Source organism: Rhizobium esperanzae, assembly GCF_002204185.1.
Taxonomy (GTDB): Bacteria; Pseudomonadota; Alphaproteobacteria; order Rhizobiales; family Rhizobiaceae; genus Rhizobium; species Rhizobium esperanzae.
In genome coordinates this window covers 1-57671 of sequence record NZ_MXPU01000025.1, presented here as the reverse complement: position 1 = coordinate 57671, position 57671 = coordinate 1, and the positions used below count along the sequence as shown (strand labels likewise).

At 61.1% G+C, this 57671-nt stretch carries 51 protein-coding genes and 2 tRNA genes (1 of these 53 running past the window's edge); 23 read left to right on the top strand and 30 right to left on the bottom strand.

All coding sequences use genetic code 11. The annotated features are described in order from the left end of the window. The 6 genes from rbfA to B5E41_RS27550 all read left to right on the top strand — a co-directional run. Window positions 1-105, top strand: partial view of a 30S ribosome-binding factor RbfA gene (rbfA, locus tag B5E41_RS27575; RefSeq protein WP_088396886.1) — the final stretch only. The gene continues 300 nt to the left of window position 1, outside the view; the window shows 105 of its 405 coding nt (coding positions 301-405); its start codon lies beyond the left edge, outside the window; its stop codon occupies window positions 103-105. A gap of 12 nt (window positions 106-117) precedes the next feature. Beyond that, window positions 118-1050 carry a tRNA pseudouridine(55) synthase TruB gene (gene truB, locus B5E41_RS27570; protein WP_088396885.1) on the top strand — a complete coding sequence of 311 codons (933 nt, stop codon included), beginning with the start codon at window positions 118-120 and terminating at the stop codon, window positions 1048-1050. Window positions 1051-1128: 78 nt separating this feature from the next. Next, window positions 1129-1980 (top strand): alpha/beta fold hydrolase, encoded by an 852-nt coding sequence (locus B5E41_RS27565; protein WP_088396884.1) that lies wholly within the window; start codon window positions 1129-1131, stop codon window positions 1978-1980. Window positions 1981-2130: 150 nt separating this feature from the next. Continuing rightward, entirely contained in the window at window positions 2131-2400 is a 270-nt protein-coding gene (rpsO, locus tag B5E41_RS27560) for a 30S ribosomal protein S15 (RefSeq protein ID WP_009997779.1), read from the top strand. A gap of 350 nt (window positions 2401-2750) precedes the next feature. Then, complete coding sequence (gene pnp / locus B5E41_RS27555) at window positions 2751-4889, top strand: polyribonucleotide nucleotidyltransferase (protein ID WP_088396883.1); 2139 nt, start codon at window positions 2751-2753, stop codon at window positions 4887-4889. A gap of 129 nt (window positions 4890-5018) precedes the next feature. Continuing rightward, window positions 5019-6035: a class I SAM-dependent methyltransferase gene (locus B5E41_RS27550; protein WP_088396882.1), complete on the top strand. Its 1017-nt coding sequence runs from the start codon at window positions 5019-5021 to the stop codon at window positions 6033-6035. 93 nt (window positions 6036-6128) lie between these two features. Here B5E41_RS27550 and fabI read toward each other — a convergent pair whose 3' ends face one another. From fabI to fabA, 3 genes are read right to left on the bottom strand one after another with little or no spacing between them, the layout of a single operon-like run. Continuing rightward, window positions 6129-6935 carry an enoyl-ACP reductase FabI gene (gene fabI / locus B5E41_RS27545; protein WP_088396881.1) on the bottom strand — a complete coding sequence of 269 codons (807 nt, stop codon included), beginning with the start codon at window positions 6933-6935 and terminating at the stop codon, window positions 6129-6131. Between the two features lie 4 nt (window positions 6936-6939). Beyond that, a complete protein-coding gene (fabB, locus tag B5E41_RS27540; protein ID WP_088396880.1) occupies window positions 6940-8172 on the bottom strand; it encodes a beta-ketoacyl-ACP synthase I in 1233 nt (410 codons plus the stop codon). A 44-nt stretch (window positions 8173-8216) separates the two neighbouring features. Then, the gene (gene fabA / locus B5E41_RS27535) at window positions 8217-8732 is read right to left on the bottom strand and encodes a 3-hydroxyacyl-[acyl-carrier-protein] dehydratase FabA (protein ID WP_088396879.1); all 516 of its coding nucleotides are present in this window, start codon (window positions 8730-8732) and stop codon (window positions 8217-8219) included. A gap of 301 nt (window positions 8733-9033) precedes the next feature. On the opposite strand from fabA, the gene irrA reads away from it, so the two are divergent. Next, window positions 9034-9453 (top strand): iron response transcriptional regulator IrrA, encoded by a 420-nt coding sequence (gene irrA, locus B5E41_RS27530; RefSeq protein ID WP_064800210.1) that lies wholly within the window; start codon window positions 9034-9036, stop codon window positions 9451-9453. 16 nt (window positions 9454-9469) lie between these two features. Here irrA and B5E41_RS27525 read toward each other — a convergent pair whose 3' ends face one another. Continuing rightward, window positions 9470-10105: a trimeric intracellular cation channel family protein gene (locus B5E41_RS27525; RefSeq protein ID WP_064805816.1), complete on the bottom strand. Its 636-nt coding sequence runs from the start codon at window positions 10103-10105 to the stop codon at window positions 9470-9472. A 177-nt stretch (window positions 10106-10282) separates the two neighbouring features. Here B5E41_RS27525 and B5E41_RS27520 point away from each other — a divergent pair, with 177 nt between their 5' ends. Then, on the top strand, window positions 10283-10756 hold the full coding sequence (locus tag B5E41_RS27520; RefSeq protein WP_088396878.1) for a hypothetical protein: 474 nt from the start codon (window positions 10283-10285) through the stop codon (window positions 10754-10756). 2 nt (window positions 10757-10758) lie between these two features. Here B5E41_RS27520 and B5E41_RS27515 read toward each other — a convergent pair whose 3' ends face one another. Both B5E41_RS27515 and B5E41_RS27510 read right to left on the bottom strand, forming a co-directional pair. Further along, window positions 10759-11547 (bottom strand): YdcF family protein, encoded by a 789-nt coding sequence (locus B5E41_RS27515; protein ID WP_088396877.1) that lies wholly within the window; start codon window positions 11545-11547, stop codon window positions 10759-10761. A gap of 67 nt (window positions 11548-11614) precedes the next feature. Next, window positions 11615-12337: a YoaK family protein gene (locus tag B5E41_RS27510; RefSeq protein WP_064800207.1), complete on the bottom strand. Its 723-nt coding sequence runs from the start codon at window positions 12335-12337 to the stop codon at window positions 11615-11617. Between the two features lie 235 nt (window positions 12338-12572). Between B5E41_RS27510 and B5E41_RS27505 the strand changes: the two genes are divergently transcribed. Further along, window positions 12573-12809 carry a DUF2798 domain-containing protein gene (locus B5E41_RS27505; RefSeq protein WP_088396876.1) on the top strand — a complete coding sequence of 79 codons (237 nt, stop codon included), beginning with the start codon at window positions 12573-12575 and terminating at the stop codon, window positions 12807-12809. A 125-nt stretch (window positions 12810-12934) separates the two neighbouring features. On the opposite strand, the gene B5E41_RS27500 is transcribed toward B5E41_RS27505, so the two are convergent. From B5E41_RS27500 to B5E41_RS27490, 3 genes are all read right to left on the bottom strand, one after another. Continuing rightward, complete coding sequence (locus tag B5E41_RS27500) at window positions 12935-13228, bottom strand: GIY-YIG nuclease family protein (RefSeq protein ID WP_088396875.1); 294 nt, start codon at window positions 13226-13228, stop codon at window positions 12935-12937. A 100-nt stretch (window positions 13229-13328) separates the two neighbouring features. Beyond that, window positions 13329-13404, bottom strand: a tRNA-Ala gene (locus B5E41_RS27495). 148 nt (window positions 13405-13552) lie between these two features. Then, window positions 13553-13936, bottom strand: a complete 384-nt coding sequence (locus tag B5E41_RS27490) for a TIGR02300 family protein (RefSeq protein WP_038686030.1) — start codon at window positions 13934-13936, stop codon at window positions 13553-13555. A gap of 378 nt (window positions 13937-14314) precedes the next feature. Here B5E41_RS27490 and cmk point away from each other — a divergent pair, with 378 nt between their 5' ends. Beyond that, window positions 14315-14962, top strand: coding sequence for a (d)CMP kinase (cmk, locus tag B5E41_RS27485; protein ID WP_088396900.1), 648 nt, complete (start codon window positions 14315-14317; stop codon window positions 14960-14962). 174 nt (window positions 14963-15136) lie between these two features. Further along, a complete protein-coding gene (gene rpsA, locus B5E41_RS27480) occupies window positions 15137-16840 on the top strand; it encodes a 30S ribosomal protein S1 (protein ID WP_011423494.1) in 1704 nt (567 codons plus the stop codon). Between the two features lie 76 nt (window positions 16841-16916). Here rpsA and B5E41_RS27475 read toward each other — a convergent pair whose 3' ends face one another. The 3 genes from B5E41_RS27475 to B5E41_RS27465 form a co-directional block, all read right to left on the bottom strand. Then, entirely contained in the window at window positions 16917-18434 is a 1518-nt protein-coding gene (locus B5E41_RS27475) for a hypothetical protein (RefSeq protein ID WP_088396874.1), read from the bottom strand. A gap of 225 nt (window positions 18435-18659) precedes the next feature. Next, a complete protein-coding gene (locus tag B5E41_RS27470) occupies window positions 18660-19286 on the bottom strand; it encodes a ribonuclease D (protein WP_088396873.1) in 627 nt (208 codons plus the stop codon). Window positions 19287-19370: 84 nt separating this feature from the next. Beyond that, window positions 19371-20180, bottom strand: coding sequence for a MerR family transcriptional regulator (locus tag B5E41_RS27465; RefSeq protein ID WP_088396872.1), 810 nt, complete (start codon window positions 20178-20180; stop codon window positions 19371-19373). A 159-nt stretch (window positions 20181-20339) separates the two neighbouring features. On the opposite strand from B5E41_RS27465, the gene B5E41_RS27460 reads away from it, so the two are divergent. Both B5E41_RS27460 and B5E41_RS27455 read left to right on the top strand, forming a co-directional pair. Then, window positions 20340-21620 carry a 4-aminobutyrate--2-oxoglutarate transaminase gene (locus B5E41_RS27460; protein WP_088396871.1) on the top strand — a complete coding sequence of 427 codons (1281 nt, stop codon included), beginning with the start codon at window positions 20340-20342 and terminating at the stop codon, window positions 21618-21620. A 63-nt stretch (window positions 21621-21683) separates the two neighbouring features. Further along, complete coding sequence (locus B5E41_RS27455; RefSeq protein WP_088396870.1) at window positions 21684-23165, top strand: NAD-dependent succinate-semialdehyde dehydrogenase; 1482 nt, start codon at window positions 21684-21686, stop codon at window positions 23163-23165. 46 nt (window positions 23166-23211) lie between these two features. Here the strand turns inward: B5E41_RS27455 and B5E41_RS27450 are convergent, their stop codons facing one another. After that, entirely contained in the window at window positions 23212-23421 is a 210-nt protein-coding gene (locus B5E41_RS27450) for a SlyX family protein (RefSeq protein ID WP_064805813.1), read from the bottom strand. A gap of 180 nt (window positions 23422-23601) precedes the next feature. On the opposite strand from B5E41_RS27450, the gene uxaC reads away from it, so the two are divergent. Both uxaC and B5E41_RS27440 read left to right on the top strand, forming a co-directional pair. Beyond that, complete coding sequence (gene uxaC, locus B5E41_RS27445; RefSeq protein WP_088396869.1) at window positions 23602-25017, top strand: glucuronate isomerase; 1416 nt, start codon at window positions 23602-23604, stop codon at window positions 25015-25017. Next, on the top strand, window positions 25014-26471 hold the full coding sequence (locus B5E41_RS27440) for a mannitol dehydrogenase family protein (RefSeq protein ID WP_088396868.1): 1458 nt from the start codon (window positions 25014-25016) through the stop codon (window positions 26469-26471). Before uxaC ends, B5E41_RS27440 begins: the two co-directional genes overlap by 4 nt. Before the next feature lie 68 nt (window positions 26472-26539). Here the strand turns inward: B5E41_RS27440 and B5E41_RS27435 are convergent, their stop codons facing one another. The 7 genes from B5E41_RS27435 to B5E41_RS27405 form a co-directional block, all read right to left on the bottom strand. Further along, a complete protein-coding gene (locus B5E41_RS27435) occupies window positions 26540-28990 on the bottom strand; it encodes a GcvT family protein (RefSeq protein ID WP_088396867.1) in 2451 nt (816 codons plus the stop codon). Continuing rightward, window positions 28987-29865, bottom strand: a complete 879-nt coding sequence (locus B5E41_RS27430; protein ID WP_088396866.1) for a phosphotransferase — start codon at window positions 29863-29865, stop codon at window positions 28987-28989. Before B5E41_RS27430 ends, B5E41_RS27435 begins: the two co-directional genes overlap by 4 nt. Before the next feature lie 112 nt (window positions 29866-29977). After that, window positions 29978-31054: an ABC transporter ATP-binding protein gene (locus B5E41_RS27425; protein WP_064800194.1), complete on the bottom strand. Its 1077-nt coding sequence runs from the start codon at window positions 31052-31054 to the stop codon at window positions 29978-29980. 30 nt (window positions 31055-31084) lie between these two features. Further along, a complete protein-coding gene (locus B5E41_RS27420) occupies window positions 31085-32182 on the bottom strand; it encodes a Gfo/Idh/MocA family protein (protein WP_176439505.1) in 1098 nt (365 codons plus the stop codon). After that, window positions 32182-33069 carry a carbohydrate ABC transporter permease gene (locus B5E41_RS27415; RefSeq protein ID WP_088396864.1) on the bottom strand — a complete coding sequence of 296 codons (888 nt, stop codon included), beginning with the start codon at window positions 33067-33069 and terminating at the stop codon, window positions 32182-32184. Before B5E41_RS27415 ends, B5E41_RS27420 begins: the two co-directional genes overlap by 1 nt. After that, a complete protein-coding gene (locus B5E41_RS27410; RefSeq protein ID WP_176439504.1) occupies window positions 33062-34021 on the bottom strand; it encodes a carbohydrate ABC transporter permease in 960 nt (319 codons plus the stop codon). The genes B5E41_RS27415 and B5E41_RS27410 overlap by 8 nt, the downstream gene beginning before the upstream one ends. A 6-nt stretch (window positions 34022-34027) precedes the next feature. Further along, window positions 34028-35314, bottom strand: coding sequence for an ABC transporter substrate-binding protein (locus B5E41_RS27405; protein WP_088396863.1), 1287 nt, complete (start codon window positions 35312-35314; stop codon window positions 34028-34030). A 263-nt stretch (window positions 35315-35577) separates the two neighbouring features. Here B5E41_RS27405 and B5E41_RS27400 point away from each other — a divergent pair, with 263 nt between their 5' ends. The 5 genes from B5E41_RS27400 (at window position 35578) to B5E41_RS27380 (ending at window position 40885) form a co-directional block, all read left to right on the top strand. Continuing rightward, window positions 35578-36255 (top strand): TetR/AcrR family transcriptional regulator, encoded by a 678-nt coding sequence (locus B5E41_RS27400; RefSeq protein WP_088396862.1) that lies wholly within the window; start codon window positions 35578-35580, stop codon window positions 36253-36255. Window positions 36256-36386: 131 nt separating this feature from the next. Further along, entirely contained in the window at window positions 36387-37535 is a 1149-nt protein-coding gene (locus B5E41_RS27395) for a Gfo/Idh/MocA family protein (RefSeq protein WP_088396861.1), read from the top strand. Between the two features lie 3 nt (window positions 37536-37538). Next, window positions 37539-38702 (top strand): dihydrodipicolinate synthase family protein, encoded by a 1164-nt coding sequence (locus B5E41_RS27390; RefSeq protein ID WP_088396860.1) that lies wholly within the window; start codon window positions 37539-37541, stop codon window positions 38700-38702. A gap of 29 nt (window positions 38703-38731) precedes the next feature. Next, the gene (locus B5E41_RS27385; protein WP_088396859.1) at window positions 38732-39562 is read left to right on the top strand and encodes a sugar phosphate isomerase/epimerase family protein; all 831 of its coding nucleotides are present in this window, start codon (window positions 38732-38734) and stop codon (window positions 39560-39562) included. A 45-nt stretch (window positions 39563-39607) separates the two neighbouring features. Continuing rightward, a complete protein-coding gene (locus B5E41_RS27380) occupies window positions 39608-40885 on the top strand; it encodes a Gfo/Idh/MocA family protein (RefSeq protein WP_088396858.1) in 1278 nt (425 codons plus the stop codon). A gap of 9 nt (window positions 40886-40894) precedes the next feature. Here the strand turns inward: B5E41_RS27380 and B5E41_RS27375 are convergent, their stop codons facing one another. From B5E41_RS27375 to B5E41_RS27365, 3 genes are read right to left on the bottom strand one after another with little or no spacing between them, the layout of a single operon-like run. Beyond that, entirely contained in the window at window positions 40895-41905 is a 1011-nt protein-coding gene (locus tag B5E41_RS27375; RefSeq protein WP_088396857.1) for a hydroxyacid dehydrogenase, read from the bottom strand. Then, entirely contained in the window at window positions 41902-43758 is a 1857-nt protein-coding gene (locus tag B5E41_RS27370; protein WP_088396856.1) for a DUF2264 domain-containing protein, read from the bottom strand. The genes B5E41_RS27375 and B5E41_RS27370 overlap by 4 nt, the downstream gene beginning before the upstream one ends. Window positions 43759-43767: 9 nt before the next feature. Then, window positions 43768-44796 (bottom strand): LacI family DNA-binding transcriptional regulator, encoded by a 1029-nt coding sequence (locus tag B5E41_RS27365; protein ID WP_088396855.1) that lies wholly within the window; start codon window positions 44794-44796, stop codon window positions 43768-43770. A 143-nt stretch (window positions 44797-44939) separates the two neighbouring features. Here B5E41_RS27365 and B5E41_RS27360 point away from each other — a divergent pair, with 143 nt between their 5' ends. Continuing rightward, a complete protein-coding gene (locus B5E41_RS27360; protein ID WP_088396854.1) occupies window positions 44940-46226 on the top strand; it encodes an ABC transporter substrate-binding protein in 1287 nt (428 codons plus the stop codon). A gap of 65 nt (window positions 46227-46291) precedes the next feature. Here B5E41_RS27360 and B5E41_RS27355 read toward each other — a convergent pair whose 3' ends face one another. The 5 genes from B5E41_RS27355 to B5E41_RS27335 are packed head-to-tail and all read right to left on the bottom strand — an operon-like array spanning window position 46292 to window position 51685. Further along, window positions 46292-47263 (bottom strand): glycoside hydrolase family 26 protein, encoded by a 972-nt coding sequence (locus tag B5E41_RS27355; RefSeq protein ID WP_088396853.1) that lies wholly within the window; start codon window positions 47261-47263, stop codon window positions 46292-46294. Between the two features lie 3 nt (window positions 47264-47266). Continuing rightward, complete coding sequence (locus tag B5E41_RS27350) at window positions 47267-47785, bottom strand: DUF995 domain-containing protein (RefSeq protein WP_088396852.1); 519 nt, start codon at window positions 47783-47785, stop codon at window positions 47267-47269. 36 nt (window positions 47786-47821) lie between these two features. Then, window positions 47822-49681: a glycosyltransferase family 2 protein gene (locus B5E41_RS27345; RefSeq protein ID WP_088396851.1), complete on the bottom strand. Its 1860-nt coding sequence runs from the start codon at window positions 49679-49681 to the stop codon at window positions 47822-47824. Beyond that, window positions 49678-50661 carry a UDP-glucose 4-epimerase GalE gene (gene galE, locus B5E41_RS27340; protein WP_088396850.1) on the bottom strand — a complete coding sequence of 328 codons (984 nt, stop codon included), beginning with the start codon at window positions 50659-50661 and terminating at the stop codon, window positions 49678-49680. The genes B5E41_RS27345 and galE overlap by 4 nt, the downstream gene beginning before the upstream one ends. A 1-nt stretch (window position 50662) precedes the next feature. After that, the gene (locus B5E41_RS27335) at window positions 50663-51685 is read right to left on the bottom strand and encodes a UDP-glucuronic acid decarboxylase family protein (RefSeq protein WP_088396849.1); all 1023 of its coding nucleotides are present in this window, start codon (window positions 51683-51685) and stop codon (window positions 50663-50665) included. 383 nt (window positions 51686-52068) lie between these two features. Here B5E41_RS27335 and B5E41_RS27330 point away from each other — a divergent pair, with 383 nt between their 5' ends. After that, window positions 52069-52392 carry a hypothetical protein gene (locus B5E41_RS27330; RefSeq protein WP_088396848.1) on the top strand — a complete coding sequence of 108 codons (324 nt, stop codon included), beginning with the start codon at window positions 52069-52071 and terminating at the stop codon, window positions 52390-52392. A gap of 96 nt (window positions 52393-52488) precedes the next feature. On the opposite strand, the gene B5E41_RS27325 is transcribed toward B5E41_RS27330, so the two are convergent. After that, entirely contained in the window at window positions 52489-53271 is a 783-nt protein-coding gene (locus B5E41_RS27325) for a helix-turn-helix transcriptional regulator (RefSeq protein WP_088396847.1), read from the bottom strand. Between the two features lie 639 nt (window positions 53272-53910). On the opposite strand from B5E41_RS27325, the gene B5E41_RS27315 reads away from it, so the two are divergent. After that, window positions 53911-57330, top strand: a complete 3420-nt coding sequence (locus B5E41_RS27315; protein ID WP_088396845.1) for a DEAD/DEAH box helicase — start codon at window positions 53911-53913, stop codon at window positions 57328-57330. 45 nt (window positions 57331-57375) lie between these two features. Here the strand turns inward: B5E41_RS27315 and B5E41_RS27310 are convergent. Beyond that, window positions 57376-57452: transfer RNA gene (locus B5E41_RS27310), tRNA-Met, on the bottom strand. Window positions 57453-57671: the final 219 nt, after the last annotated feature.

Here is a 57671-nt window from a genome sequence, read left to right as displayed (position 1 = left end):
CGCTTCCGCGACGATACCAGCTTCGACAATTACAAGAAAATCGACGAGCTCTTGCGCTCGCCCGAAGTGAGCCGCGACCTCGACGGCGATAGCGACGAAAAATAACAGAAGAGACTGATGTCCAAACCACGCAAACCCAAGGGGCGGCCGATTTCCGGCTGGCTGATTCTCGACAAGCCGGTGGATTTCGGCTCGACGGAAGCCGTTTCCAAGATCAAGTGGCTCTACAAGGCGCAGAAGGCCGGCCATGCCGGCACGCTCGATCCGCTGGCCTCCGGCATGCTGCCGATCGCGCTCGGCGATGCGACCAAGACCGTTCCCTATGTAATGGACGGCCGCAAGATCTATGAATTCACGGTAAGCTGGGGAGAGGAGCGCGCGACCGACGACCTCGAAGGCGAGGTCACGCAGACATCCGACAAGCGTCCGACCGAACAGCAGATCCGCGACATCCTGCCAAAATATATCGGCACGATCAGCCAGGTGCCGCCGCAGTTTTCCGCCATCAAGATAGCGGGTGAACGCGCATACGACCTGGCGCGCGACGGGGAAGCCGTCGAGATCCCCTCGCGCGAGGTGGAGATCTTCCGGCTGACCCTGCTTGCCTGCCCGGACGCCAATACCGCACATTTCGAAGTGGAATGCGGCAAGGGCACCTATGTCAGAGCGCTCGCCCGCGATTTCGGCCGTGATCTCGGCTGCTACGGCCATATATCCGGGCTGCGGCGCACCTTCGTCGCGCCCTTTTCGGAAGAGGCCATGGTGCCGCTCGCAAACCTCGTGGCGCTGGAATCGATCGAGGATATGGATGAGCGGCTCGCCGCCCTCGATGCGCTGCTGATCGACACCTGCGAAGCATTGTCGGCCCTGCCCCATCTCGTCATCAACGACGACCAGGCGCACCGGCTGAAGATGGGCAATCCGATCCTGGTGCGCGGCCGCGATGCGCCGATTGCCGAAAGCGAAGCCTATGCGACGGCCCGTGGCCGGCTGATCGCGATCGGTGAGATCGGCCAGGGCGAATTTCGCCCAAAGCGGGTTTTCGCCTAAGTCTGCACAGCTGACGATTGTCATGCGATGGCGATGCGATATCTTCCTTTCGGACCATAGCGGCCTGAGAGGAAAATTATGCGCGCAATCGCAATTGGAATGCTGACGTTCTTTTCGCTATTCCTGACCGTCGCCGGCGCTCGATCTGCCGAGCGCTGGGCCGAGCTTCCGGCCTTTCCTGCCATGCCGACGCCGAAGGTGAGCGGCATGGCTGATGTGAACGACATCAAGATGTATTATGCCGAATATGGTGAAGGTGATCCGATCCTCTTCATCCATGGCGGACTCGGCAATACCGGCGTCTGGGGTCACCAGATCGCCGAATTCGCCAGGGATCATCTGGTCATCGTTGCCGACAGCCGGGGTCACGGACGCTCGACCCGCAGCCAGCAGCCCTTCGGCTACGATCTTATGACATCGGACTATGTCGCCCTTCTCGATTATCTGAAGATCGACAAGGTGACGCTCGTCGGATGGTCGGACGGCGGCATCATCGGCATCGACATGGCGATGAGATATCCGGAAAAGCTGACGCGGGTCATTGCCCAGGCGGCCAATGTCACCACCGACGGCGTCAAGCCCGACGTCTTGAGCAACAAGACCTTCAACGACTACATCACCGTCGCCGGAGAACAATACCGGAAGCTGTCGCCGACACCCAACGAATACGAGGCCTTCGTCAACCAGATTTCGCAGATGTGGGCGACGCAGCCGAACTGGACGGCGACGGAGCTTGGCAAGATCACGCTGCCGGTCACGCTTGCCATCGGTGATCATGATGAGGCCGTCAAGCTCGATCATACGGAGATGATGGCGAATGAAATTCCGGGGGCAAAGCTCGTCATCCTGAAAGACGCCAGCCATTTCGCCATGCTGCAGGATCCTGCAGGCTATAATGCGATGATCCGGGGCGCCGTGATGGGCCGCTGAACACTGCTGCGGCGCTCCCTCTTTCCATCGCTGCTTATTTGGTTTATAGGCAGCGCCAGCATCGGGTGCGCCCGATTGCATTCGCGGCCAAAGCTGGACGGCATCCCGGCTTTTGGCGACTTCTTCTCCTCTCATAGAAAGGACCATCCGATGTCGATCACTGCTGAGCGCAAGGCTGCGCTGATCAAGGAATACGCAACCGCCGAAGGCGATACCGGTTCTCCGGAAGTACAGGTCGCGATCCTGACCGAGCGCATCAATAACCTGACCGAACACTTCAAGGACCACAAGAAGGATAACCATTCCCGCCGTGGCCTGCTGACGATGGTTTCGAGCCGCCGCTCGCTTCTTGATTATCTCAAGAAGAAGGATGAAGGCCGCTATTCCAAGCTGATCAACAGCCTGGGTATCCGCCGCTAAGATTGTCCGGCGGGCGCTTTTAAGCGTCCGCCGGATCTGTTTCGGGACGATGTTCCGATGAAATGTTCCGGCCGCGCCCTATCTCAAGCGGTGGAACGACCGGCAGGCCCGGATGGGCCGGTTCTGCCAAACCAACCGCTGACCTGTCATGGGGCAGGATTGCCGGATGCTTTCGGCCAAAGCTCTCCAAGGCTTTGGCCCAAGTTTCTCAGGAACTCTCAAGTTCGGGAAACTGCCGATGAAAAGCCTCCCGTTGTCTTGCCCGTGATACGTCACATTGATTGCGGTCGACTGTGCGCTGCGCCCTGATATCGGCAATGGCGCGTGCTCCCGCATTGAAGGACAAGATTATGTTTGATACACACACAGTGGAAATCGAGTGGGCCGGCCGCCCGCTGAAGCTCGAAACCGGCAAGATCGCCCGTCAGGCCGACGGCGCGGTTCTCGCCACCTACGGTGAGACCGTCGTTCTTGCCACTGTCGTTTCGGCGAAGGCGCCGAAGCCCGGCCAGGACTTCTTTCCGCTCACCGTCAACTACCAGGAAAAGACCTACGCAGCCGGCAAGATCCCCGGCGGCTATTTCAAGCGCGAAGGCCGTCCGAGCGAGAACGAAACGCTCGTTTCCCGCCTGATCGACCGCCCGATCCGCCCGCTCTTCCCCGAAGGCTACAAGAACGACACGCAGGTCGTCGTCACCGTCGTCCAGCACGACCTTGAAAACAATCCCGACATCCTGTCCATGATCGCCTCTTCGGCGGCGCTGACGCTTTCCGGCGTTCCCTTCATGGGCCCGGTCGGTGGCGCACGCGTCGGCTACATCAATGGCGAATATGTTCTCAACCCGCATCTCGACGAGATGGATGAGTCGAGCCTCGACCTCGTCGTCGCCGGCACCTACGACGCCGTGCTGATGGTCGAGTCCGAAGCCAAGGAACTGCCCGAAGACGTCATGCTCGGCGCCGTCATGTTCGGCCACAAGGGCTTTCAGCCGGTTCTCGACGCAATCATCAAGCTCGCCGAAGTCGCTGCCAAGGAGCCCCGCGACTTCCAGCCGGAAGACTATTCCGAGCTCGAAGGCGAGATGCTGAAGCATTTCGAAGCAGAACTGCGCGAAGCTTACAAGATCACCCAGAAGGCCGACCGCTACGCCGCCGTCGACGCCGTCAAGGCAAAGGTCAAGGCGCATTTCCTCCCCGAGGAAGGCGAAGCCAAGTATACGGCCGAAGAAGTCGGCGCGATCTTCAAGCACCTGCAGGCCAAGATCGTTCGCTGGAACATCCTCGACACCAAGAGCCGCATCGACGGCCGCGACCTTGAAACCGTTCGTCCGATCGTTTCGGAAGTCGGCCTTCTGCCGCGCACGCACGGTTCGGCGCTCTTCACGCGCGGCGAAACGCAGGCGATCGTGGTGGCCACGCTCGGCACCGGTGAAGACGAGCAGTATGTCGACAGCCTGACCGGCATGTACAAGGAGCGCTTCCTGCTCCATTACAACTTCCCCCCCTTCTCGGTTGGTGAGACCGGCCGCATGGGTTCCCCGGGTCGCCGCGAGATCGGTCACGGCAAGCTGGCATGGCGTGCGATCCGTCCGATGCTGCCGTCGGCGGAGCAGTTCCCCTACACGTTGCGCGTCGTTTCCGAGATCACCGAATCCAACGGCTCGTCCTCGATGGCAACCGTCTGCGGCACGTCGCTGGCGCTGATGGATGCAGGCGTCCCGCTGGCGAAGCCGGTTGCCGGCATCGCCATGGGCCTGATCCTCGAAGGCGATCGCTTCGCCGTCCTCTCCGACATTCTCGGTGACGAAGACCACCTCGGTGACATGGACTTCAAGGTTGCCGGTACGGCCGATGGCATCACTTCGCTGCAGATGGACATCAAGATCGCCGGCATCACCGAAGAAATCATGAAGGTTGCTCTCGGCCAGGCCAAGGGCGGTCGCGCCCATATCCTCGGTGAAATGGCCAAGGCCATCACCGAAAGCCGCGGCCAGCTCGGCGAATTCGCTCCGCGCATCGAAGTGATGAACATCCCGGTCGACAAGATCCGCGAAGTCATCGGTTCCGGCGGCAAGGTCATCCGCGAAATCGTCGAAAAGACCGGCGCGAAGATCAACATCGAGGACGACGGCACCGTCAAGATCGCCTCCTCTTCCGGCAAAGAAATCGAAGCGGCTCGCAAGTGGATACACTCGATCGTTGCCGAGCCTGAAATCGGCCAGATCTACGAAGGCACTGTTGTCAAGACCGCCGACTTCGGCGCCTTCGTCAACTTCTTCGGCGCCCGCGACGGCCTCGTTCATATCTCGCAGCTCGCTGCCGAGCGCGTCGCCAAGACGCAGGACGTCGTCAAGGAAGGCGACAAGGTCTGGGTCAAGCTGCTCGGTTTCGACGAACGCGGTAAGGTTCGCCTGTCGATGAAGGTCGTCGACCAGGCCACCGGCCAGGAGATCGCGAACGAGAAGAAGAAGGAAGAAGCGGCCGAATAAGCCGCGTTTCCCAGATTGAATTCCGGGCGCGGGAATCTTCCGCGCCCTTTTTGTATCCCGTTTTGCGCATGTCGTGGACGCAAAACCGCTGCACAATTTTGCGCGACATGCTTTAACGAGACGAGACCCATGAGCCGCGAGACGCTGAAGACCCTGTTCCATCCTTTTGCCAGCGGCACAGTCGAGGCGCCCGGCGAGGGCGAGCGTGTGCTCTTTCTCGGCGCCGAGGCAGGCTTTCAGCTGCCCGAAGGCTTTGCCGCCTCGCTCAGCGCCGTCCAGGGTTTCCGGCCGCTCTACCGGCAGCTGCTGGCGCAGCGAATCGACGCCAAGCCGGAGATCGACGGCGAGGATTATGACGCGGCCCTCGTGCTGTGCACCAAGCATAAGGGCGAGAACGAAGCCAATCTGGCCGCGGCGCTCGCCCGCACGCGGGCGGGCGGCCTGATCGTCGTTGCCGGGGCGAAGGAAGACGGCATCCAGCCGCTGCGCAAGCGCCTGGAAGGGTTCGGCCTCGCCATCGATCATATGCCGAAATATCACGGCGTCGCCTTCTGGTTTGGCCGGCCGGCAGATGCCGGCGAGATCGTCACCAAGCTGGCAAAAGCGCCGGTGCGGGTCGACGACCGCTTCCTTGCGACAGCCGGCATGTTCTCGCATGACCGGATCGATGCCGGATCGGAGCTGCTCGCCTCGCGCCTGCCGCAGGATTTTACCGGCGACGTCGCCGATTTCGGCGCCGGATGGGGTTATCTCTCTGTCGAGATGGCGAAGAGATCGCGCGGACTGGCGCGTCTTGACCTTTACGAGGCCAATCACGCGGCTCTGGAGGCTGCGCGGGGCAATATGGCGGAGAACTGCCCGAGCGCGCCTGCGCGCTTCCTCTGGCACGATCTGGCGGGCGAGCCGGTCAAGGACAAATACGATCTCGTCATCATGAACCCGCCCTTCCATGAGGGCCATGCCGCCGAGCCGTCTCTCGGCCAGGCGATGATCAAGACCGCCGCAACCGCGCTTCGCGGCGGCGGCCGGCTGATGCTCGTCGCCAATCGCGGCCTGCCCTATGAGCCGGTTCTTGCCGCAGAATTCAGGGAAAGCGGCGAGACCTGCCGCAATGCGCGCTTCAAGGTTCTGTGGGCGAAGAAATAAGGCCCAACGGGCTTCGAAGCGATCTCGCCATCATGAAACAAAAAGGCCGTGCGCAGACTCTGCGCACGGCCTTTGAATTTGGATGAGCGGCGTCTACTCGACGTCTGCCCGGCGCAGCGTGTCCAGCGTCGGCATCGAGGTGATGTTGAAGCCGGCGTCGACGAAGTGGATTTCGCCGGTGACGCCGGCGGAAAGGTCCGAAAGCAGGTAGAGCGCCGAATTGCCGACCTGATCGATGGTCACCGTCTTGCGCAGCGGTGCATTCCGCTGGTTCCACGAAAGGATCGCGCGCGCATCGGAGATGCCGGCGCCGGCAAGCGTGCGGATCGGCCCGGCCGATATGGCGTTGACGCGGATGCCGCGCGGGCCGTAATCGGCGGCGAGATAGCGCACCGAAGCCTCGAGCGCTGCTTTGGCGACGCCCATGACGTTGTAGTTGGGGATGACGCGTGTCGAGCCGTTATAGGTCAGTGTCAGCATCGCGCCACTGCCTTCCATCAGCGGTGCGCAGCGCTTGGCGATCTCAGTGAAGGAGAAGCAGGAGATGACCATGGTGCGGCTGAAATTCTCCCGCGTCGTATCGGCGTAGAGGCCCTTCAGCTCGTTCTTGTCGGAGAAGCCGATGGCATGGACGATAAAATCGAGCTTGCCCCAGCGCTCGCCGAGCGAGTCGACTACAGCGTCGACGGACGCAATATCCTCGACGTCGCAAGGCAGCACGAAATCCGAGCCGACTTCGGCGGCCAGCGGCCTGACGCGCTTGCCGAGCGCATCGCCCTGATAGGTGAAGGCGAGGTCCGCACCCTGTGCGGCGAGAGCCTTCGAAATTCCCCAGGCGATCGAGTGGTTGTTGGCGACGCCCATGATGAGGCCGCGCTTACCCTGCATGATTCCAGTCATTTTATTATCCGTTATGGCGCTGGAAGACGAGCGTGGCGTTCGTCCCGCCGAAGCCGAAGGAGTTGGAGAGGGCGATATCGATCTTCGCATCGTCGATACGCTTGCGCACGATCGGCACACCTTCGAATTCGGGATCGAGCTCGGTGATATGGGCGCTCTCGCCGATGAAGCCTTGCTGCATCATCAGCAGGGAATAGATCGATTCCTGCACGCCGGCCGCACCGAGCGAATGGCCGGTCAGCGACTTGGTCGACTGGATATGCGGGATCTTGGTGCCGAACACCTCGCGGATGGCGCCGATTTCCTTGCTGTCGCCGACCGGCGTCGACGTGCCGTGGGTGTTGATATAGTCGACATCGCCTTTGACGGTGGAAAGCGCCTGGCGCATGCAGCGGATAGCGCCCTCGCCCGAGGGAGCGACCATGTCGTAACCATCAGAGGTGGCGCCGTAGCCGACGATTTCGGCATAGATCTTGGCGCCACGCGCCTTGGCGCGCTCGAGCTCCTCGAGTACCAGCACGCCGGCGCCGCCGGCGATGACGAAGCCGTCGCGGTTGACGTCATAGGCGCGCGAGGCGCTGTCGGGCGTGTCGTTGTACTTGGAGGACATGGCGCCCATCGCGTCGAAGAGATTGGACATCGTCCAGTCGAGATCTTCGTGGCCGCCGGCAAACATCATGTCCTGCTTGCCCCACTGGATCATCTCGGCGGCGTTGCCGATGCAATGGGCAGAGGTCGAGCAGGCCGACGAGATCGAATAATTGACGCCGTGGATCTTGAACCAGGTGGCGAGCGTGGCCGACGCGGTCGAAGACATCGCCTTCGGTACGGCGAAGGGGCCGATGCGCTTCGGGCTGTTGTTCTTGACGGTGATGTCGGCCGCTTCGATCAGGGTGCGGGTGGAGGGGCCGCCGGAGCCCATGATGATGCCGGCGCGTTCGTTCTGCGCGTAGTCTTTCTCTTCCAGACCGGAATCGGCGATCGCCTGCTTCATGGCGACATGGTTCCAGGCGCCGCCCTGCGACAGGAAGCGCATGGCGCGGCGATCGACCAGTTCCGCAAGCTCCGTCTGGCCGAGCTTGGGGCTGCCCCAGACCTGGCACTTGAAGCCGTGTTCGGCGAAATCGTTGGAAAAGGAGATACCCGACTTTGCCTGGCGCAAGGATTCGGTGACTTCGGCCGCATCGCTTCCGATCGAGGAAACGATACCCAGACCCGTGACAACTACCCGTCTCATCTGATCAAACCTTTGTTGTTTTCGTCAGCCGCTCGAAATGCGGTTCAGGCGGTCTTGTCTTTCGACAGACCGACGCGAAGGTCGGACGCCTGGTATATGGTCTCGCCATCCGCCTTCAGCCAGCCGTCGGCCGTGCCGAGCACAAGGCGACCGCGCATGACGCGCTTGAAGTCGATGCCGTATTCGATCAGCTTCGTATGCGGCCGGACCATGCCCTTGAATTTCACTTCGCCGGTTGAAAGCGCCATGCCGCGACCTTCCTCGCCGAGCCAGCCAAGGAAGAAACCGGTCAGCTGCCACATGCCGTCGAGGCCGAGGCAGCCCGGCATGATCGGATTGCCTTCGAAATGGCAGGGAAAGTACCAGTCGTCGGGGCGTACGTCGTATTCGGCCCTGAGATAACCCTTGTCGAAGGCGCCGCCTGTTTCGGAAATTTCCGTGATGCGGTGAACCATCAGCATGGGCGGCAGCGGCAGCTGCGCATTACCGGGTCCGAACAGCTCGCCATGGGCGCAAGCGATGAGTTCTTCATACGAGAAGCTGGACTGTCTGGTGGTCATAAAATTTCTTTTTCCCCCCGCGTGAAGCCGATGGATGTGAACGTGTAGTCCAAGTTCTTCAGAAAATGAAGCACAAGCAAGGCAGCTTCATTCATCGGTTTGGACCAGGCTTACGCCATTATTTGGTGGTCGCATACAGGAAGGCCAGAGCTGCGACCAGACCTATTTGCATCAAAAGCCCGTTTTTGCCGCGTTTATCAGGCTCTTGTCCCCACTGAACTATTGAAAGGCTCCGATGCAAAAGTTATACCGCTTGAAGAAACATGATTGCTTTATGCAGGAATAATCGGAGTTCGTGTTGATGACGGGTGCACTCCCGATCGCAATAGAGGTAAGGCTGCGCGGCGCGGGCCTACGCCCTACACGCCAGCGCGTCGCGCTCGGCGACCTCCTGTTTGCCAAGGGCGACCGGCATTTGACTGTCGAGGAACTGCATGAGGAGGCGGTTGCCGCAGGCGTGCCGGTTTCGCTGGCGACCGTCTACAACACGCTGCACCAGTTCACCGAAGCCGGCCTCATCCGCGTTCTCGCCGTCGAGAGCGCCAAGACCTATTTCGACACCAATGTTTCCGACCACCACCATTTCTTCATCGAAGGCCACAACAAGGTGCTCGACATTCCCGTCAGCAACCTGACGATCGGCAATCTGCCGGAGCCGCCCGAAGGCATGGAGATCGCCCATGTCGACGTGGTGATCCGGCTGCGGGCCAAGCAGGGCTGACGGCGCCCAAAAAGGCTCACATCACATCGTCGGGATGCCGCCCGGGTTTGTGCTTGTAGATCGGGAAGGTCCAGCCGAACCACAGCGCGCCGCCGCGAACGGCAAAGGCCGCCACAACGCCGCAGCCCGAGGCGAGATAGAGCGGCATTCCCAGCGCATTGGCGAGCGTAAACACGCCGGCGCCGATCAGAGCCGCCGTCACATAGATTTCCGGCCGCAACAGCACCGAAGGCTCGTTTGCCATCAGATCGCGCAGGATGCCGCCGAAGGTCGCCGTCAATGTGCCGGTGACGATCGCGATGGTCGGCGAGCCGGTGGCGGCAAGTCCCTTGGCGGCACCGAGAACGCAATAGGCGGCAAGGCCGATCGCATCCAGCCAGATCAGCAGGCGATAGCGCGATTCCAGCAGATGGGCGGTGAAGAAGACGATGACGCCCATGATGCAGCAGACGAGGATATAAGCGGGGTTCAGCACCCAGAAGACCGGCACGCGGCCGAGCACGATGTCACGCACGGTGCCGCCGCCGGTTCCCGTCACCATGGCGAAAAACAGAAAGCCGATCAGATCGAGCTGCTTGCGCGAGGCGGCGAGCGCGCCTGTCGCGGCAAACAGCGCAATGCCGGCATAATCGAGATAGACGAGCAAGGACATGCGGACCCCGGAACCGGCGAAGAGTTTCCGGAAAGAACCATGGCGGCAAGGGCGGCGCAAGGCGGCGCGGCCATAAAGCATCAGTCTTTATTCGATGCATGTTGTTATCCCAAACCGCCGCACAGGTTCGGGCAACATGCATAGGCTTCAGAGCCTTTGTCCAAAAGAGGAAAGCCCGTGAAAACGCTGGTGCTCGCCGTTCTCAATATCGTCCCGCTGCTCGCCATGCCGGTTGGCGCGCTTGCCCAGCAATCGCTGATCTCCGACCCCGAGATCTACGAGAAGAAGCATTTCCAGGAACAGTGCAAGGCGGCCGAATTTGCCGACGGCTTCGTCACCCGGCAGGACATCAACAATGACGGGCTGATCGACGCCGTGGTCAATGAGGGCCAACTGACCTGCGACGGGCAGAAGGGGCCGCAATGCAACGACGACGGCTGCACCTATAATTTCTATCTGCAGGTTGCCGAAGGCGGTTATTTCATGATCGCGACGGCGCAGATCTATGGCTACGACTTTGTCCAGCGCTTCGGCAACATGGTGCTGGCGATGAAGATGCATCCGCGTTTCTGCGACCGCACCGAAGGCGATCCCTGCATCGTGACCGCGCGTGTGCGCGGCGCGAAATTCGTCACCATCTCGAAGAAATAGGCTTAACGCGGATAGAGCTCCGACGTCCGGCCGGCGAGATAGTAGCCGATGAGGCCGTACCATTCGCGGATCGCCGTCGCCATATTCTGGGCATTGAGGTTCGGCTGAGTGAAATCCAAGGTCAGCCGAACCTGCCCGTCGGTACGATAGTCGGTCGGCCAGGGCACGATGTCGATGCCGAGCTTGCGGAAGATGCCGACGGAACGCGGCATATGGAAGCCCGAGGTGATCAGCAGGCAATGGGAAAGGCCCTGGCCTGCGAGGAATTCCCTGGTGTTGACGGCATTTTCGAAGGTCGTGCGCGATTGCCGCTCCTCGATCAGGCGATCCCTGCCGATGCCGAACAGTGGAAAGAAACGCCCGGATGCCGCCGCATCGCCTTCGTAAATGCCCGAAATGGAGCCGTCGCCGCCCGACACGAGAATGCGCGACTGCGGAAATTTCTGCGCGAGCCGCAAGGCTTCGACGAAGCGGTCGGCGCCGGCGTTGAATTCGATGCCGTGGCGGGCCGTGTTCACCTCGTTTTCGAAGGCGCCGCCGAGCACGATCATGCATTGCAGGCTCTGCGGATCGGCGACGGGTTTTGGAAACCGCTGCTCGAGGCCCTGCATCATGAGGTTGCCGGCGGTGGTGTAGAGCGTGACGAAGAGGATGAGCGCGCTAGCCGTTGCAGCAAGAATACTCAAGGCACGCCAGCGCAGCAGCCCGGCGATGAGGGCGAAGAAGACGAGCAGGAATGCCAGCGACAACGGCTGGGCAAAAATCCAGACGAGCTTCGAAATCAGGAACACGATCTACTCCTTGAGGACGGACAGCGATCTTCCTATCCGATTCGAGGGTAACAGGAATGCGACGCTTCTATTTGCCGCGCACTGCGGCCGAGCGGTGCGAAGCAAGCTTCTGGTTGAAGCGCCGCTGAAGCGGCCGGGGAATGAACATGGCGACAAGCGCCAGCGCCATGGCAAAGATGGAGACCAGCCACAAGGCATGGGCACCGGTCAACCGCGTCAGGACCGCACCGGCGATCGCGCCGAGCACCATGCCGCCCCAGGGCACGATCTGGATGGTCCATTCGACACGGCGATCGCCGATGATCCAGCGGCCGATGCCGCGGCCGAAGCGCGACAGGGCGCCGGTGACATAGGTCAGGCCGATCGGCAGGCCTTCGATATGCTCGACGGCGGCGTTCACCATGCCCATGGAAAAGACGATCAGGTAGAAGCTCGCGAGCATCATGCTCTGCCATGTCGTCATCGATGCGAGCGCCAGGACGAGGCCGACGCAGCCGAGCACGACGAATATTCGGCGCTCGGAGACATGGGCGATGACGATGCCGGCCGCATTGCCGAGCACAAAAACGACAATGGCGGAGATCAGCACCGCCGCGTGAAAGAGATTGCCCTCGCTCAAGGCGAGCGCCGCCCGCGTCGTATTGCCGGTCATAAAGGAGACGAAATCGCCGGTCAGCAGCAGCCCGGTAGCATCGGTCATGCCGGCAAGAAACGAAATCGAGGCGACGAGGGCGATCCCGGTGACGGTTCGTCGTGTACGAATGATGCGGCGGCGTCTTGCTCTGGTCATTGCGGGTCCTGAAGCCGAATCGCTGAGTTTCCGGAAGAAGGATAAATCCTCTTCATTGAGGAATTGGCAAAGAGGGCTTGAAAGTGGTTGGGGCGGGACTTGAGCAGAGCGATATTTTCCGCCATAAAACGGCGTCGCTTCAGACCGAAGCTCCGTAAGCGTTTACGTCAATCAACGCGCAACCCGCCGATTGGCGCTGCGCTTTTGTTCTGATCGGCATCTTACGGAGACAAAAATGCCCAAAGGCAAACTCCCGAAACGCTACAATGCGGTCGTCATGCCGCTCATCCTGTCGCTGCTGATGACCTCAGTCGTCTCAGCGATCAGCATCCTCAGAGCACAAGGCCTGACCGCAGCCGCCCTTGCCATGTGGCCGTCCGCATGGGCGCTCTCCTGGGCGATCGCCTTTCCCGTCCTGCTGCTTGTGCTGCCAGTGGTGAGGCGGGTGACGGCGGCCATTGTCGAGACTTAAGCGAGGCGCCGGTGGGCTGTGGGGACGGCCTACCGGTGTTGAGGGGACGGCAAGAGCGTTTCCTTGCAAATGCCTCGCACATATCAAGTGATCCAGCTGAACAGTTTTCGCACACGCACCGGCACTTATTCGGAATCGGCCTTCAGGTTATCGAGGCGACTTGGAACTAGATTCGGTTGGACCAATCTCTTGCTGGCAAACGCCCTGCCGGTATGCGATTTCAGGTAGGTTTCGAATTCAAGCGCTTTGTGCTTGTCGGGAAAGGCGCAATACCAGAGCAAATTCCAGGGTACGAATTTGGCGGTGTGGGTGGATTTTCCGGCATTATGCGCCGCAAGGCGCTGCTTCAGATCTGCGGTAGAGCCGGTATATTCCTGATCGGGAAAATCGACGCTGCGGAGAATATAGACATACCACATCAGCGTTTCAGCCCGTCGTCGCCCTTCGGGCTATGCCGGGCACTGCTTCGGCCTACGGTTTCTCGCGGCTGCGCCACGCGAAGCCGGTAAGGGCGAAGCGTGGTGGAGCTAAGCGGGATCGAACCGCTGACCTCTTGCATGCCATGCAAGCGCTCTCCCAGCTGAGCTATAGCCCCATCAAGGCGGTCCGGCATGGCCGGTCCTGGGATGCTCCAGAGGGCGTTTCCTCTGGAGTGGCGGCTTCTTACTTGCGGTTTTCGCAGATGGCAAGCCTAAAAAAACCGACCCGGAATTTTTTTGTCACCCGGGCCGGCATTTGTCCGATCAGACTTCGTCTTCGTCGCCGGTTACGCCGATGATGTCGCTCATGTCGTCATCGTCGTCGTCTTCGTCGGGCGTGAGGAAGGTGTCGTCATCATCATCGCCTTCAATTTCGACGTCGTCGTCGCCCATATCGGGGATGTCGTCGCCGCCGGCGGCGTCATCGGCATCCTCGAGCGAAACCAGTTCGACTTCAGTGTTTTCCGTATCGACTTCCGCAACCTCGTCTTCCTCGGCAACATCAGCGATCGCCGAGGTTTCCTCGAAGAAGGACAGGGGATAGGACTTGCCGGTATAAGGGGAAACGATCGGATCCCGGTTCAGATCATAAAACTTCTTGCCGGTTTCCGGATCGGTGCGCTTGGTTCCAAGTTCCGCTTTCGCCACTATAAGCCTCGTGAGAATGGCCGAATCCGCGATTCGGCAAAATGCCGTGCAAGCCGGCGTTCCATCGGAATTTATAAGCCGGTCCCCTTAATCGCTGTGGCTTCCCATGTCAAAGCCAAACTTTATCATCTCCGTGCGGCCGTTTTCGCCGGCTGGCGGGTGACCGCTGGCGGCGTTTGTGGTAACGAGCCGCGGCAGTAGAAAAAGCGGGCCAAGGCAGCAGCCGGCCAAACCGAAGCTTCGGAAGAAATACTCTGCAGTTACAGGGGATTACGCGATATGCACGGCTCTGCGCCGCAGTCCGCCGTCAACTTCGAGATCTTCCGGCGCATTTCGGCAACACGGGCTCCTTCACCCATCATCGCAGGATTGATCCCCATGGCAACCAAGGCTTTCACCATCGCCATCGACGGCCCGGCGGCGGCCGGCAAGGGGACGCTCTCGCGTCTTATCGCTGAACGATACGGCTTTCACCATCTCGACACGGGGCTCACCTACCGCGCGACGGCCAAGGCGCTGCTCGACGCCGGCCTGCCGCTCGACGACGAGGCGTTGGCGGAAAAGATAGCGCGGGAGGTTGAACTTGCCGGACTGGATCGCGATATACTTTCCCGACACGAAATCGGCGAAGCCGCCTCGAAAATCGCCGTCATGCCGGCGGTGCGCCGGGCCCTGGTCGAGGCGCAGCGTCGGTTTGCGGCAAAGACGCCGGGCACGGTGCTCGACGGACGCGACATCGGCACGGTCGTCTGTCCGGATGCGCCGGTGAAGCTCTATGTGACGGCGTCGCCGGAGGTGCGCGCCAGACGCCGTTACGACGAGATCCTCGGCAAAGGGGCAACGGCGGATTTCGAGGCGATTTTCGAGGACGTCAAACGACGTGATGCGCGCGACATGGGACGGGCCGACAGCCCTTTGAAACCAGCCGATGATGCGCACTTGCTTGATACGTCGGAAATGAGTATAGAGGCCGCGTTTCATGCCGCTCAATCGATCATCGATGCGGCCTTGAGCCGAAATGCCTAAATTCAAGCGATTTCGCGTGCTCAGAAGCACGATGTCGCTTTTATGCAGCCTGAAATTCCGTCCAAGCGCCGGATTGCCTTCGTAAGAGAGGGCGGACTGGGTTCAGGCCCGTTCAACGCAAACCAACCGGCGCATACGTGTCCGCTCTGCCAATCAGGACACGCAGGAGATTTTATGTCAGTAGCTACTCCCTCCCGCGAGGATTTCGCGGCTCTTCTCGAAGAGTCCTTTGCCAAGAACGACCTGGCCGAAGGCTATGTCACCAAGGGCATCGTCACGGGCATCGAGAAGGACGTCGCCGTCGTCGACGTCGGCCTCAAGGTTGAAGGGCGCATCGCGCTCAAGGAATTCGGCGCACGCGCCAAGGACGGTTCGCTGAAGGTCGGCGACGAAGTCGAAGTCTATGTCGAGCGCATCGAAAACGCGCTTGGCGAAGCCGTTCTGTCGCGCGAGAAGGCTCGCCGCGAAGAAAGCTGGATCAAGCTCGAAGCCAAGTTCGAAGCCGGCGAGCGCGTCGAAGGCGTGATTTTCAACCAGGTCAAGGGCGGCTTCACGGTCGACCTCGACGGTGCGATCGCCTTCCTGCCGCGTTCGCAGGTCGATATCCGTCCGATCCGCGACGTAACGCCGCTGATGCACAACCCGCAGCCCTTCGAAATCCTCAAGATGGACAAGCGCCGCGGCAACATCGTGGTTTCGCGCCGTACGGTTCTGGAAGAGTCCCGTGCCGAGCAGCGTTCTGAAATCGTTCAGAACCTCGAAGAAGGCCAGGTCGTTGACGGTGTCGTCAAGAACATCACCGATTACGGTGCGTTCGTCGACCTCGGCGGCATCGACGGCCTGCTGCACGTCACCGACATGGCATGGCGCCGTGTGAACCATCCGTCGGAAATCCTGAACATCGGCCAGCAGGTCAAGGTTCAGATCATCCGCATCAACCAGGAAACCCACCGCATCTCGCTCGGCATGAAGCAGCTCGAGTCCGATCCGTGGGATGGCATCCAGGCCAAGTATCCGGAAGGCAAGAAGATTTCCGGTACCGTCACCAACATCACCGATTACGGTGCATTCGTCGAGCTGGAGCCGGGCATCGAAGGCCTGATCCACATCTCGGAAATGTCCTGGACCAAGAAGAACGTTCACCCCGGCAAAATCCTGTCCACGAGCCAGGAAGTCGAAGTCGTCGTTCTCGAAGTCGATCCGTCCAAGCGCCGTATTTCGCTCGGCCTCAAGCAGACGCTGGAAAATCCGTGGGCAGCATTCGCCCGCAGCCATCCGGCCGGCACTGAAGTCGAAGGCGAAGTCAAGAACAAGACCGAATTCGGCCTGTTCATCGGCCTCGACGGCGATGTCGACGGCATGGTGCACCTCTCCGATCTCGACTGGAACCGTCCGGGCGAACAGGTCATCGAAGAGTACAACAAGGGTGACGTCGTCAAGGCTGTCGTTCTCGACGTCGACGTCGAGAAGGAACGCATCTCGCTCGGCATCAAGCAGCTCGGCAAGGATGCAGTCGGCGACGCCGCTGCTTCGGGCGATCTGCGCAAGAACGCGGTCGTTTCCTGCGAAGTCATCGCCATCAACGATGGCGGCGTCGAAGTGAAGCTCGTCAACCACGAGGACATCACTTCCTTCATCCGTCGTGCCGACCTCGCCCGCGACCGCGACGAGCAGCGCCCGGAGCGCTTCTCGGTCGGCCAGGTCGTCGACGCCCGCGTCACCAACTTCTCCAAGAAGGACCGCAAGATCATGCTGTCCATCAAGGCTCTGGAGATTGCGGAAGAGAAGGAAGCCGTCGCTCAGTTCGGATCGTCCGACTCGGGCGCTTCGCTTGGCGACATCCTGGGCGCAGCCCTGAAGAACCGCGGCGGCGAATAAGCCTCGCTCCCTCTTTGAACTGAAGAACCCGCCGGAGCGATCCGGCGGGTTCTTTATTTTCAGGTAATGAAAACCGCTATTCCCAGCCGGCCATGCGCTGATAAAGCGCGTAGACCGGATCGGCCGCCGTGTCCGGCCGGTACGCCGACGGCTCGGTATCGATCATCCTCGGCGTCCTCAGCTCGGGTGCCGCCTCCGCCCCTTCAGCATCGGGCTCGGCATCCTCGCCGCCGGATTGCGCCTGCTGCTCGTCCTGCGGCGCACCGTCCTGGTGATGGTGATGCTGGTGGCTTGTTTCGCCGGCCTTTTCATTCGACGGCGTATCCTTGGCGAACTGATAAGGCAGCTGCGCATAGGCAAAGCCCTCGGGCAGCTTGGCCGCGAGCGGCACATAGGAGGCCTCGGCCATCTCGGGAAGCGGCATCGGTTGCGGGTGTGCGGCGATTTCTTTCGGCTGTCGGGCGGCCGCAGCCGTGGCCCCGGTTTCCATCTGCGACGGGTGGGGCGCTACGGATTGTCGAGCATCGGCGGCGAGGTCTGCCGGCTGTCTCGTCAACGTCTCCTTCGCTTCGCTGTTGGCGGCCTCGTCGAGAATGGCGTCGATCGCCACCGCCGCCTCGACAGCACCATCCTCCAGCACGTTTTCAAGGTCCTGTTCGCGGATGATGGTGACGATCATCTCGGAGACCTCTTCGGTCATGGAGGCGACGATTCCCGTCCAGTTCCGGGGAATAACCGGATCGGCTTTTTCCGACGTTGCGCGAGGCTGAATGACCGGCGGCTCCGTCACTTCGGCCGTGTCGTCACCCGGCTCCGCCGTCGCCGATTGCCGGGCTTCGACCTTCGGGACAAGCTCTGCCTTTGTCACCGAAGCGGAGCGAATCCGGTTTTCAGGCGGCGAAATTTCGGGATCAGCGGCCTCCACGGCTACAGCGGTCACCGCTTCCTCTGTTGTCGCAAGCAGGGCGGTCTCGACTGTTTTGCCGACTGGTGCAGTTCGCTTTTCCGCCAGTTGGCGGATCGCGGCGGGCAGGCTGTCTTCGTGCAGCTGGATCTCGGGCCGGGCCTCGGCGCGCATTGGCGAAGCGTCGTTCTGACCATAGGATCGGACGACGGCACGGGCGGCGAGATCGCGGTCCTTGTAACGCACCATTTCCAGATAGGCGATGATACGCGCCGCCTCAGGCCCCGCCGGGTTCTTCAGGGCTTCGGCGATCATCCGGAGCGGCAGGTTGTGACCTTGCTCAGTGAGCTGGCGTTCGATCTCATCGATTCTGGCGGCCGGCAGCCGCTGAATGGCGTCGGCAAGCCGAGAGGCGAAGGCCAGATTTGTCTCGCCTTCACGGCGATCGAGGGAAATGGAACGGCCGGCGGCATCGATGACATCGAAAAGGGCTTCAACCATGCGCTCGCGCGCCGCAAGGAGCAGGATATTGAGCTTGCCGGCAATGGCGGAATTCAGGTCGGCGGCTTCGACCGCATTGACGGGCGCGGGGGCAATCGCCGAACGGTCAAGGCTGCCGGCCACGATCGCCGCGGTCTGGCCTTGAGACGAAAAGCTTGCATTGGACGCTGCACGAACGGGGGTCAGCATGGCATGCCCTTTCGTAAAGTGACGATGAAAGCAGGCTCTATGAAAGGACCGCGCTCATCCGGTCCCTTGCATTCCGAGCAGATCCTCCCGTCCGCATGACGCAAGCGGCGCCATCGAATGCATAAAAATTAAATTGAATATTAAGAAACAGAAATTAACGAATCGCTAACGCCCGCGGATCAGTCCATCCGCGGCTGCAGACAGTGAAGACTGACGGCAATTCGCTCAACTGTGAGCGAAGATGTCGGCCTCTTCCCAGCCGAGAAGATCGAGCTTGGCGCGGGTCGGCAGGAATGCAAAGCAGGCCGTGGCATGGTCGAAGCGGCCGTCGCGGATCAGGCGGGCCGTCAGCTTGTCGCGAAGCGCGTGCAGATAAAGTACGTCGGAAGCGGCATATTCGAGCTGGGCCGGCGACAGCGTCTCGGCCGCCCAATCGGAAGATTGCTGCGCCTTGGAGACATCGACGTCGAGCATCTCCTTGAGATTGTCCTTGAGGCCGTGGCGATCGGTGTAGGTGCGGCAGAGGCGCGAGGCGATCTTGGTGCAGAACACCGGGTTGGTCGTGACGCCGAAGGTATAGAAGAGCACGGCGATATCGAAGCGGCCGTAATGAAAGATCTTCTGGTGCGTGGGATCTTCGAGAAGAGCGACGAGATTGGGTGCCTCTTTCTGGCCGGCGGCAATGCGGATGATGTCGGCGGTGCCGTCACCGGGAGAAAGCTGGACGACGCAGAGACGATCCCGCCGCGGCACCAGGCCCAGCGTCTCGGTATCGATCGCGATCGCGCCGGTGTAGCGGGCCGCGTCGGCCGCGGAAATATCGCCTTCGTGATAACGGATGGTGGCGGCCATGAGACTGTCTTTCGTTCGGATATTCTCCACTCGCGCTATAGCGCAAAGGCACACATTGCGAAACTGCTTCCTGCTGCGACTGGTTCAGAATGTCGGCGGCGTGTTGATCCATAAAAGCACGGTTTCGCCATCGTGGCGGTTACGCCAGGAATGGTAGCGGCGGCTTTCGAAATACAGTGAATCGCCTGGGCCGAGATCGAAGAACTGATCGCTGTCGAGCACCAGTTCCAGCCGGCCGGACAGGACATGCATGAATTCCTCGCCTTCGTGGCGATAGGCGCCCTCGCTGGCAGCGCCCGGCGCCAGCACGAAACGATGGCAATCCATCATTCTGCGGCCTTCGGCAAGCAGCTGCACCGTAACCCCGGGGGTCGTTTCCGGCCAGGTGCGCCACTCGCCGGCGCGTATCACTGCCGGCACCTCCTCGCTTTCCTCGCCGGAGAGACGGGAGACGGTGGTGGCGTAATATTCGGCGAGGTCGTGCAGCGTCTTGAATCCGACGCCTTGCGAGGTGCGCTCCAGCGTCGAGAGCGTTGAAGCGGTGATGCCGATATCGCTCGCCACCTGATCGAGGGTCTTGCCTGCGGCATGGCGGAGGCTCCGCAGTTTCCGGCCGAGGCCGGAACCCTGGCCGGTTTCGGCACCGTCGGCGGAAGGTTCCTCGCTCTCCAGCGCCTCGCGAATGGCCGCCGGATTGAGACCGCGCTCGACCCGGTACCATGAGACGCGCTTCAGCCGCGCGATGTCGTCGGCGCTATATTGGCGATGGCCGGTTCCGGAGCGGCCGGGAACGACCAGACCCTGGCTTTCCCAGAGGCGCAGCGTCGAGGCGGAGACGCCCGCCAACCGCGCGGCCTCCGCCACCTTGTAGCGCACAGGCCCGTTGTCACTCATCAGCCATTACCCCGATTTTCCTTGTGCGAGCATTCATCAAATCGCGTGATGTTTGAAGCAAAAAATGCCGCTTGTTTTCTTGCAGAAAAAATGTAGGAAATTCCCAATTACAGAAATTATGCAAGATAATTCCAAAACCTTCAACACGGGAACATATCGATGACCGCGACAAGCCTTACTGACCGGAAGAACGCCGCGATTTCACGCGGCGTCGGCATGACCACCCAGATTTATGCGGACCGCGCAGAGAATGCCGAAATCTGGGACAAGGAGGGCCGCCGCTATATCGATTTCGCCGCCGGAATCGCGGTGCTGAACACCGGTCACCGCCATCCCAGGGTCATTGCTGCGGTCAAGGATCAACTCGACCATTTCACCCATACCTGCCATCAGGTGGTGCCCTACGAGAACTACATCAGCCTCGCCGAGCGGCTGAACGTGCTGGTGCCCGGTGACTTCGAGAAGAAGACGATCTTCGTCACGACAGGCGCCGAAGCGGTCGAAAACGCCGTCAAGATCGCCCGCGCCGCCACCGGCCGCTCGGCCGTCATCGCCTTCGGCGGCGGCTTCCACGGCCGCACATTCATGGGCATGGCGCTGACCGGCAAGGTCGTGCCCTATAAGGTCGGCTTCGGCGCGATGCCGGGCGACGTCTTCCATGTTCCCTTCCCGGTCGAACTGCATGGCGTCTCCGTCGATCAGTCGCTTGCGGCGCTGAAGAAACTCTTCGCCGCCGATGTCGATCCGCAGCGCGTGGCGGCCATCATCCTCGAGCCGGTGCAGGGCGAAGGCGGCTTCTATCCGGCGCCCGCAGCCTTCATGAAGGCCCTGCGCGAACTTTGCGACCAGCATGGCATCCTGCTGATCGCCGATGAGGTGCAGACCGGTTTTGCCCGCACCGGCAGGATGTTCGCGATGGACCACCACGAAGTGGCGGCCGATCTGACGACGATGGCGAAGAGCCTTGCCGGTGGCTTTCCGCTCGCTGCCGTCACCGGCCGCGCCGAAATCATGGACGCGCCGGGGCCGGGCGGGCTCGGCGGCACCTATGGCGGCAATCCGCTCGGTATCGCCGCTGCCCATGCCGTCCTCGACGTCATCAAGGAGGAGGATCTCTGCAACCGCGCCAACCTGCTCGGCGGGCGGCTCAAGCAGCGGCTGGAATCGCTGCGCGAGAGCGTACCGGAGATCACCGATATTCGCGGGCCGGGCTTCATGAACGCCGTCGAATTCAATGACCGCACGACGGGATTGCCGAGTGCTGATTTCGCCAACAAGGTGCGGCTGACAGCGCTCGACAAGGGGCTGATCCTGCTCACCTGCGGCGTCCATGGAAACGTCATCCGTTTCCTCGCGCCGATCACCATCCAGGACGAGGTCTTCGGCGAGGCGCTCGACATTCTCGAGACCTCGATGCTGGAGGCGAGTGCCGCCAGCTAGCGCCGATCGAACCCGGATTTCAATGGCGCCGGCGATCGGTAGCCGCTCCCAAGGAGATATGACATGGCTTTCACCACCGCTCTGACCAGGCATGTTGCCTTTTCCTCGCCCCTTCTGCGCGATGCCGGCTATATCAACGGTGTCTGGACATCGGGCGATGCCGCAAAGACCTTCGACGTGCTGAACCCGGCTACCGGCGAGCAGCTCGCGTCGCTGCCCGATATGGGCGCAGCCGAAACGCGGGCGGCGATCGATGCGGCCTATGCCGCCCAGCCGGCCTGGGCTGCCCGCCCGGCCAAGGAACGCAGCCAGATCCTGCGCAAATGGTTCGACCTGATCGTCGCCAATGCCGATGCGCTCGCGGCGATCCTGACCGCCGAAATGGGCAAGCCCTTCCCGGAAGCACGCGGTGAGATCCTTTATGCCGCGGCCTATATCGAATGGTATGCGGAAGAGGCCAAGCGCATTTACGGCGAGACGATCCCGGCGCCGTCCCAGGACAAGCGCATGATCGTCATCAAGCAGCCGGTCGGCGTCGTCGGCACAATCACGCCGTGGAATTTTCCAGCGGCGATGATCGCCCGAAAGATCGCTCCGGCGCTGGCCGTCGGCTGCACGGTCGTGTCGAAGCCGGCCGAGCAGACGCCGCTGACGGCGATTGCCCTTGCCGTGCTCGCCGAACAGGCCGGCATTCCCGCCGGCGTCTTCAATCTCATCGTCGGACTCGATGGCCCGGCGATCGGCCGCGAGCTCTGCAGCAATGAAAAAGTGCGCAAGATCAGCTTCACCGGCTCGACCGAGGTCGGCCGTATCCTGATGCGGCAGTGCGCCGACCAGATCAAGAAGGTGAGCCTGGAACTCGGCGGTAACGCGCCGTTCATCGTCTTCGATGATGCCGATCTCGACGCCGCCGTCGAGGGCGCGATCGCCTCCAAATACCGCAATGCGGGCCAGACCTGCGTTTGCGCCAACCGCCTCTACATCCAATCGAGTGTCTATGACGCTTTCGCCGCGAAGCTTGCCGCCAAAGTCGCCGCGATGTCGGTCGGCGATGGGTTCAAGCCCGGTGTCGAGATCGGGCCGCTGATCGACGAGCAGGGTCTTGCCAAGGTGGAGGACCATGTCGGCGACGCGCTGGCCAAGGGCGCCAAGGTTCTCACCGGCGGCAAACGCATCGACGGCGCCGGCACCTTCTTCGCGCCGACGGTGCTAACCGGCGTGACGCGCGGCATGACGGTGGCGCGCGAGGAAACCTTTGGGCCGGTGGCGCCGCTCTTCCGCTTCGAGACGGCCGAGGACGTCATCGCTCAGGCCAACGACACCGAATTCGGCCTTGCCGCCTATTTCTATGCCGGCGATCTGAAGAAGGTCTGGCGGGTGGCGGAAGCGCTGGAATACGGGATGATCGGCATCAATACCGGCCTTATGTCGTCCGAGACGGCGCCTTTCGGCGGCATCAAGCAATCCGGCCTCGGCCGCGAGGGTTCGCGCCATGGCGCCGACGATTACCTGGAAATGAAATATCTCTGCATCGGCGGCGTCTGATCCGTCGCCCTAACAGGAACAGCACGCGGCATTGCGCCGCGTGCTTTTAATAATGCGGCGGGCGGGTGATGGCCGGGGCTTCCAGCGACTGCTCCTCCAGTGACAGGAAGCGTTCTGTCAACCGATCAAGCTTGGTGCGCATCTGCTCCACGATCTTCCATTGTTCGGCGAGCTGATCGGAAAGCTCCTCGATCGTCTTTGCCTGATGCGCCAGCATTTCCTCCAGCCGGGTGATGCGGTTGGTCTCGTCGGACATCGATCCTCCTTTGCCGACACCGGCAGAACAGATGGTTTTTCCAAAGCGGAAATAGACCGCCACGTCAATGTTTTCGACCCCCGGCGCGGCCATGCGCAAAACTGAACCGTTTGGTTACTAAAAGACCTTGCCGTGCCCGATGTAGTGGGGTAGGCCCTAATCCATCAGGGAGGAATACTGATGGATGCAGGCAACGGCTTTCTTCATCCGGACCGGCTGTTTCCGGCCGACCCGGCGACACGGACCATCGCGCGAGACCTCTACGAGACGGTGCGCAATCTTCCGATCGTCAGCCCGCACGGGCACACCGAACCGTCCTGGTTCGCCGACGACAAGCCCTTTGAAGACGCGGCTTCGCTGCTGGTCATTCCCGATCACTATCTCTTCCGCATGCTGCACAGCGTCGGCGTCACCTTGGATGAGCTCGGTGTTCCCAGGCTCGACGGCAAGCCGGTGGCTGAGGGGCGGGCGATCTGGCGGACCTTTGCCAGGCATTACCATCTCTTCCGCGGAACGCCTTCGAGCCTCTGGGTCGATCACGCCATGTCGGCCGTGCTCGGCTGCACCGAGCCGCTGACGGCGGATAATGCCGATGCGCTCTACGATCACATCAATGCCCAGCTCGCCCTTCCGGAATTCCGCCCGCGGGCGCTGCATCAGCGATTCGGCATCGAAACGATCGCGACGACCGAAGGTGCGCTCGACCCGCTTGTCCATCACCAGAAGATGGCGGCAGAGGGCTGGATCGGCAAGGTGCGCACCACCTACCGGCCGGACAGCGTCACCGATCCTGATGCCGTCGGCTTCCGCGACAATCTCCTCAAGTTCGGAGAGATCACCGGCGCCGACGTCACGAACTGGGACGGCCTGATCGAGGCGCATCAGCGCCGGCGCGCCTATTTCCGCCAGTTCGGCGCCACTGCGACCGATCACGGGGTGCCGACAGCCTTCACCGCTGATCTGCCGCTTGCCGAAAAGCAGGCGTTGCTCGACAAGGCATTGAAGGGCCCGCTTTCGGCTGTTGATGCCGAGCTTTTTCGCGGCCAGATGATGACCGAGATGGCCGGTCTCTCGGCCGAGGACGGCATGGTGATGCAGATCCATGCCGGCTCGCGACGCAATACCGACAGCGGGCTCTTTGCCACCCGCGGTCCGAATATGGGCGCCGATATCCCGACACGCACGGACTGGGTCGGCGGCCTGAATGCGCTGCTTTCCAAATATGGCCATGCGCCGGGCCTGCGCATCCTGCTTTTCACGCTCGACGAGACGACCTATGCCCGGGAGCTGGCGCCGATGGCCGGCCATTGGCCCTGCCTGATGATCGGCCCGCCCTGGTGGTTCCATGACAGCCCGCTTGGCATCCGCCGCTATCTCGACCAAGTCGTCGAGACGGCCGGTTTCGCCAATATGGCGGGTTTCAACGACGACACGCGCGCGCTGCTGTCGATCCCGGCCCGCCACGACGTCTGGCGCCGTGAAGTCTGCCGCTTCCTCGCTGGGCTCGTCGCCGAGCACCGGATTTCCGGGCATGACGCCGAGATCGTGGCGCGCGAACTCTCCTATGACAATGCGAAGAAGGCCTACAAGCTGTGAGCGACAGACTGCAGAACGTGACCGGCCTTGCGCCGACGGCGAAGCTTCCCGCCTATAACAGGAATGCGCTGAAGGCCGGCATCCTCCATCTCGGCCCGGGCGCCTTCTTCCGCGCCCATTTCGCGCCCTTCACGGATGGCGCGCTCGCAGCCGCCGGCGGCGACTGGGGCATCGAGGTGGCGAGCCTGCGCACGCCCGATGTCGCGGACAATCTCTCCGCCCAGAACGGGCTCTATACGGTGCTGATCCGCGACACGTCAGGCACGACGGCCGAAGTGATCGGCTCGATCCTGAAGGCGCATGTGGCGCCGCGCGATCCGGCCGGGCTGCTGGCGCGGCTCGAGGACCCTGCCATCCGCATCGTCAGCATGACGGTGACGGAAAAGGCCTATGGTTTCGATCCCGCAACCGGCGGCCTCGACCTCAAGCATCCCGATATCGTCGCCGACCTCGCCAACCGACATGCGCCGCGCGGCGTCATCGGCTATCTCGTCGAAGGCCTCGCGCGCCGCCGGCAGAAGGGCATAGCGCCCTTCACCCCACTCAGCTGCGACAACCTGCCGAGCAACGGCGCCGTGCTGAAGCGCCTCGTGCTCGAATTCACCTCGCGCATCGATGCCGAGCTGCATCGCTGGATCGAAGCGAACGTGCCCTTCCCGTCGACGATGGTCGACCGCATCACGCCCGCCAGCACCGACGCGACCTATGTCGATGCCGAGCGGCTGACGGGCCGCACCGACATGGCGGCGATCGAGACGGAGCCCTTTACGCAATGGGTCATCGAAGACCATTTCGCCAATGGCCGTCCGGCCTGGGAAAAGGTGCGCGGCGCGCTGATGGTCGAGGAAGTTTCGGCCTACGAAAAAATGAAGCTCAGGATGCTGAACGGCGCTCATTCGCTGCTTGCCTATCTCGGATATATCGGCGGCTATGAATTCATCCGTGACGTCATGGACGATACTGGCCTGGCGGCGCTTGCCTACCGCCACATGCATGCGGCGGCGCGCACCCTCGACGCGGTGCCGGGTATCGATCTCGATGATTATGCCAATGAATTGATAGCACGCTTTGCAAATAAGGCGATCGCCCACCGCACCTATCAGATCGCCATGGACGGCACGCAGAAACTGCCGCAACGGCTGCTGGAGCCGGCGTGCGAGGCGCTGGCCCTTGGCGACCGGGCGGAGACCTACGCGATTGCCGTTGCGGCATGGATGCGTTATGCGATCGGCGAACGCGGCAATGGCGAGCGCTACGAGCTGCGCGACCCCCGCGCTGCCGAGATCGCCGCGCTCATCGCCGACATCCCGCGCACTGGTCCGGCGATCTCGGCGGCTCTGTTCACCCTGCCAGGCCTTTTCCCCTCGGCTTTGACAGGGCATCGGGCCTGGACGCAGGATGTCTCGGACAAGCTCGAGATCCTGATCCAGGACGACCGACTGCCGCTGTTTTGAGAGCCTGAAGTCTTTTCAGCAGAGGGGGGTGTCCCACGGCACGCCCTCTCTCTTTGCGTCACTTCATGTCAGCCCTTCACGCGCGCCATTTCGGGATCATAGAGCGGCGCCAGCGACACCTTGCAGGGAATGCGTTGCCTCGCGACGTCGAGCTCATAGACGCCGGCGAGGACGAAATCTTCCGTCACACCTTCCGGGTTGCGAACATAGCCGTAGCCGATCGCCTTCCCAAGCGTATAACCGAAGCCGCCGCTCGATAGCCAGCCGACACGCTTGCCGTCGCGATAAATGGTTTCGCGACCGAGCAGCACGGTATCTGGATCGTCAGGAATGAAGCAAGCAAGGCGCTTTTTCACACCTTCCTTGAGCTGCCGTTCGATCGCTGCGCGGCCGCGGAAGGGGATGTTTTTGCGCATCTTGACCGCCCAGCTTAGGCCGGCTTCGACAGGCGTGTGATCGGGACCAATATCGGATCCCCAGGCGCGATACCCCTTTTCCAGGCGGCAGCTCTCGATGGCGCGATAGCCGGCATTGACGAGGCCGAATTCGCCGCCTGATGCCATCAGCACGTCATAGACCGTCGTCGCATATTCCACCGGGGTATGCAGCTCATAACCGAGTTCGCCGACATAGGTGATGCGCAGCGCCCGCACCGGACAGCCCGATATGCCAATGGTCCTGACCTGGCCGAAGGGGAAGGCCGCATTGGAGACATCGCTGCCGGTCACCTTTTCCAGCACCGCTCGCGAATTCGGCCCCATCAGCGACAGAACGCAATAGGCGGAGGTGACGTCGACCAGTTCGGCATGCATCTCGGCCGGAATATTGCGTTCGATCCAATCGAAGTCGTGCGTGGCGAAACCCGTGCCGGTGACGATGTAATATTCGTTCTCGGCGATCCGGGCCACCGTCAGGTCGCACTCGATGCCACCCCTGTCGTTCAGCATCTGTGTATAGATGAGCGATCCCACAGGCTTGGCGACATCGTTGGCGGCGATCCAGGAGAGGGCCGCCTCGGCATCGCTGCCCTTCAGCACGAATTTGGCGAAGGAGGTCTGGTCGAAGATGACCGCTGCCTCGCGCACCGCCTTGTGCTCGCGGCCGACGGCCTCAAACCAGTTCTGCCTCTTGTAGCTATAGACATCCCTCGGCTCCTCATTGGCGAAGAGATCGGCAAACCAGTTCGGCCGCTCCCAGCCGAGTTTTTCACCGAAACAGGCACCCTGCGCCTTCAGCCGATCGTAAAGCGGCGATTTGCGGCAAGGGCGGCCGTTCGCATATTCCTCGAAGGGGAAGGCCAGCGTGTAGTGTTTGCCATAGGCTTCCAGCGTGCGGGTGCGTACCCAGTCGGTATCGAAATGCGGGCGTCCGAAACGGCGGATGTCGACCGGCCAGAGATCATAGGGAGGCTCCCCCTTCGTCACCCATTCGGCAAGCGCCATACCAGCGCCGCCGGCAGACGCGATGCCGAAGGCGTTGAAGCCGGCGCCGACGAAGAAATTCTTCAGTTCCGGCGCCTCGCCGAGAATGAAGTTGCCATCGGGCGTGAAACTTTCCGGGCCGTTCAAGAGCTGTTTGACGCCGACATTCTCCAGCGCCGGAACCCGGCCGAGCGCCTGTTCCATGATCTGTTCGAAATGGTCGAAATTGCTGTCCAGCAGCGTGTAATGGAAACCATCGGGGATACCTTGCTTTGCCCAGGGAATGGGGTTCGGTTCGTAGCCGCCCATGACGATGCCGCCGACCTCCTCCTTGTAATAGGTCAGCCGGTCGGGATCGCGCAGCGTCGGCAGGTTGGAAGGCACGCCGAAGGATTCGGTGATGATATATTGATGTTCGACCGAGACCAGCGGCACGTTGACGCCGAAGCGGGCTGCAAAGGCGCGCGTCCATTGGCCGGCGCAGACGACGACCCGCTCGCATTCGATGCGCCCCTCTGCGGTGATGACGGCGCGAATCTTCCCCTTGTCGATTTCGAGGTCGAGGACTTCGGTATCCTCGAAGATCGAAACGCCTGCCATGCGGGCGCCTTTGGCGAGCGCCTGGGTGATGTCGGAAGGGTTGGCCTGACCGTCTGTGGGAAGGAAAGCGGCGCCGACCAGATCGTCAACCGTCATCAGCGGCCAGAGATCGAAGGCTTCCTGCGGCGTCAGCAACTGCATGTCGAGGCCGAAGGACTGGGCGGTGGTCGCCTGGCGCTTCACTTCGGTCCAGCGCTCCTCGTTGCAGGCAAGCCGCAGGCCGCCATTCATCTTCCAGCCGGTGCCAAGGCCGGTTTCCTCTTCCAGCCGCTTGTAGAGATCGACCGAGTAACCGAGCAGCTGGGTGATGTTGGCGCTTGTGCGCAGCTGGCCGACAAGGCCGGCGGCATGAAAGGTGGTGCCGGAGGTCAGCTTCTTCCGTTCCAAGAGAACGGTATCGGTCCAGCCGAGCTTGCCGAGATGATAGGCTGTCGAGCAGCCGATGATGCCGCCGCCGATGACCACGGCCTTTGCCGTCTTCGGTAATTGTCTCGTCATTTATTATCCCGTTCAAAGGCTTGATAGGCGCGCTCGAAACGAGCGAGATTCTCTGCCGTATAGGCGGCATAGTCGAAATCGATCGTGGAATGGATTTCAGAAATCATGCTCCAGAGCGTCTCGCGCAGCAGCGAGGCGCATTTCATCGCAGCGTAGCGTCTGATGAGTTCATCGGTTGGCGGCCGGCCGAAATATATCTCCAGCATCATCCGCTCGGCTGCTTCCGGCAGTTCGTTGTTGGAAGCCAATCCACCGAGATCGAAAAGCGGCGTGTTGAAGCCCGCATAATCCCAGTCTATTAGCCATAGCCGCTTGCCGTCATCGAGAAAATTGGCGGCCAGCAGGTCATTGTGACCGAAGGCGATCTCGAAAGGTCCTGCCGCTTCTTCCAGCGTCTCGGCCCTAGCGAGGAGTTTCGCAAGCAAGGGAAGGTGGGCGCTGCCCGCCGCCCTCAGGCTGGCGGCATAATCGCGGATGACGTGGAAGACCCAGAAGATCATCGCCGGGCCGCGGAAATGCCGGGCGATGTCGTGGTGGCAGGCACGCACCAGCGGCACCACCCTGGCAAGCATGTCAGGCGTCCTAATATCCTCCGGCACAAGTGCCCTCGCCTCGATATATTCGAGCACCAGCACGCCAGGCGAATGGTGGATGACGGCGGGCGACAGGCCGGCGGCATGTGCGGCGCGGCTGGCGGCAAGCTCGTTCTGGCGGCTAATGTGGTGGATCGGAATGTCGGTGCCCAATCTCACCACGCAACGGGCGACGGCATCGCTGACCAGATAGTTCCTGTTGGTGATGCCGCCCGCGATCGGCAATATTTCGATCGAGCCCTGCCAGATGCCAAGCGCATGAATCCTATCCTCAGGCGTCATGCTTACCCTCCTTGCGGCCCCTTCCGAAATGATGGGACAGAGCAGGATTGGCTGTCAAGCAGCGGCGGCAGCGCTACGCGTCCTGCTGGACTCGCGGGAGCGCTCCGGAGAGTCAGATCGTTTTACCGGCGGCGTCGAATACGTGGCAGCGGGCGGGATCGAAGAAAGTCTTCACATTGGCGCCCCGCTCGACCTTCTGCTGGCCGTCAAGGGCGATCGTCAAGAGCTGCCCATCCGGCGTCGTGGTGTAGAGCATGGTGGCGCCGCCAAGATTTTCGACGAGATCGACATTGACGGTCGAGAGCGTGATGGCGCCCTCTGTAAGCGAAAGATGTTCGGGGCGAATGCCGAAGGTGACCTCCTGACCGGCCTCGCCTTTCAGCCGGCGCGGCAGGCGGACGGAGTTGCCGCAGACATGAATGCTGGTTTCAGCCTCGCCGACCTGTTCGATGCGCGCCTTCAGGAAATTCATCTTCGGGCTGCCGATGAAGCCGGCGACGAAGCGGTTGGCGGGATTGTTGTAGAGATCGAGCGGCGCGCCCACCTGCTCGATGCGGCCCGAATTCAAGACGACGATCTTGTCGGCCATCGTCATGGCTTCGACCTGGTCATGGGTGACGTAGATCATGGTGTTGCCGAGCTGCCGGTGCAGGCGGGAAATCTCGACCCGCATCTGCACTCGCAGTTCGGCATCGAGGTTCGACAGCGGTTCGTCGAACAGGAAGATACGTGGCTCGCGCACGATGGCGCGGCCGATCGCGACACGCTGGCGCTGGCCGCCGGACAGCGCCTTCGGCTTACGCTCCAGGAGCTTCTCGATCTGCAGGATTTCGGCGGCCCGTTTGACCTTCGGCTGGATGTCCGCCTTCTTGTAACCCGCCGTCTCCAGGCCGAAGGCGAGATTCTTGTAGACCGACATATGCGGATAGAGCGCATAGGACTGGAAAACCATGGCAATGCCGCGCTTGGCCGGCGCCACCTCGTTCATGCGCTCGCTGTCGAGCAGCAGCGCGCCGCCCGATATCTCTTCGAGGCCGGCGATCATGCGCAGAAGGGTCGATTTTCCGCAGCCGGAGGGCCCGACAAAAACGACGAATTCGCCGGGATCGATCGTCAGGTCGATGCCATGGATCACATCCATCGCGCCGTAGCGCTTCTCGACCTTCTGAAGAACGACACTGGTTGCCATCTTCTCAAAACCCTCTCGTTTATTTGTCGGTTACTTGGTTCTTGCGCGCCAATCGGCGTATTTCGGACTGTCGGGACCGACCGGCAGCGGCACTTCGGCGCCGCTGTCGGAGGATTGATAGATAGCGGTGACAAGTTCGAGGGCGCGGCGCGCATCCGTTGTTGTCACCGGCAGCGGTCCATTGCCGCTGAGGAAGGCGTGGAACTGTCCCATCTGGGTGGTGAACCGCGGCGCGACGGGCTGCCAATCGCCGACCACACGGTCGATTTTTTGCCTGACGTCATCATTGGCCGCGATGATCTTCCAGGGGTCCTTTCCAGGCGTGTAGGGTTCGTGCGTGCTTTCGAAAGTGACGTTCTCGAAATGCAGCCTCAGCCGGCTGATCTGCTCCTGCGAGCCGAGCGTGCAGGACAGCGAGACGAAGGCGCCGTTTTCCATCAGCAGGCTGGCGGAGGCGCAATCCTCGACCTCGATATCGTTGACGCGGGTGGCGACCCGGCCGAAGACCCTCGCCGCCGGTCCCATCAGATGCATCAGCATGTCGTGCAGATGCAGCGCATGGGTGACGAGCACGCCGCCGAGTTCCGTCGCCCATTTGCCGCGCCAGGGCACGGCGTAATATTCCGGTTTGCGTAGCCAGAAGGTTTCGACCGAAGCCGTATAGGCTTTGCCGGCAATGCCGGCGTCGATGATTCGTTTGGCCTTCTGGATGCCGTCGCCATAGCGGTACTGGAAGATCGGCATCAGCACGCCTTTGGCGTTCTTTTCCGCTTCCATGATCGTATCGACCCCGGCAAGGGAGCCCGTCAGTGGCTTTTCGCAGACGACATGCTTGCCGGCACCGAGAGCGGCGACCACCTGTTCCAGATGGATGCCTGGCGGGGTGCAGATATCGATGATGTCGATCGTGTCGTCGGCGAGCAGTTCCTCGAAAGAGGTGGTGCGGCGTTCGATACCGAACTCGTCGCCGACGGCGGTCAGGCGTTCTACGTTCAGATCGCAGATCGCCGTCACCTTGAACTTGTCGGAATGCGGCAGATAGCCTTCGACGATATGCGAACGGCCGATGCCGCAGCCGACGATCGCGACGGTTTTGATGCTCATGTCACTCTTTTCCACTACTGCCATCAGCGTTTCATGCCGGTCGTGGCGATGCCCTCGATCAGCAGGCGCTGGAAGAACAGGAAGAAGAAGAAGACCGGCACCAGCGTCAGAGTCGACATGGCGAAGAGACCACCCCAATCCGAAGCGCTGGTGGAATCCACGAAGGTGCGCAGGCCGAGCTGGATCGTATAGGTGTTCATGTCGTTCAGGTAGATCAGCGGCCCGAAGAAATCGTCCCAGGTCCAGATGAAAGAAAAAATGGCGGCCGTTGCCAGCACCGGCAGCGACAGCGGCAGCATGATCTTCCAATAGATCCGCCAGGCGCTGCAGCCGTCCATCATCGCCGCCTCATCGAGTTCCCGCGGAATGCCGCGGAAGAACTGCACCATCAAAAAGATGAAGAAGGCGTCGCTTGCCAGGAACTTCGGCACGACGAGCGGCAGGATGGTGTTGACCCAGCCAAGGTTGAGGAAGAGCACATATTGCGGGATCAGCGTCACGTGATAGGGTATCATCAGCGTGCCGAGCATGATCGCGAACCAAAAGTTCCGGCCGGCAAAACGCAGCCGCGCAAAAGCGAAGGCCGTCAGCGAGCAGGCGATGACATTGCCTGTCACGACCAGCAGCGAGATGACGAGCGAATTCCAGAAGAACCGGCCGAAGCTGACGTCGAGGCCGACCCACCCGCGGGCATAAGAGGAAAAATCGATCGACGACGGAATGAGCGAGGTCGACGAGAAGATCTCGGTTTCCGGCCTGACCGATGCCGAAACCATCCACAACAGCGGATAGACCATGAGAAGCGAAGCGGCGATCAGCAGGGCGTGGACAATGAGCGACCCGGGCAGGCTGCGTTTGGTGATATCGGATGGCGGCCTGGCCGCAGTGACGGAAGCGGTCATCTCAGTCATCGTAGTGCACCCAATAACGCGAGGTCAGGAAGGAGAAGGCGGTGAAGATCGCGATGATCACGACCAGGATCCAGGCGAGCGCCGAGGCGTAGCCCATGCGGAAATTGCCGAAGGCCTCCTGATAAAGGTAGAGCGTGTAGAACAGCGTCGAGTTGATCGGCCCGCCGGTGCCGCCCGATATGATGAAGGCGGGCGTGAAGGCCTTGAACGCTTCAATCGTCTGGACGACCGCGTTGAAGAAGATCACCGGCGTCAGAAGCGGCAGCGTGATCTTGTAGAACTGCCGGAATTTCGAGGCGCCGTCGAGGCTCGCCGCCTCATACATATCCTGCGGTATCTGGCGCAGGCCGGCGAGAAAGATGATCATCGGCGACCCGAACTGCCAGACGGACAGCGCCACCAGCGTATAGATCGAATAGTTCGGATGCGAGATCCAGCTCGGCCCTTCGATGCCAATCTGGGCCAGGGCGGCGTTGACGAGGCCGTCGCTGGCAAAAAGCTGGCGCCAGAGCACGGCGATGGCAACGCTGCCGCCGAGCAGTGACGGCAGGTAGAAGATGGCGCGATAAATCGACAGCCCACGCAGGCCGCGGTTCAGTGCCATGGCGACCAGCAAGGCAAAGGTCAGTTTGAACGGCACCGAGAAGACGACATAGGTCAGGGTGACGTGCATTGCGGCGGAAAATTTCGGATCCGCCGTGGCGATGCGCACGTAATTCGCAACTCCTACCCACCGCGGTGACTGCAGCATGTCGAAGTCGGTGAAGGACAGGTAAAGCGAAATCAGGGCCGGCCCGAGCGTCAGCCCGAAAAAGCCGACGAGCCACGGAAGGAGGAAGAGATAGCCGGGAGCATTGGCATTCCAAAGACGCCGGAAGCGTCCTTCGGCCACGGCCCCCTGATATCTTTCCACTGATATGGCCCCTGCGGGCGTGCGCATCGCATTGCTCATACGGCATCAGCCTCGTGCGAGAATCTGCGTAATTTCAGTGACAAGCTGCTTGCCGCCGTCGGAGGGAGAGAGTTGTCCGAAACCGACCTGTTCGGCAATGTTGCGCAGCATCAACTCGCCTTCGCCGGCACCGGCCGGCGGCGGCGGCGGCAATTTGCCGGCGAGATCGCCAAGGCCGCTGACATAGGCCAACGCAACCTTGCCGTTGTCGTCGAGCTTCGCCGCGACGACCTCTCGCATGGCGGCCGATTCCGGAATGCCGCGCTCGACATCCAGGAGCAGCACAGCCTCGGGGTTCTTGACGAAGAAGTTGATGTAATCAACCGCCTGATCGATCGACTTCGACTGCGCCGAGACCGAGAAGAACATCGAAGGCTTGCGATAATGGCCGCCCTTCGAGTCCGGCTTGATGCGCATGTAGTTGGTGAGCGCCAGCTTGTCCTTGTTCATGGCCTGATAGGCGACGAACTGGTTGGAATGGGCAAAACCGGCGGCAGCCTTGCCGAGCGACACCGTATTGGTTTCGATATCGTTCTTGTCGAGAGCCTGGATATCGGCAGGGACACAGGCGCCGGCCGCACGGAACTTGGCCCACATATCGTACCATTCCGATGCGTCGTCCACACCGAAACCGATCTTGCCGTCGGCGGTATAGAGCGCCTTGCCGCGCTGGCGCAGCCAGTTTTCGAACAGCGGTTCACCGCCGCTGCCGTCGGCGAGGCCGAACATGCCCTTGCGCTTGCCCGCCTTGGTGATTTCAGCACCCATTCGGGCGAATTCATCCCAGGTGGTCGCCTGCGTCGGCAGATCGACGCCCGCTTCTTTGAAGGCCGTTGTATTCAGCACGGTTGCAGCCGAATTGGCGCCCAGGCTGACGCCATAGAGATGGCCGTCGACGCTGCCGCCTTCGATCTGCGCCTTGTCGAAATCGTCGAGATTGAGCTTGGCCGGCATATAGGATTCAAGCGGCGCGAGCGCGCCGCGCCGGGCGTATTGAACAATGTAGCGATAGTCCATCTGAATGATGTCGGGCGCGTTGCGGCCGGCGACCTGGGTCGCCAGACGCGGCCAGTAATCGCCCCAGCCAAGGAATTCGCCGGTGATCGAGGTGCCCGGGTTCTTCGTCTGATAGAGCTGCGACACCTTGTTGGTGCGGTCGGCGCGCGGCTGCGAGCCCCACCACAGGAGACGCAAGCGCGTTTCCTCTGCCAAGGCGCTGGTTCCGAGCGCCGAAAGCGACAGAAGTGCTGCGCTTCCGGCCACGAAATTACGTCTGCTAACACGTAGAGTCATTTTTTCCTCCTCCAAAGGGAAGCGCCTCCACACGCTTCCAATTTAGTTTTGCTTGCGCAAATAACTAATTGGTTACAAGCTACGAGCAAAGCGGCAAGCCTGTCAAGCGGTGTCGGTCAGAGCATGATGTCGAAAGTGTCAGCGGTTTTCGGCGACATCATGCTCTCAGCATTCCGTTCCAGCGGGCCGCCCTTCCAAATTCGGTTTTTACAATTTCGCACCGAAGGCTTATGAGCGCAACACGTGAAGACAGGGGTGGAGCGATGCACGACAGCGGGGGAAACAGCGAAAAGAAGCCGGCCCGGCGACCGTCGACGGAGCGGACGGCGCAACGCGATCCGGAGCGGACACGCGCCGCCATTCTCGAGGCAGCAACCCGCGAATTCGCCGAAAACGGCATGGGCGGAGCCCGCGTCGACGCCATCGCCGAACGTGCCGGCACCAACAAACGCATGCTCTACCACTATTTCGGCGACAAGGAGCAGCTCTACCTCAAGGTGCTCGAAGAGGCCTATGTCGGCATCCGCACGGCGGAACGCGCGCTGCATATCGGCGACCGCAGCCCCGAGGAAGGTATCGGCGAACTGGCGCTCTTCACCTGGCGTTATTTCCTCCAGCATCCGGAATTCCTCAGCCTGCTCGGCACCGAAAACCTGCATCGCGCCCGCTGGCTGCGTCAGTCCATCCGGCTCAAGGAACTGCATTCGCATCTGATCGGCGAGCTTTCCCAAGTGCTCGAGCAGGGCAAGAAGCAGGGCGTCTTCATCGAGACCGCCGATCCCCTGCATGTCTATCTGACGATCGCCTCGCTCGGCTATTTCTACCTTTCCAACCAGTATACGCTTTCGACGATCTTCGGCCGCGACCTGATCGAGCCGGCCAATCTCAGTGCCTGGGAAAGGCATATCGTCCACGTCACCCTCGCCTCGATCAAGCGCTGAATAGCGAAAGCAGGATTTGACTATTGACAGGCTCGCCGCTCTTCTGCCATCAAGTAACCGTTTAGTTACCGGCTTGGGAGGGCCGGGCCAGGACGCCCGCTCCCGCCATAAAAGATTGCAGGGAGGAAAACATGGCACGCTTGGGGATCATCTTGCACGGCGTCACCGGCCGCATGGGTTACAACCAGCACTTGGTTCGCTCTATCCTCGCCTTCCGCGACCAGGGTGGCATCACGCTGAAATCGGGCGAGAAACTCGAGATCGACCCGATCATCGTCGGCCGCAACGGCGCGAAGATGGAAGAGCTGGCGAAGAAGCATAACATCAAGCGCTGGTCGACCGATCTCGATGCCGCGCTCGCCAATCCCGACGACACGATCTTCTTCGATGCCGGCACGACGCTGATGCGCGCCGAGCTTCTGTCCAAGGCGCTCGACGCCGGCAAGCACGTCTATTGCGAAAAGCCGATTTCCGACGATCTGCAGGTGGCGATCGACCTTGCCCGCAAAGCGCGGCGCTCCGGCCTCAAGCATGGCGTCGTGCAGGACAAGCTCTTCCTGCCGGGCCTGCGCAAGCTGGCGCTGCTCAGGGATTCCGGCTTCTTCGGCAAGATCCTCTCGGTGCGCGGTGAATTCGGCTACTGGGTCTTCGAAGGCGATTGGGGCGTGCCCGCCCAGCGACCTTCCTGGAACTACCGCAAGGGCGACGGCGGCGGCATCATCCTCGATATGCTCTGCCACTGGCGCTACGTGCTCGACAATCTGTTCGGCGAGGTGAAGGCCGTCTCCTGCCTCGGCGCCACGCATATTCCGCGCCGCATCGACGAGCAGGGCAAGCCTTATGACTGCGACACCGACGATGCGGCCTATGCAACCTTCGAACTTGAAGGCGGCGTGATCGCGCAGGTCAATTCCTCCTGGGCGGTGCGCGTGCGCCGCGACGATCTCGTCACCTTCCAGGTCGACGGCACGCATGGTTCGGCCGTGGCCGGCCTGACGAAATGCTGGAGCCAGCACCGCGTCAACACGCCGAAGCCGGTGTGGAACCCCGACCAGCCGCAGACGATCGATTTCTACAAGACCTGGGACGAGGTTCCGGATACCCAGGCCTTCGACAACGGCTTCAAGGCGCAGTGGGAAATGTTCATCCGCCATGTGGTCGAAGATGCGCCGTGGCCCTACGGCCTCGAAGCTGGCGCCAAGGGTGTGCAGCTTGCCGAACTCGGGCTGAAATCCTGGTCCGAACGCCGCTGGCTCGACGTCCCCGTACTGGAGTTCTGAGCCGTGACAACGATCAATCTCCCCCTCGACGGCAAGATCGTTCCCTATACGCTGACCGGTATGCCGATCGAACTGAAGAAGCGCGACGCCAAAAGCTTTCCGCGCATCGCCTTTGCCGCCGCCCATGTGGTCGCCGATCCGCTTGCCGACAACGACCCCTGGCTGACGCCGGCGATCGACTGGGAGCGAACGCTCGCCTTCCGCCACCGGCTCTGGGATCTCGGCCTCGGCGTCGCCGAAGCGATGGATACGGCGCAGCGCGGCATGGGTCTCGGCTGGCCGGAGGCGCGCGACCTCATCCGCCGGGCGCTTGCCGAGGCGGCCGGCCGCAAGGACGCGCTGATCGCCTGCGGCGCCGGCACCGACCATTTGTCGCCCGGTCCCGATGTGACCGTCGATACGATCATCAAGGCCTATGAAGAGCAGATCGAAACGGTGGAGGCGGCCGGCGGCCGCATCATCCTGATGGCAAGTCGGGCGCTTGCCGTCGCGGCCAAGGGGCCGGACGACTATATCAGGGTCTATGGCCGCATTCTTCGCCAGGTAAAAGAACCCGTCATCATCCACTGGCTCGGAGAAATGTTCGACCCGGCGCTCGAGGGATACTGGGGCAATGGCGACCACCTCAAGGCAATGGAAACCTGCCTTGGCGTGATCGAGGCCAATGCCTCAAAGGTCGACGGCATCAAGATCTCGCTGCTTTCCAAGCAGAAGGAGGTGACGATGCGCCGGCAACTGCCGAGATCCGTGCGCATGTATACCGGCGACGATTTCAACTATGCCGAACTGATTGCCGGCGACGAAGAGGGCCATTCCGATGCGCTGCTCGGCATTTTCGACGCCATCGCGCCGGCGGCTTCGGCAGCACTCGACGCGCTCGGCCGCAAGAGCAATCACGAATTCTTCGACCTGCTGGAGCCGACCGTGCCGCTGTCGCGCCACATCTTCAAGGCGCCGACCCGCTTCTACAAGACCGGCGTCGTCTTCCTCGCCTATCTCAATGGTCTGCAGGATCATTTCACCATGGTCGGCGGGCAGCAGAGCACGCGTTCGCTCACACATCTGGCCGAACTCTTCCGCCTGGCCGACAAGGCGCGGGTTCTGGCCGATCCTGAACTCGCAACCGTGCGCATGAAACAGGTGCTTGCCGTCCACGGCGTCAACTGAAACACGACACCGCACGGGAGAAGAATGACATGAAGGTCGAAGGACTCTCGATCAACCTGGCGACGATCCGCGAGCAGTGCGGCTTCGCGGAAGCCGTCGATATCTGCCTGAAGCACGGCATTACCTCGATCGCGCCCTGGCGCGACCAGGTCGCCAAGGCCGGTCTCGACGAGGCGGTGCGGATCGCCAAGTCGAACGGCATCAAGCTGACCGGCCTCTGCCGCGGCGGCTTCTTTCCGGCGGCAACCGAGGCCGACTGGCAGAAAAACCTCGACGACAACAGGCGCGCCATCGACGAGGCGGCGGCCTTTTCCGCCGACTGCCTCGTGCTCGTCGTCGGCGGCCTGCCGGGCGCTTCGAAGGATATCGTCGCCGCCCGTCAGATGGTCTTCGATGGCATTGCCGCGGTGCTGCCGCACGCGCAGGCATCAGGCGTGAAACTTGCGATCGAGCCGCTGCATCCGATGTATGCGGCCGACCGGGCCTGCGTGAACACGCTCGGCCAGGCGCTCGACATGTGCGAGCCGCTCGGCGAGGATGTCGGCGTCGCGATCGACGTCTACCATGTCTGGTGGGATCCCGATCTTGCCAACCAGATTGCTCGCGCCGGACGCATGAACCGTATCTTTGCCCATCACATCTGCGACTGGCTGGCGCCGACGAAGGATATGCTGCTCGACCGCGGCATGATGGGCGATGGCGTCATCGACCTCAAGGGCATAAGACGGATGATCGAAGCCGCCGGGTTCTTCGGCGCGCAGGAAGTGGAGATCTTTTCGGCCGAAAACTGGTGGAAGCGTCCGGCCGAGGAGGTGATCGCCACTTGCGTCGAGCGCTTCCGGAACTGCTGCCAGATCTGATTACAAATCCAATTGTTTCATCACGTATGAAAGAGGAGTCATTCGATGGAGAAACGCCGTTTTGCCCTGATCGGCACCGGTAACCGCGGCACCACCATGTGGGGCAAGGACCTGCTTGCCGGCTGGCGCGAACATGTCGACCTCAAAGCCATCGTCGAAAAGAACTCGCTTCGCGGCGAGCGCGCCCGCAACATGATCGGCAGCAATGCTCCGCTCTATGACAACATCGATTCCATGCTTGCCGAGCAGAGGCCGGATCTCGCCATCGTCTGCACGCCTGACCATACACATGACGATATCATCGTGCGGGCACTGGAATCCGGCATCGACGTCATCACCGAGAAGCCGATGACCACCTCGATCGAGAAAATTCGCCGGATTCTCGATGCCGAAAAGCGCACCGGCCGCCGGGTCGACGTCTCCTTCAACTACCGCTATGCGCCGACGGCCGCCAAGATCAAGGAACTGCTGAATGCCGGCGAGATCGGCCGGGTGACCTCGGTCGATTTTCACTGGTATCTCAACACCAAGCACGGCGCCGACTATTTCCGCCGCTGGCATGCCTATACGGAAAATTCCGGCAGCCTGTTCGTCCACAAGGCCACCCACCATTTCGATCTACTGAACTGGTATCTCGACAGCGATCCGGAGTCTGTCACCTCTTTTGCCGACCTGCAGAACTACGGCCGCAAGGGCCCGTTTCGCGGGCCTCGCTGCAAACTCTGTCCGCACGCGCATGAATGCGACTATTATCTCGATATCGAAAAGGATCCGTTCCTCGATTCACTTTATGAGGATCCTTCTGAGATCGACGGCTATTTCCGGGACGGCTGCGTCTTCCGCGAAGACATCGACATCCCCGACACGATGGTCGTGTCCATCCGCTACCGCAACAACGTCCACGTCTCCTATTCGCTGAACACCTTCCAGCCGATCGAGGGTCATCACCTGGCCTTCAACGGAACGAAAGGCCGCATCGAAATCCGCCAGTATGAGGCGCAGCCCTGGGAACAGCCAAAAGAGGATACGATCCTGCTCATCCGCAATTTCCCGAATGGTAAGGAAGCTGTCGAGCGCATCGTCGTCCCGCATTTCACCGGCGGCCACTACGGCGGCGACGACCGGATGCGCAACATGATCTTCAAGCCCGGCATGGAAGACAGGCTCGGCCAGCGCGCCGGCACCCGGGCAGGCGCCATGTCCGTTCTCTGCGGCATTGCCGCGCTGACGAGTTCGCGCACCGGCAAGGTGGTCGATATCGCCGAGCTGATGCCCGAACTTGCCAATGACGGCTCACCCAATTCGCTAAGGACACCACGCTAACGTAAAGCGTCAGGCGATGTTTTCGAGATCCTGCCGGCGGATCTGGTAGAGCAGCGGCCGCCCGGTCGTGAAACGCTCGACCTCATCCGCCGCCATCTCGCCGAGACGCGCCCGTTCCAAACCGATTGCGCCGGCAATGTGCGGGGTCAGGAAAACGTTCGGCAGATCGTAGAAGGCCGAATCCGCCTCCGGAATTTCCGGATCGGTGACGTCGATGACCGCATCGATGCGGCCGGTCTTCAGCTCCGAAAGCAGAGCGGCCTCATCGATGAGAATGCCGCGCGCGGTGTTGATCAGCGTTGCCCCGTCCTTCATCAGCGACAGTCTTCGCGCATCGATCATATGCTGCGTCGACGGCAGTGACGGCGCGTGCAGGGAAACGATATCCGCGCGCCGCATCAAATCGTCGAGATCGACCTTTTCAGCTCCGAGACCGGCTGCTTCGGCTGCATCGAGCATGGGATCGAACAGCAGCAGCCTGTAGTCGAAGGGTTTCAGGAGTTCGATCACCCGTCGGCCGATGCGCGAGGCGCCGACGATGCCGAGGGTTCGTCCATAATTGCCGATCGCTTCCCGCTGCATCGGATAGGTCCGATCACGGTTGCGGTCGCCGACGTAGAGGTTACGGAAACGGAAGGCACGTTTGCCGGCGAAGAGGATCGCAGCCAGCGTGAATTCGGCAACGGGCACGGCATTGGCTTCGGCCGCGTGGCTGACCGCTATGCCGGCTTCGAAGATGGCATCGTCGACGATACCCTTCACCGTGCCCGCCGCATGGACGATGAGGCGAAGCTGCGGTGCGGCAGCCGGAATCTCAGGCCCGACATAGGGCGCACCCCAGCCGGTAATCAGGATCTCCGCTTCTGAAAGCAGGCGTCTTGCCCGCGCGTCGTCGAGGCGCTGCAGCGGCTCGGGATCGAGAAGGCGGCCGATGGCATCGAGCCGGCGCAGGATCTCATCGGGCAGGACATGCTCCGTGCGTGACGGCTCCATGGCAAGGACGATGGCCGGACCGCTCATGGCATCTGACCCGGCGCTTCGATGGCGCTGACGGTCACGCCCTTTTCCCGTACCAGGGCCTCCAGCGCCGCAATATCAGGCGCTTTCGGCGGCCGCGTCCAGGCGGACGTTACAGCGGCGGGATCGGCGAGCGCCAGCACCGCCGTCACCAGGATGGTCTCGGCGGCCGGAATCTGACCGCGCAGCTGCGGCACGATGGTCTTGGCGACGATCACATTGGTGTTGGGCTGGGCCTTTTGGGCAAGTCCGACACGTTTGATCGAAGAGCCGAGATCGAGAATGCCGGAGAAATCGGCTTCTCCGATCGCAAAGGCCGCCCCCTCCGAGGCCGACAGCCGATCCTGCTCGAAGTCGCGGCGGCCGATGGCAAAGCCGCCTTCGGCAATCCGCAGCGGCCGGCCCGACCTGATCCGGTGGAGGCGGATATGCCAGGGGGCGGCGGGCACGAGCCAGGTTTCGACTTCGGCATCGGGGAAAGGCGACCATTTCGAATGAAGCACATCACCCGCGAGCCGGGCCCCCTCATTCGTTTCACGCACGCGGTAGTGCAGGCCGTCATCGCTGAAGGCCAGCATAGAATCGAAGGCGGCAAGCGCAAAGCCGCGTTCGTCGGACTCGACGCTGAAGCCGTACCGGGTGGAATAGGCGAATTTTGCGTATTTCTCGGTGCCGAAACGCATCTGCAGGTTTTCCTGGCCGGAAGAAAGGGCCACGACATCGCGGCCCGCCCGGATGAGAACCATGCCGGGATGGCGCTGGGGAACGACCTCAGGCGCCTGTTCCGGCGCCTTCTCGCCGGCGCTCCAGAAGGGATGGTTCTCCGCGATCGCCAGCGGCAGGAAGGCCTTCAAGGCCCAATAGGGCGAGCCGGCGGAATTGTAGCTCTCCGACATCAGCAGGTTCGGGTAGCCGAAACCAATCGAGAGAACGCCGTCGCGGTCGGCAATCGGCTTGTCCCTCCACCAGCGCAGATGCTGCAAGCAGAGATGCCTGGCTTCGCCCCAGGGTAAAGCCTCGACATCGGCAAAGGCGAGCGCCGACCAGAAGCCGGCGCAGGCGAAGCGATAGGTCAGGCTGCGGCCGAAGGGAATCGTCGCGCCGTCGGCGGCAAACCAGTGGCGGAAATCCCGGGCGAAGAGGATGGCGCGCTCGCGATAGCGTTTCGCATAATCGTCATCGACGAGCTTCGAATAAATTAGCCCATAAAAATGCATGGCAAAGGGAATGTAGTGGTCGATACGACGCACGTTGCCGTCGCGATACCAGCCATCGCCGATATAGAAGCCTTCGAGCTCCTGCAGATATTGCCGCGTCAGGCTGCGGTCGAAATCGACGCCGAGACGATCGAGGGCGATATCGACGAAGATGCGGAAAAATTTCCAGTTGTTATCGGCATAGTCGAACTGTCTGGCATGTTTGAGATAGGCGACGACATTGCTGCGGGCGCGCGCATCGAGCGGCTCCCAGATCTTTTCCGGCACCAGCGCCAGGGCAAAGCCAAGGGCAGCAAGCTCGACCATCCGCTGATCCCGGCCGTTGACTGTTCCCCAATATTCGGGATGGGCGGGGTCGGTGCCGTTTGCGAGACCTTCGGCAAATCGATGCCAATGGGCGAAGTCGCCACCCCCGGCGCCAAAAGGCGCCAACCCCCAGAGCGGGCGGGCAAAACCCTCGAGATCGGCCGCCGCCCGATCGAAATGAGCGGCTGCGCCACTGAGCCTGACTCGAGCGTTGCCCTGCGAAAAACAGGGAAGCAGCGGATCGAAGAGAGCGAGCAGAGCGCGGCTCATATCGGCGCGGGTTTCCAGCGGATTGCCGGCAAGCGGATTGGCGCTGGCAGGATCATAGGTCATCGGCACCTCTTACGGGTTCTCGGTATTGGCAACGCTCCCCCCCGGAACGGGAACGACCGCCTGGCAGATGTGGCGCGCAGCCGCTGTTCGGTTGCGGAACCGGGTCAGCATCAGCGACACGGCCTCGCGCCCGAGAGCGGCACGGTCGACGCGCATGGTGGAAAGCCGCGGATTGGTCATCAATGCGCAGGGCAGATCATCAAAACCGATAATCGCGAAATCCTCGGGCACCCGCAGGCCGGCCTCGGTGACGGCCTCCAAAACGCCGACGGCAATGAAATCATTCATGCAGAACGCCGCGGTGAAGCCGGCATTCTCGGCAAGGACTGCCGCGGTGCGTTCGTGGGCCTCGCGGCTGGCGCTGCCCTGGAGCGCCAGCGAAACGAATCGTCCTTCGGCGCCGGGGACGGCGGCGATCGCCGCCTCGAAGCCACGAATGCGCTCGCGAATCGTATGGCGGTGAGAGCCGCTCAGATGCAGGATACGGCGATGGCCGGCCCGGGTCAGCCGGCTGGCCGCCTCATAGGCACCGAAGAAATTAGCCGGCGAAACACCGTCGAACTGCATCCTGGGATCGGTGCCGTTGACAAGCACGGTCGGTGTCGTGGTGGCCTGCAGCCAGTCGCGCAAGCTTTCGTTGGGGTCGATGCCGACGAGAAAAAGACCCGCAGCCCCCGCGGCCTGCATATAGTCGCGCACGGCATCCGGCGTGATCCGATCCTCGCGGACCAGCCGAATTTCGAAAGGCATGCCCGCTTCGGAGGCTCCGGTGCGCAAGCCGTCGACGATCGCTTCGTAGAAGACGCTGAGCCCGCCGGTGACGCCGTCGCTAGCAATCAGCGCCAGCCCACCGGCAACCGCTTCGGCAGCAGGCTTGACGGGATAACCGTGTTCGCCGGCCACCTTCAATATCTGCCGCCGGACGGTCTCGCTGATGCCCGGTTCGTTGGCGAGCACGCGCGACACCGTCGAGACGGAGACGCCCGCTAATGTGGCTATGTCGGCCTGCCGCAGCCGTCTGACTTTTTCATTGCTCATAGGCAAACTTTATGCAAATCACGCAAATTTGCAATACAAACGTTATTTCTTGCAATAATTTCTTTTTTGCGTAACCTGTCTCGCGAAAATCCGACAACGCCATGGAGGATGGCAGCGGACAAATTGGGACAAGGGAGGATATCATGCAGGTCAATCGCCGTTCATTTCTGATGGGTTCAGCCGGTGCCGCTGCCGGCCTTGCCTTTGGCGCCGGAAGCGCCATCCCGGCCTTTGCCGAAGACACGCAGCTGCGAGCCATGTGGTGGGGGTCGAACGACCGCGCCAAGCGGACGCTCGATGTCGCCAAACTCTACCAGTCGAAAACACCCGGTGTCACGATCGTCGGTGAATCGCTTTCAGGCGACGGCTACTGGACGAAGCTCGCCACGCAGATGGCCGGCCGCTCGATCGCCGACGTCTTTCAGCTCGAGCCGGGAACGATCTCCGATTATTCCAAACGCGGCGCCTGCATGCCGCTCGACGAATTCGTCCCCTCGACCTTGAAGGTCCAGTCCTTCGGCGCCGACGTTCTGAAACTGACCACCATCGACGGGAAACTCTATGGTGTCGGCCTCGGCCTCAACTCTTTCTCAATGTTCTTCGACACGGTGGAATTCGAAAAGGCAGGCATTCCGGTGCCAACACCCGACCTGACATGGGATGAATATGCCAAACTCGCGGTGGAACTCTCCAAGTCCTCGGGCAAGGCAGGCGGCCCCTACGCGGCACGCTACGCCTATGTGTTCGACGCCTGGCTGCGCCAGCGGGGCAAAAGCCTTTTTGCGAAGGAAACGGTGGGGCTCGGTTTCACGGCCGACGATGCCACGGAGTGGTTCGACTATTGGGAGAAGCTGCGTAAGGCGGGAGGCACGGTTGCTGCCGACGTCCAGACGCTCGATCAAAACACCATTGACACCAACGCCCTCGGTCTCGGCAAATCGGTGATCGGCATGGCCTATTCCAACCAGATGATCGGCTATCAGCTGATCATCAAGAACAAAATCGGCATCACCATGCTGCCGCGGGAAAAGAAGGGCGGGCCGTCCGGCCACTACTACCGGCCTGCGCTGATCTGGAGCGTCGGCGCCACGACGAAGAACGGCGAAGCGGCCGCGAAATTCATCGACTTCTTCGTCAACGACATCGAAGCCGGCAAGATTCTCGGCGTCGAGCGTGGCGTGCCGATGTCGCCGGCCGTGCGTGAGGCCATTCTGCCGCAGCTGAACCCGACGGAGCAGGAGACGGTCAAATACGTCAACATGCTCAAGGATCAGGTCGGCGAATATCCGCCGCCGGTGCCGATGGGTGCAACCCAATTCGACCAGCGCGTGCTGCGCCCGATCTGCGACGAACTCGCCTTCGAACGGACCTCGCCCGCCGATGCGGCGACCCGGCTCGTCGAAGAGGGTAAGGCAACGCTCAAGGGATGATCGCTTGCCTTATATGAGAGGAGAGGGCCGCAAACCCCAGCGGGCCTCTCCCTCGTTAAGCAACATCAGTTGGCCGCCAAGCTCTCGACCACGCGCCAGTCAGGCCGGCCGAGATTGAACGGCCAAGCATGCACGTCCCGGTCATTAAAATAGACCACTTCCCGAAGGTTCGGGAAGGCGCTCTGTTTCAACGTCGCGGTTTCGATCCAAGGCCTCATATAGGCGTCGCCGCCTTCGTAGCCGAGCTCTGCGACCCAGATGGGCTTTCCATAGTCGGCGACGAGATCATAGCCCTGCCTCAGCGCTTCCGAGAAGGTCCGGTGCTTGTTGTAAGCAAGTTCATCGTAGCGCTCCAGCCCGAAGACCGACAATCCGACCAGATCGACATAGTCGTCGCCGGGATAGTAGTCCCGCAGGCCCGGCAGGCCCTTCGGCGACCACATGATCTCGGTGCCGGGCGCCTCCTCGCGGAGGATGTCCATCATGCGCTTGTAGGCGGCGATATAGTCTGGCGGGTTCCAGCCGGCCCACGAAAACCGCCCGGATTTGTCTTCCATCTCCTGTCCCCAGCGGACGATCACGGGGCTTTTCAGCTGGGATATCATCTGCGCGATCGCCCGCATGTTGACATCGTAGTCGCCGCGCAGAACCTTTGCGCGAAGCTCGCCCGAGGTCAGCCGCCAATCGACGTCCCAGGACCAAGGCTCCACCGTTATCAGCAGGTTGCGGCCCCTGGCCAGTGCATAGGCATCCGCAAGGCGCAGCGTCTCCAGGTCAACGTCTTCCCACGGCAGGAACAGGGCTTCGGTCGAGACATTGGCCTGGGCGCCGAAATCCCCATGCGGGTCATAGGCGCCGAACTTGATGCCGTCGGCATGGACGACCGGGCGTTTGTCGATGATCGTTCGCGCGCTCACCGCCGGGTTCGGCGCGATGCCCGCATATTGCACCTCGCTTCGGCCCGGCAGTCCCGCGACGCACAACAGCAGCAGCGCGATCGCGGCGGTCGAGAGGTGATTTTTCGTCAGCTTCTTCATGGCTCACCCTCCTTTTCGGGCTATTACCTGATTCAGCAGGAGCTGCTTCAGTTCATACGCCTTGGCGCTGACTGTATCCGTAGAGACGAGCTTGCCGAATTCGTCATCCTGGCGCACCGAAGAATGGCGGAAGACGTACCAGTTGCCGTCCGGCTGACGGCGCTGGTAGATCGTATTGCCGATCTTGCGGTGACCGAAACAGGTGCTGGCACGGGCTGCTCCCTCGGCATTCGTCCAGGTCGCGCGCATGCAGAGCTGGCCGAGATCGTCGACCACCCATTTGCCTTCGGCGAAGGACTGTTTGCCCTTGTCGTTGGTCCAGGCCACGAACCGCCGGCCTTCATCGAAGAAACGGCCGCCGCCGGTGCCCCAGGTCCAGGTCTTGTCACCGTAGATGCGATAGAGTTCATAGGCGCTGAGCGGCGTCGGCGGCGTCTTAGTGGCCTCGGCAGCGTGCGCCATCACAGGCAGGCACAGGCTGAGAGCCAGGGCTATGCCATACAGTCTCGATCCGATGCTCATTATATGCTCCTCCTCGACACGTGCCGGTTGGCCGGTTCAAACACCCTGTTGGTCCCGTCCCGCGCTTCCGAATCCATTCCATCTGAGGCGAAACTTCACGGTCCTGGTCTTGCCGCCGAGGCCCGCCCCGGCGACGGCAAATTGCGATTGGCTGAAACTGATGAGCGTCTGGCCATGGGAAAGGGCTTCGAGGCCGCGCAGACCGTGGTTGGCCGCCTGCAAGCCGCCGGTGACGCAGATCGCCAAACCGGTGGCCGTCGCGAGCCAGAGGCCGCGCGATTGCGGCAGCAGCGGCAGGCCGTTCTCGATCGCATGACGAATGACGATCAGCACCGTCAGCGACAGATAGAGCACGAGGTTCATCGCAGCGAAAAGATAAAAGCCCTGAGCGGCAGCGGCCTCGCCGGCGAGTGCCATGGCCGCGGCGCAAAGCCCCGCGAGAGCAAGATAGGGCGCAACGACGCGCAGCGGCAAAGACTGCTGCTGCTGCTTTCCCTTCGGGGTGATGCGAAAGTCGACGAAAGAACCGGAGATATGGTCGCGAATGGCCGCCAGGCTGCCGGCCAGCGACCATGGCCAGCGCAGAAAGGTGAAGGCCAGCCCTTCCCATCCAAACAGTTTCGCATCGTGCGGCCGGAAGGTTCCCGTGGCCCGCCAGAAGAAAGCAAAGAGCGTCAGCATGATCGACATCGGCGCGAAATGCAGCAGAAAATCCGGATAGGTCACATTGACGAAGACCTCGCCCGTCAGCAAGGCGGCAACCGGCAGCAGGAACATCACTGCCATGACCGCGGAAAAGAGCGGATACCACAGCTGCGAAAAGACGAACTGGAATTTCAGCCGCCAGGGGAGATGGACGACGTAGCGGCGGGAATATTGCAGCAGGATGGTGACGAGGCTGCGCGACCACTGGAATTCCTGCACGGCGAGATCAGCGAAATTCGCCGGGCCGTCGCCATGAGCGATCGCATCGACCGCGTGGACGCCGCGCCAGCCGCCAGCGTTCATCATCAGCGTCGTCGAATGATCTTCGGCAAGCTCGGGGCCAAGGCCACCGATCTGGCGAAGGGCTGATGTGCGGACCGCATAGTGGGAGCCGATGCAAAGGGGCGCCCAGCCATTGTTGTAACCGGTCTGCAGCGAACCGTGCAGACTTGCCTCCGCATAGAGCCTGCCGCGCGCGACCCAACTCGCCGCGGCATTCGCATCACAGATGCTGGGAGCGGAAACATAGCCGACGCCAGGATCGGCGAAGGGGCGCAGGACTTCACGGAGATAGGTCGGTGTCGGCACATGATCGGCATCGAACTGGGCGACAAAATCGTAACGCGCATAGCCGAAATGGTCGTAGAAATAGGCGAGATTGCCTTCCTTGCACCGCGTCCGGCGCGGCCAGGTCGTGCGGTGATACTCCGCCACGCCCTTTCGCGTCGAGATCAGCACGCCGTGTTCGGCGCACCAGCGTCTGGTTTCCGCGGAAGGATCCTCATCGGCCAGCCAGACATCGAACTCGACACCGGTCTGATCGAGCATCGCCTGAAGCGTGGCGCGGACGACGGCAAAGGGTTCGGACGGCGCCTTGGTGACGACCATTGCCACGCGTCCTTGCGGCAGCAGGGCGCGCGAACCGATCGTTCTGGCATCGAGGAAGATCAGGATGAAATAGGCGGGGACAAGCGTTATCCAGGCAAGCACGACGGTGACGAGCACGAAGGCTGGCCAGGAAATGATGTGGGCGGACTGACACCACCAGCTCCAGAAATAGCCGAGCGCCGCCAGCCAGCAGAGGATGCCGAAACCATAGGCGACACGCTTCCGACCCGTGAAAACCGGGTTGAATGCATCGGCGGCTTTCGCCGTCCTGATCCGGTGATCGATCTCCGAAACCAGACTCATGCCGTCATCTCCAGCCCGAAGGTGGGTCCGGCAGTGCGGATGATCGTGTCGATATCCGAAAGAGCCGGCACGAAGCCGAGCTCTGCCTTGGCCCGTGCCGTATTGGCAAGCAGGATCGGCGGATCGCCGGGGCGGCGGGCGCGATAACGGACGGGGACTTCGCGGCCGCTGGCGCGATAGACCGCGTCGAGGATCTCGCGCACTGACGTGCCGCGGCCGGAACCGAGATTGACGCTCAGCGAGGCGCCGTCTGCGATCAGGTGATTGACGGCGGCCAAATGTGCCTGCGCGAGATCACTGACATGGATATAATCGCGAACGCAGGTTCCGTCCTCGGTCGAATAGTCGGTGCCGAAGATATCGAGCCGCTCCAGCCTGCCGGCGGCGGCGAGGAGGGCGCGAGGAATGAGATGTGTCTCGGGCTCGTGACGCTCGGCAAGCTCGCCATCCGGATCGGCGCCGGCCGCGTTGAAATACCGTAGGGCGGCGAAGCGGATACCATAGGCGGCGGCAAAATCCTCGAGCGCCATCTCGAAGATCAGCTTGGTACGTCCATAGGGATTGACCGGCTGCTGCGGGCTTTCCTCCCGTATCGGCAACGAGGCGGGGACGCCATAGGTGGCACAACTGCTGGAAAAGACGATCCGATCGATTTCCTGGTCGAGGCAGGCTTCGAGCAGCGTGAGACTGCCGACGACATTGTTGCGGTAATATTTCCTCGGCATATCGACGGATTCGCCGACATAGGCATTGGCGCCGCAATGGATGACGCAATCGGGCGAAAATTCGGCCATCGTCCGACGCAGCGCGATCGCATCGCCGAGTTCCCCGCGAACGAGCGGTCCCCAGCGGACGCTGTCGGCATGTCCGGTCGAGAGGTTGTCGTAGGTAACCGGGATCATCCCGGCGCGCGACAGCGTTTTGCAGATATGACTGCCTATGAAACCGGCGCCGCCGGTGACGAGAATATAGCGGGGCATCTCATACAGCCTCCGCCTGCTCCGTCCCGGCAAGCAGGCCGTCGAAATATTCAACGGTGCGCGTCAGGCCGGCTTCGAGCTCGATATGAGGCTGCCATGCCAGTTCCGTCATCGCCCGTGAGATGTCCGGCCGCCGCTGGCGGGGATCGTCGACGACAGCCGGCAGGTGAACGATGCGGGAGCGCGAATTGGTGAGGTCCCGGATGATCTCCGCCAGGCGTCGAACGGAAAACTCGCCCGGGTTACCGAGATTGATCGGACCGTGGCATGCGCTGCCGGCTGCCGAGAAACGCAGGAAACCTTCGACGAGATCATCGACATAGCAGAAAGAGCGGGTCTGCTGGCCGTCGCCGTAGATCGTCAGGTCGGCGTTGCGCAGGGCCTGCACGATGAAGTTGGAGACCACGCGGCCATCATCCAGGCGCATGCGAGGTCCGTAGGTGTTGAAGATGCGGCCGACCTTGATGTCGACGCCGTAGGTCCGGTGATAGTCGAAGAAGAGGGTTTCGGCGCTGCGTTTTCCCTCGTCGTAACAGGCTCGCGGCCCGATGGAGTTGACATTGCCGCAATAGGATTCGCGCTGCGGGCTCTGAGTCGGATCGCCATAGACTTCCGACGTCGACGACTGAACGACGATCGCGCCGGTCTTGCGCGCACAGTCCAAGGTGTTGACGGCGCCGAGTACGTTGGTGAGCAAGGTGCCCACCGGATCCCGTTGATAATCGGGCGGAGAAGCAGGAGAGGCGAAGTTGAAGATCAGCGACGCTTCGATATCGAAGGGCTGACGGACATCGTGCTCGATGATGCGAAAGCGGGGATTCGATGCGAGATGCTCGACATTTGCACGGCGGCCGGTGGAAAAGTTGTCGAGGCATACGACGCTATGCCCGCGCAGCAGAAGCCTTTCGCAGAGATGCGAGCCAAGAAAGCCGGCTCCGCCATTTACAAGAGCGGTGCCCAGATCCTTGAGCACCGCTATGTTCTTTACTTCAGAATAGCCTTCGCCGGGAATGAAACTACGCATTACAAACTCCTCCCCACGTTTTAGTCTTTTGTATTATTAAGGCGCCTTACACCTCCACTACCCGGACGGATATTCATTTAACTGAGTACCCATACAGGAATAATTTCGAGGTTATTCTTCAGCTAACTCATTTACTATTGAAATGATAAGACGTTTGTTACCGCGGTCAACTTTAAAAACATAAAATATCCCAAATAATTACGCAATTGTTCTTTAGAGTAACAAATGATTAATCATTTTCCCTATTTTTTCACGTAAAACGGGAATCACGCCGTTGCTCAAACTTTGCTCAATAAAGATCGGATAGAAGAGGGAGAGGTCGACCGCGCAGGGCTGCGCGACCGGCCTTGCATCCGGAAGCGTCTTATGCGAGGGATTTGGGCATGTTCAAAAATCGCGCCGCAGCCCAGCCGAAAGGCTGGAGTCCATTTCATTTGGCGATGCTTGCCGGGGGAGCGACGCTTCTTGCGATCGGAGCAACGGCTTGTGCGGTCGTTGACAACGACATGGCCGCCATCGCGAAAAAGAATGTTGTCGTCGTCGATACGACACCCGTGTCGAAGGCTTACACCTACCCGGAAAATCGAACCGCTCGGCCTGCTGCGGCACGAGCCCGCATCGTCGCCTATCACGGGTCCGCGCCCTATATCTGCTCTCCAAGCGGCTTCGGACAGAAGTCGCGCTGCTTTGCGCGTCCCTCGATCTGAAGCAAAAGCGCCGCTGCATATTTCTTAAATCGGAATCGATTTAAGGATAGAACCATGCGCTCGTTGCGCGCCTGAAAAGGGGCGCGGCGCTGCCGATCAGTTGCGCCAACGGCTGGACATGTCGTCATCGCCGACCGGATGATCATTGAAGAAGCGGGACGCCGCTTCCGTGCGGTTTCGGACATTCATCTTCTTATAGATATTGCGGACGTGGACCTTCACCGTATTTTCGGAAAGGTGCAGCTTGTCGGCTATAATCTTGTTCTGCGTCCCCTTGCAGATGAGATCCAGGATCTGAACCTCCCGGGTCGTCAAGGCCGAGATGCTGTCGCGTCTCAGCTTGAGCGCATTGTTGCGGGCGGCATCAACCGATTTCGTCTGATAAAGCGAGGCCTCCAACTGGGCCCCCTTATTGGTGAGGCGGTTGAGAAGCGCCGAGGGAAAATGCTCCCCGCCCTTCATCAGCAGATCCACCGCCGCCATGAAAACATCAAGTCGAAGATTAAGCGGCAGGACGCCGTCGATGATCCTTGCCTCCACCAAGCGGCTGACATAGGGCTCCATCATGTCTATGGCCTCGACGACAAGTCCGATCGAGGTTTCCGGATGATTTTCTCTGACCGCCTGCAGCGCGTCTTGCAGCTCAGGGGCAGGTATATGGTAAAATAAAACTAGCTTTATATCGCTAGTATCCTTTTCCAGCATCGGATTTGAGCTTGTTATGCTTGGTACATCGCAGTTTGGAAATTTCTTTGCCAGCGCCTCCACCATGCATTCTGAAAACAGATCGGCCTTGGCTACTACAACGATAGTATCTCCGGATGGGCTAGACTTCTTCGCCTGGTCCGCATTCTCCATTCCTGAGCCTGTCATGAACATATACGCCTCCCCTAGCGGTACACTTTACTCAAACACGAAGCGATGGCAGGTATAATATAGTATGAAATGCCGGTCCTATTGTGTCATCGCCTTTTTCTTTAGACATTTCTTAATTATGTTAATACGGATTGAGAAGGAAGGAAATGGCCCAAAGTGATTAGTTTTAGGGAGCGAGAAACAATAAGATACTACGTATCGGTTGTATTTTTACTGATACTTATACTTCAAGGTTATATTTGTTCCCACTATAGATAATTCAGTAAATGTAATATTTCAGTACAAATTGTAATATTTTTGTCATCTTCTCCTGAAGATTATGAGGCAGGCGAAACGCTCGCAGGTTGTTCAACCCGGCGGCGGTTGGCGGAAGTCCCGCATTCCAGCTGCTCGCGCCTGGTCGTAATCCCTACAAGGCCAGCACTGCTCTCGAACGTCTCCGATCGTTCGCCGAGGCCGCGCATCGCAAGGGTGATATCAGCGCCAGCAAGGCGAAAAAAAGCAGCCGCGTCTGCGCTGACGCGCTTGCGCGGCCGTTGAAATGCACGCGACCGGGCGCATCATCACCATGCTCTTTGATTTTGAGCTGCAATCGCTGCTAAAAGAGGCATGAGCCTATTTTGCACTCCTCAGTGAGAAGTCATGCAGATCGATGCGGACAGGGTGGAACGGGAGCGGCTTCTGGCCATTCTCGATTTCTGGCATAAAATCGAGTTTTTCATACCTTATGATCTCTCCAATCGTCTCGCCCTCGGCGAAGGACGGACCGTTTTCTGGCTGCATGCAGAGACGCTCTTGCAAGACAGCGCTGCACTCAGCCGTCCTGTCATACCCGAGGAGAAGCAGATCACCGGCTTCACCTTGTTCCTCGGCGTTTTCAGCAAATCCGAGATCGCCGACATCCGCAGGCACTTCGACAGCGCTGCGATCGACTTTGCCGAGTATGAGGATGCCGAACGCGGCGACCTCGATGGTGATACCTGCTTTGCCAGCCTGCAGCTTACTCCGCTCGGACAGCCGATGTTCGAAACATTTTCCGTCTCGACGCTTCCATGGGCCCTCGGACGGGTACGGAAATCTGGTCTCTCCTCGCTCAGCCATGAGGCATTTGCAGACGGCAAGCGGCAGCTGTCGGAATTGCTTCAAAACTTCCAGGCGCAGCGACAGCTGGGATCTTCATCCTTCGAGGCTGCCACCGATCAGCCGATCGATGCCGGCGAAATCCTGGCGCTGCATGAATTGCTCCGCGATTGGGCGGGTTTTGCCTCACGCCAGGAAAAGCCCATCGCCGCCGTTGAAATACGCTACCGCGACAGGGCGGAAAGACCCGAGCTCATTTCGTTGCCGCCTCAACAGGAGGATCATGCGGCCAATGCCGACGAGGAAGACGAAAGTGCCAGCCTTGATGAGGACATCGGCATTCTGAACAGCTTCTTTATCGAGGATATCGAACGGGCGATGATCTGCGTCAGGCAGGGCAATGTCCCGGAGCCGCTCCGGCGATACCTCAACCCGCCGGCAGATGAAAATCGGGTCGACCTCTATTCGGAAGAAGGACACCGGGCGATCATTCGGGCGCTGCATCCCGGCAACCTCAACCGTGGACGCTGGCTGAGCGAACCTCATCTTGCAATGAGCCTCATGCAACAGTTCGCGATCAATTCGGCGATCGGCGGCCTGTCGGAAACGGGATTGTTCTCGGTCAACGGCCCGCCGGGCACCGGAAAGACCACGCTGCTGCGTGACATGTTCGCGGACAATATCGTTCGGCGCGCCCGGGTGCTCTCCTCCCTGACGACGGCGCGCGACGCCTTTGACGGCTCGCCACGTCGTGTCGGTTTTACGGATCGGAGCACCGCCTCAATATCGGCGCTGATCCCAGCCCTTGCCGGGTTCGAAATGGTCGTCGCCTCCTCTAACAATGCCGCCGTGGAGAATATTTCGCGCGACCTTCCCAAGCGGAGCTCGATCGCGAGGACGTCTTCCTTTCAATATCTGCAGACGGTCGCACACAAGATCGCCTGCCAGAAAGACAATGGATCGGTCGTCAAGCTCTCCGACAGCGACCGCCCATGGGGATTGATCGCCTGTGCCCTCGGCAATTCCAGGAACCGCCGAGCCTTCAAGGAACGTTTCGCCTTCATGGAGATCGCCGAAAGACCGAAGCCCGGCTGGTCGGGCGCCGCAAAGCCGCAGAGCATCTGGGAATGGTTGAAGAGCTATGAGGGGCCAAGCTTTGCCGAAGCGGCATCGACTTTTCATGCCGCCGACGAGATGGTTCGCGAAAAGATCGGCCAATATGCGCGCTATGCCGATCTCCGCGATGAAATAGTGCCCGTTTCGGAGGATGCATTCTGCCGCCAAGCGCTCGAGAGGGTGGCTGCCGCCGCGGACGAAGTTTTGCATGCGCAGAACCGATGCGACATGCTGGCGACCGAAATGCGCGACATCGCCGACGGTTTGTCTTACCTGAAGGAGGAGGAACAGCTGCTCGACCGCAGCGCCCCTGCGCGATGGAAGAGAGTGCTCTCGACCAACCCGGCCCGGCAGCATCGGCAAGACGTCATCGTCAATGCGCGAAAGCAGCTGGAACTGCGCAAGGCGTTGGCCGAATGCGAAGATCGGCTCGCGAAAACCGATAAACCCGCGCTGGAACGGGCTTTGCGAGAGCATGACCGAGCCGAACGGGCACTGCGGTCACGGCGGAAAATCTGGTCTGCGAAAAAGGAGGAACTCGAGCGGCTGGGAGAAATTCTCGATCACCCCGCCGCACCGGAGCGTCTCGCCGATCTCGATAAGGACCAGGTGCAGATCGACGGTCTTTGGCATCAGGACGAACTGGCGGCTCTGCGTTCGGCATTGCTGGAAGCAGCGCTGACACTGCATGAAGCTTGGTTGGCCGATGTCGGCAGGAAGGGCGGAGGTTTTGGCGGAAACATCGTTGCCATCACCAAGCTGCTTTCCAACAACAATCCCGTCGATGACAAGCACATTGCATCGATCTGGCAAAGCCTTTTCATGATCGTTCCGATCGTGTCGACGACGTTCGCGTCTTTTGCCAAGCAGTTCCGCGGGCTCGGGCCCGGGTCGATCGGCTGGGTCTTCATCGATGAAGCCGGCCAGGCAGTGCCGCAAGCGGCGGTCGGGACGTTGTTGCGTGCACGTCGCGTCATGGTGATCGGCGACCCCTTGCAGATCGAACCGGTTTTCACACTTCCGAGCGCGCTGATTTCAGGCGCTTCCGCTCTTTCACCCCACACCGCGGCAGGCCAATATTCGCCGAATAGGGCGTCGGTGCAGATGCTGGCCGATGTCGCCAATCGCTACGGAACGACACTTCAGGGCGAGGAGGCAGATGGGCTCTGGATCGGCAGCCCACTCAGAGTGCATCGACGCTGCATCGATCCGATGTTCAGCCTTGCCAATCAGATCGCCTATCAGAACAAGATGATCTTCGGGCTGCACGAGCGCCGACCGGCCGGCGACGCGTCGCCCTTTTATGGCGACAGCGCCTGGATCGACGTCAAGGGCAAAGTATCGGGCAAACAGGCCGTCGCCGAGCAGACCGACTTCATCGTCGACCTCCTCGCCGCGACCTATCGCCGGGATGGTGCATTGCCGGACATCTACCTCATCTCGCCGTTCAAGGAGATCAAGACCAGTTTGAGACGGGCTCTTTCTCAGGCGGTCTGGATCGGTCAAGACGGATATGCGCACGGATCGCCAGCGAAACTGCAGAAATGGCTACAGGAACGGGTAGGCACGGTCCATACCTTCCAGGGCAAGGAGGAAGATATCGTTTTCATGATCCTCGGCGCCGATACTGAACATCGCGGATCAGCCGGCTGGGCCGCATCCAAGCCAAACCTGTTGAACGTGGCGCTGACGCGCGCCAAGCGCCGTTTCTACATCGTCGGCGACCGCACGCTCTGGCAAGCGCTTCCCTATTTCAGAGAGGTAGCAAATGCATTGCAGACGATCCGGCCCGCGGAATTCCTGGCCCGCAACGAGCTGAACGAGAGGGATCGGACTCCGGCGCCGTTCGCTGAACGCATGTTCTGAGGTCCCGGAAAAACAAAAAGCCCGCTTTTGGCGGACTTTTTTGTTTGGTTGCGGGGGCAGGATTTGAACCTGCGGCCTTCAGGTTATGAGCCTGACGAGCTACCGGGCTGCTCCACCCCGCGGAAGTATTATAACACGAAAGGCCGCTTGTGAGCGGCCCTTTGAGACGGCCTTGGCCGTTGGAATGTGATGAGAAGATAGTTTTTGTTGACGCATGCAGCTTACCGAAGCCTGACGGCTCCGGGCGCATGCGTTGAGTTGCGATTTGCAGACCTGGCAGCGACCTACTCTCCCGCGTCTTAAGACGAAGTACCATGGGCGCAGGGGCGTTTCACGGCCGT

Coding starts and splice junctions, on each gene's coding strand:
- B5E41_RS27335 (WP_088396849.1), bottom strand. CDS start 51,685: ATGCGTAGTTTCATTCCCGGCGAAGGCTATTCTGAAGTAAAGAACATA.
- B5E41_RS27370 (WP_088396856.1), bottom strand. CDS start 43,758: ATGACCTATGATCCTGCCAGCGCCAATCCGCTTGCCGGCAATCCGCTG.
- B5E41_RS27375 (WP_088396857.1), bottom strand. CDS start 41,905: ATGAGCGGTCCGGCCATCGTCCTTGCCATGGAGCCGTCACGCACGGAG.
- B5E41_RS27380 (WP_088396858.1), top strand. CDS start 39,608: ATGGAGAAACGCCGTTTTGCCCTGATCGGCACCGGTAACCGCGGCACC.
- B5E41_RS27550 (WP_088396882.1), top strand. CDS start 5,019: ATGAGCCGCGAGACGCTGAAGACCCTGTTCCATCCTTTTGCCAGCGGC.
- fabI (WP_088396881.1), bottom strand. CDS start 6,935: ATGACTGGAATCATGCAGGGTAAGCGCGGCCTCATCATGGGCGTCGCC.
- B5E41_RS27330 (WP_088396848.1), top strand. CDS start 52,069: ATGTTCAAAAATCGCGCCGCAGCCCAGCCGAAAGGCTGGAGTCCATTT.
- B5E41_RS27410 (WP_176439504.1), bottom strand. CDS start 34,021: ATGAGCAATGCGATGCGCACGCCCGCAGGGGCCATATCAGTGGAAAGA.
- rpsO (WP_009997779.1), top strand. CDS start 2,131: ATGTCGATCACTGCTGAGCGCAAGGCTGCGCTGATCAAGGAATACGCA.
- B5E41_RS27395 (WP_088396861.1), top strand. CDS start 36,387: ATGGCACGCTTGGGGATCATCTTGCACGGCGTCACCGGCCGCATGGGT.
- B5E41_RS27505 (WP_088396876.1), top strand. CDS start 12,573: ATGCCCAAAGGCAAACTCCCGAAACGCTACAATGCGGTCGTCATGCCG.
- truB (WP_088396885.1), top strand. CDS start 118: ATGTCCAAACCACGCAAACCCAAGGGGCGGCCGATTTCCGGCTGGCTG.
- B5E41_RS27510 (WP_064800207.1), bottom strand. CDS start 12,337: ATGACCAGAGCAAGACGCCGCCGCATCATTCGTACACGACGAACCGTC.
- B5E41_RS27345 (WP_088396851.1), bottom strand. CDS start 49,681: ATGAGTCTGGTTTCGGAGATCGATCACCGGATCAGGACGGCGAAAGCC.
- B5E41_RS27365 (WP_088396855.1), bottom strand. CDS start 44,796: ATGAGCAATGAAAAAGTCAGACGGCTGCGGCAGGCCGACATAGCCACA.
- B5E41_RS27500 (WP_088396875.1), bottom strand. CDS start 13,228: ATGTGGTATGTCTATATTCTCCGCAGCGTCGATTTTCCCGATCAGGAA.
- B5E41_RS27360 (WP_088396854.1), top strand. CDS start 44,940: ATGCAGGTCAATCGCCGTTCATTTCTGATGGGTTCAGCCGGTGCCGCT.
- B5E41_RS27415 (WP_088396864.1), bottom strand. CDS start 33,069: ATGACTGAGATGACCGCTTCCGTCACTGCGGCCAGGCCGCCATCCGAT.
- B5E41_RS27565 (WP_088396884.1), top strand. CDS start 1,129: ATGCGCGCAATCGCAATTGGAATGCTGACGTTCTTTTCGCTATTCCTG.
- irrA (WP_064800210.1), top strand. CDS start 9,034: ATGACGGGTGCACTCCCGATCGCAATAGAGGTAAGGCTGCGCGGCGCG.
- B5E41_RS27355 (WP_088396853.1), bottom strand. CDS start 47,263: ATGAAGAAGCTGACGAAAAATCACCTCTCGACCGCCGCGATCGCGCTG.
- B5E41_RS27405 (WP_088396863.1), bottom strand. CDS start 35,314: ATGACTCTACGTGTTAGCAGACGTAATTTCGTGGCCGGAAGCGCAGCA.
- pnp (WP_088396883.1), top strand. CDS start 2,751: ATGTTTGATACACACACAGTGGAAATCGAGTGGGCCGGCCGCCCGCTG.
- fabA (WP_088396879.1), bottom strand. CDS start 8,732: ATGACCACCAGACAGTCCAGCTTCTCGTATGAAGAACTCATCGCTTGC.
- B5E41_RS27460 (WP_088396871.1), top strand. CDS start 20,340: ATGACCGCGACAAGCCTTACTGACCGGAAGAACGCCGCGATTTCACGC.
- B5E41_RS27400 (WP_088396862.1), top strand. CDS start 35,578: ATGCACGACAGCGGGGGAAACAGCGAAAAGAAGCCGGCCCGGCGACCG.
- B5E41_RS27450 (WP_064805813.1), bottom strand. CDS start 23,421: ATGTCCGACGAGACCAACCGCATCACCCGGCTGGAGGAAATGCTGGCG.
- fabB (WP_088396880.1), bottom strand. CDS start 8,172: ATGAGACGGGTAGTTGTCACGGGTCTGGGTATCGTTTCCTCGATCGGA.
- B5E41_RS27525 (WP_064805816.1), bottom strand. CDS start 10,105: ATGTCCTTGCTCGTCTATCTCGATTATGCCGGCATTGCGCTGTTTGCC.
- B5E41_RS27475 (WP_088396874.1), bottom strand. CDS start 18,434: ATGCTGACCCCCGTTCGTGCAGCGTCCAATGCAAGCTTTTCGTCTCAA.
- uxaC (WP_088396869.1), top strand. CDS start 23,602: ATGGATGCAGGCAACGGCTTTCTTCATCCGGACCGGCTGTTTCCGGCC.
- B5E41_RS27325 (WP_088396847.1), bottom strand. CDS start 53,271: ATGTTCATGACAGGCTCAGGAATGGAGAATGCGGACCAGGCGAAGAAG.
- B5E41_RS27455 (WP_088396870.1), top strand. CDS start 21,684: ATGGCTTTCACCACCGCTCTGACCAGGCATGTTGCCTTTTCCTCGCCC.
- B5E41_RS27470 (WP_088396873.1), bottom strand. CDS start 19,286: ATGGCCGCCACCATCCGTTATCACGAAGGCGATATTTCCGCGGCCGAC.
- B5E41_RS27315 (WP_088396845.1), top strand. CDS start 53,911: ATGCAGATCGATGCGGACAGGGTGGAACGGGAGCGGCTTCTGGCCATT.
- B5E41_RS27425 (WP_064800194.1), bottom strand. CDS start 31,054: ATGGCAACCAGTGTCGTTCTTCAGAAGGTCGAGAAGCGCTACGGCGCG.
- rpsA (WP_011423494.1), top strand. CDS start 15,137: ATGTCAGTAGCTACTCCCTCCCGCGAGGATTTCGCGGCTCTTCTCGAA.
- B5E41_RS27430 (WP_088396866.1), bottom strand. CDS start 29,865: ATGACGCCTGAGGATAGGATTCATGCGCTTGGCATCTGGCAGGGCTCG.
- B5E41_RS27465 (WP_088396872.1), bottom strand. CDS start 20,180: ATGAGTGACAACGGGCCTGTGCGCTACAAGGTGGCGGAGGCCGCGCGG.
- B5E41_RS27435 (WP_088396867.1), bottom strand. CDS start 28,990: ATGACGAGACAATTACCGAAGACGGCAAAGGCCGTGGTCATCGGCGGC.
- galE (WP_088396850.1), bottom strand. CDS start 50,661: ATGCCCCGCTATATTCTCGTCACCGGCGGCGCCGGTTTCATAGGCAGT.
- cmk (WP_088396900.1), top strand. CDS start 14,315: ATGGCAACCAAGGCTTTCACCATCGCCATCGACGGCCCGGCGGCGGCC.
- B5E41_RS27420 (WP_176439505.1), bottom strand. CDS start 32,182: ATGGCAGTAGTGGAAAAGAGTGACATGAGCATCAAAACCGTCGCGATC.
- B5E41_RS27350 (WP_088396852.1), bottom strand. CDS start 47,785: ATGAGCATCGGATCGAGACTGTATGGCATAGCCCTGGCTCTCAGCCTG.
- B5E41_RS27385 (WP_088396859.1), top strand. CDS start 38,732: ATGAAGGTCGAAGGACTCTCGATCAACCTGGCGACGATCCGCGAGCAG.